The organism is Bacillus sp. IS1 (assembly GCF_032461585.1).
GTDB classification, from domain to species: domain Bacteria; phylum Bacillota; class Bacilli; order Bacillales; family Bacillaceae; genus Bacillus; species Bacillus velezensis.
Genome location: NZ_JAWCWR010000001.1, coordinates 1,252,524 through 1,310,194, shown reverse-complemented (window position 1 = coordinate 1,310,194; position 57,671 = coordinate 1,252,524). Strand labels below are relative to the sequence as shown.

The following is a 57,671-nucleotide window of genomic DNA, read 5'->3' as shown; positions in this document are numbered from 1 at the left end:
GGTAAAGACTGCATTACAACAATGCCGAAAGACAGATGGAAAGGTTATTCTTTCTCATATGAAGCAGATCAGTTCTACCGTTACGGAGGATTTTTAGATCGCATAGACAGCTTTGACCCGCTGTTTTTCAATCTGACTCCGCGCCAGGCTGAAATGATGGACCCGCAGGCGCGGCTGTTTTTAGAGACGGCTTGGGAAGCTTGTGAAGATGCCGGTTTTTATCAGGACAGAACGGCGCGCGGGCCATCTTCACAAAAGAGAAAACGCGTCGGGGTATTCGCAGGTGTGTTTTGGAGCCATTATGAGCTGTTCGGGGCTGAAATCACACAGCGGGGCACACCGCTGTCTATGGGCGTGACGCCTGCCTCTGTTCCGAATATCGTGTCTCACTGCCTGAACTTTACAGGGCCGTCAATGGCTGTTGATACGATGTGCTCTTCTTCGCTCACATCCATACATTTGGCATGTGAAAGCATTAAAAGGGGGGAGTGCGAATTCGCCATTGCCGGCGGTGTGAATGCGGTCACACACCCGCATAAATATGCGTTTTTGGCGAATGCCGGATTTCTGTCTTCAGAAGGCGTCTGCAAAAGCTTCGCCGCCGGCGGTGACGGTTATGTGCCGGGAGAAGGCGTCGGCGCGGTGTTACTGACAACCGTTCAAGAAGCGGAAAGAATGGGCTTTCCGATATATGGCGTCATAAAAGGCTCCGCTTTAAACCATGTCGGAAAAACATCCGGTTTGACCGTGCCTGATCCGGCATCACAGGCGGAAGTCATTACAGATTCTTTTCAGAGTGCCGGCGTTGATCCGGAGACATTGAGCTATATTGAAGCCCACGGAACAGGCACGTCTTTGGGTGATCCGATTGAAATTGAAGGGCTGAGCCGCGCTTTCCGCAAATGGACAAACAAGAAGCGGTTTTGCGCCATCGGCTCTGCCAAATCAAATATCGGCCATTTAGAAGGAGCCGCCGGGATCGCCGGATTAACAAAGGTGCTTTTGCAGCTGAAGCATGGAGAAATCTTTCCGTCATTGCACGCGGACACGCTGAATCCCCATATTCCATTTCCGGACACGCCGTTTTATGTGGCGGACCGGCTGGAAGAATGGGAACGGCCGTCACATCCTGACCAGCCGAGAAGAGCGGGTTTAAGCTCTTTTGGCGCCAGCGGGAGCAATGCCCATTTTGTCATAGAAGAATATCTGCCGCCGCAGGCTGAAAAGAAATCGGTAAATATACGGGAAGACGAGCCGGTTCTGTTTCTGCTTTCAGCAAAAAATGAAGAACGTCTATTAGAATATGTCAAACGGTATGACCGCTTTTTACGGGAAAAAGAAGTCAACCTTAAAGACCTGGCCTACACGCTTCAAGCTGGCAGAGAAGCGATGCCTGAACGGCTGGCATTTATCGTTACATCCGTTTGCGGCCTGCAAGCGAAACTGAAGGATGTGCTTGAACGGAAAACAGAAATTGAAGGATGTTTCCGCGGTCGTGCTCAAGATGATATTTCATCAAGTGGAATGGCCGAGCTGCTGAAAAACAAGCAATATTCCAGATTGCTCACTGAGTGGGCAAAAGGAGCCGCCGTTGACTGGAGCCTGTTATACGAAGGAGAGAAGCCGAAACGGGTCAGCCTTCCTGTATATCCGTTCGCGAAGGAGCGGTATTGGGTGCCTGTGCCTGCGGATATCCGGAAACAGACAGATGAACCGGCGGAAAACCAAAAGATCATTCTTCAAAAAGACTGGAAGCAGCAAGATCCGGCGGAATCTGAAGCATTATCAGGAACAGTAATGATACTTGCAACTGATAAGACAAGCCGATTGGCCGATGCTCTTTTTAAAGGAAACGGCCATATTGAAACGATCTGCTTCATCCATCAGGCAAAAGACGGCGCCGATTATTACGCCGCCGCATCGGGGCGAAACCTTTACGGCAGAGTGCGGGAGTCTCTTCAAAACAAACAGATACTCGGGGTCGTCGACATAACCGCATATGATGCGGAATATGAACGGCAGGAAGAGATAGAACACGGAAAGCTTGCCTTTTTACAGCAGGCTCTTGAATCATTCCGTCATAGCGGCGCTGTGTTCAGCCAAGTGACACACCGCCTCCAGCCTTTCAAGGAAAGTAAACCTCTGATGCAAGGGGCGAAAACGGCGGGGCTGTACCGAATGCTGGGCGCTGAGTATGCCAACATTCATTCTTTTACGATAGATAGCGATTGTGCGATTGAGCATACAGAAGAATTAAGCAGACAGATTGAGACTGAATTTTTACAGCCGCGGGCCAAAAGCGGCAGTGAATGCTGCTACAGGCTGAATCGCCGTTATGTGCCGTTTCTGAAGCAGGGTATGAATGTTTCGGCGGCGCCTGAGCTTTCCTATTCGTCTGATGATGTGCTGTTAATAACGGGCGGATCGCGCGGGATCGGCGCAATTGCGGCGGAGCATGCCGTTTCACGCGGATGCAGGAAACTGGTCATCATGGGGCGGGAGCCGCTTCCCGATTCCTCAGAGTGGGCAGACATGAAAAAGGACGGCATTCTCCCGGAAAAAGCCGAGCGGATGCAGAGGTTAGCCGAGCGGGGCGCGGAGATCCGTTATTACAGCGTTTCTCTTACGGATCAAAAGGGGCTCCGGAACATGACGGACAGCATCCGCGACACGATGGGACCGATTACCGGCGTTTTTCATTGCGCGGGTGCAATGGGAGAACACCCCGCTTTTTATAACAAAACCGAAACTGAAATCGAAAGCGTTTGCGCGCCGAAAGTAACAGGGCTTCGCGGTCTCTATGAAGCCGTTCAGAATGAGCCGCTGTCGTTTTTTATTTTGTTCTCATCCGTTTCGGGTCTGATCCCTTCGCTTGCTGCGGGGCAAAGTGACTACGCGATGGCTAATTCATTTATGGACTCTTTTGCAAATCATCAAGCAGGTATAGGAAACGTGTTTGTTAAAGCCGTTCAATGGCCCGTCTGGAAAGAAACCGGCATGGCTGAAGGCCTGCCGGAAACACCTGCTTATCAAAAATCAGGACTTTCCAGGCTGTCTGCCGAAGACGGACTGAAGTTTTTAGATTACATCATATTAAACGGACAAAGCTGCGGAATTCCTTGTGTTCCAGAAGACAGTGAGGCTGATTTTGGTGATCTTCTAAGGGTGAAGAAATCTGAAGCTCCCGTGAAAAAAAGCACTGCCGGTGACCAAAAGGTGAAGGATACGATTCGTCAATGGGTGCGCACCGTCTTCAGTGAAGAACTGAAAATGACGGATGAGCAGATAAAAGATGATATGCCGTTTGATGAATACGGGATTGACTCAATACTCTTTGCGGAATTGGTTCAATCACTGCAAAAACGGATCAGCATAAAGTTAACACCGTCCTTAATGCTTCAATATCAAACGATTACAGAAATGGTTGACTATTTCGCAGCGCATCATGAAGCCGATTTTGTGACAAAAGAAAATGGTTTCGTTCACGACAGGGACGTACAGCCTGATTTAACCGCCGCCGCTGAAGAGAGAACATCCATGAAGCCGAAAGCGGATACCGAAGACGATATTGCCGTCGTCGGCATGTCCTGCCGTTTTCCGGGGGCGGGCGGAACGGATGCTTTTTGGGAGCTGCTGATGAAAGGAAACACCGCCATCCGGCCTGTCCCCGCAACGCGCTGGCATGCAACAGCACATGCAAAGGATTATGCGGGGTGGATTGATGATATCGACATGTTTGATGCGGGCTTTTTCGGCATCTCTGAAAAAGACGCGGCAATTATGGACCCGCAGGCGCGGATCATATTAGAAGAAGCGGTTCATTCCGTTTATGATGCCGGGTACGGCCAAAAGGATTTGTCGGGCCGGAAAATCGGCGTGTACATCGGCGGCAGGGCGCAGCCTTCAGCCGGTATGGAACATATCCTGCAGGCGCCTAACCCGATTTTGGGGGCGGGGCAAAACTATTTGGCGGCCAACATTTCACGATTTTTGAATGTCACAGGGCCGAGCCTTGTCGTGGATACAGCATGTTCCTCAGGGCTGATCGGGCTGTCCTTTGCAAAAGACGCCCTTTTGGCCGGAAGGATTGACGCGGCCTTAGTCGGTTCGGTGAGTCTGCTCTTATCTCCGTCCGCGCACCGGTTATTCGGAGCGCGACATATTTTAAATGAGAACGGCGTGTTTCATATATTCGACCGTGAATCAGCGGGAGAAGTGCTCGGAGAAGGAGCGGGGGCGGTTTTTATCAAGCGATTGAGCGATGCGGTGCGGGACGGAGACCGTATTTACGGCGTCATAAAAGCCGTCTCGGTAAACAATGACGGCCGGACGCTCGGTCCCGGTTCACCGAATATAAGAGCGCAGAGAGACGCCATTCAAACTGCGCTTGACATGGCGGAAAAGTCGCCCGAAGACATTGGATATATAGAAGTGAACGGAGGCGGTTCCCCAATCGTTGATTCGGTGGAAATCAAGGCGCTCTCAGATGTCTATCAGCTGAACCGGAAAACGCTTCTGCCCTGCCGGATCGGATCGGTGAAACCGAATGTAGGGCATTTGCTTCTGTCTTCAGGTCTTGCGGGCTTCATCCGATGTGTGCTGAGCGTCTATCATAAGCGGATTCCGCCTTTCTTATCAGCGCGTGAGCCATTTGAACATTATGACTTTGAAGCGTCGCGTATTCAATTTAATCGTGAACCCGTTGATTGGCATTCAGAGAAGAAACCCCGCGTCGCAGCTCAGAGTTCATTTCCTGACGGCGGGACAAATGCTCATATCCTCGTTGAAGAATACAGAGGTGAAAGTCAGCGGGAACATCACCGGGCGCCTCAGCCGCCGGAATTCAGAAAAAAACACTACCCGCTTTTGGGCGGCTGGAACAGCACGGAGAGTGAAACGGAAAAAACAAGTAATGAAAAAACAGACATTGCGGATCTTTTAAAGAAATATGAGAAAAAAGCAGAGACAAGCACTGCACCTGCAGACTCGTTTTGGCAGGTGACAACGTGACGTTTTTAAAAGGGGACTAACCATGAAAAAAACAGTGAATCTGCGCCTGACGGCAGAACATCCCATTATGAAAAACCATCTTGTTCACGGAGAATCTGTCATGCCCGGTCTGGCCTATATTGATATGCTGTATCAGCTGGCAAAGCAAAGCCTTGATCTTTCATTCCGTTCCATCTGTCTGAAACGGGTGACCATTTATCATCCTTTATCAGTGAAACGGTCAGAGCGGCTTGATGTGAGTGTCATATTCAGTAAAGAAAAGGAGTTCTGGACAGCCTCGATTTGCGGGGCGGATTCCGGGACGGTTTTCTTATCAGCGGAGGTGCATGAAGGAGTCTTCTCATCAGATAGGCGCCTTGACGCAGGGGAGAAAAAACAACAAGCCGCACTTCCATCAGTCTCTTTGCATACGGTTTACGAAGACGCGAGAAGCTGCGGACTGTCGCATGACGGGCTGATGAAGCCGGAGGGAGAGATCTATGCAAATGAAGAGGAATGTTTCCTTGATATTCGGCAGTCTGATTCATGCCAGGAAAATCTCCCTGGCGCTCTCTTTCATCCCGCGCTGATGGACGGTGCCGCCATGGCCTCCGGCGTATTGCAGACAGCTGCAGGCGCCGGTTTGTTTTTACCGATTTATTATGATTCGTTTATTGCCGCTGAGACCGTTACGGAGCGCTGTTACGCGGTGATTTCGAAAAAGTCCGGCACGCCTTCTGAAATGGTGAAAATGGATATTGACTTTTACAACCCCAGCGGTGCGCATATTGCTTCACTGCTCGGCCTGACAGCCAAAAAGGTGCGGACAGACCGGCAGCTGATACCAGGCGTTCAGCAGATGGAGGAAACCTTATACCGCATTTTCTCAACATACGTAGGCCGTCCTGTCACAAGAAATGATGCGCACACCGTGTTTTTTGAATTAGGCCTTGAATCGTCACAGCTTTTGGCCATTATTAAAGACATCGAAGGTGCGTTTGATCTGCGGCTGAATCCGACTCTTTTATTTGAATGCAGCAGCATATCCGAGCTGCTTGAAGACATAAAAACAAAAGGAACAGCTGAATCTTCCGGCCTTGTCGCGGATGCAGCACCGGTCTCTGAAACGCAATCAGGCAGTCAGACATTTACTTTCTATGAACATGAAGCATTCCTTCAGGATCATCTGGTTTTCGGCAAACCGGCACTGATGGGTGTAACGTATCCGTGTCTTGTGCTTGAAGCATCCGGAGCGTCTCATTCCGGTACGTATCCCGCCGGGCTGAAAGATATCCGCTTTACGGGCGGGCCCGTCACACTGGAGCCGGGAGAGGCCGCACATGTTGACATTTCATTTGCGGCAGAAAAGAGTGCCGAACGCTTTACCGCAAGCTGCACTGTCTCCGGTAAAGAAAGCCGGAAGACGTGTGCCGAAGGAGAAATAAGCAGAGGTATAGAGGCACCCGTAAAAAAATCATATGACGTTGAACAAATGAAGGCGCATGCACAAAAGGTGGCGCCGGATGTTATTTCCCGTCTGTACGATTCGGTTGCTGACTTCACGATAGGCCCGATGCTGAAAACGGTAACGGCGGGATACAAAATGAGTGAGAGCTCCTTTTTATTGCAGCTGGACTTATCAGGAAAAAAAGAAAAAGGCGATCTGCATCACTTTGCATTTGACCCGCTTATATTGAATTCATGTTATATGTCGCTCGGTGAAGAAGAGTTGCAGCTGAAAAAGCGGATTCACGTTCCGCTCATGATTGAGAGGCTGACGCTTTACGGACCTGTCATGTCTGATACCGTCTATGTGGTGAATACAATCAAACATAAAAAAGACGGGTTTCTCTCATTTGATGCCGCAGTCCTCAGTCATACCGGGGAACAGCTGGCGGAATTGAAAAACGCGTCTGTGAAAGAAGTGCTTCAGCCAAATCGGCTTGAAAATGCGTCTTTTGCCCCGTCCGGGAATCAAAGCCGTCAGAAAACGAAAGGAAACCCGCTGGATATTGCCATTGTCGGGGTTTCCGGCAAGTATCCGCAGGCCGATGATATCGATGCGTTTTGGGATAATCTCAAACAAGGAAAGGATTGTATTACCGAAATTCCGAAAGACCGCTGGAAATGGGAACATTACTTTTCCGAGGACCGTACGGCGCCGGGAGCGATCTACAGCAAATGGGGCGGATTCATTGACGGGATCGCCGATTTTGATCCTGAGTTCTTTAAGATTTCCCCCCGTGAAGCGGAACACCTTGATCCTCAGGAACGGCTGTTTTTGATGCATGCGTGGATGGCCATGGAGGATGCGGGATATACGAGGACATCACCTGAACTGGGCCGTCAGGTAGGTGTGTATGCCGGAGTCATGTATCAGGAATATCCGTTATTCGCGGCTGAAGCGGGAGTGAAAGGACGGCATATCGGGCTCCCCGGCGGGATTTCATCCATTGCTAACCGTGTCTCCTATTTTTGCGATTTTCAAGGGCCGAGCATTTCGGTCGATACGATGTGTTCGGGTTCGCTGACTTCATTGTACATGGCGTGCCGGGATCTGCGGGATCATCGGATTCGCGCGGCGCTTGCCGGCGGAGTGAATCTCACCGTTCATCCTAACAAGTACTTCATGCTGAGCCAGGGGCAGTTCATCTCATCTAAAGGACACTGCGGGAGTTTCGGCGCCGGGGGTGACGGCTATATTCCGGCAGAAGGTGTCGGGGTGCTGCTTCTTAAACGTTTAGAAGACGCCGTACAAGACGGAGATCGGATTTACGGCGTCATTAAAGGAGCTGCCATTAATCACGGCGGGAGAGCGAGCGGTTACACCATACCGAACCCCAAGGCGCAAAGCGAAGTCATTTCTCAAGCTTTACAGGAGGCGGGGGTATCCCCGGGCCAGATCAGCTATGTGGAAGCGCACGGGACAGGGACGAAATTAGGCGATCCGATTGAAATCCGGGCTTTAACCGATGCATTCGGTGATGTTCCTGAAACATGTCTCATCGGGTCTGTCAAATCAAATATCGGACATGGGGAATCGGCAGCAGGCATCACCGCTGTCACAAAAGTGCTGCTGCAGATGAAGCACAAACAAATCGCCCCATCTTTGCATGCGGATGTTTTAAATCCGAATATCCAATTTGACGAAGGGCCGTTTTCCGTCTGCCGGGAATTAACAGATTGGAAACGGATTGCCGCAGACGGAGAAGAACAGCCGCTCAGGGCGGGGATCAGCAGCTTTGGTGCGGGCGGTTCTAACGCGCATATCATTATTGAAGAATATGAGGCTCCTGTAAAACAAGCAATCAGCAGCCAAGAGCCGGCTGTCATTCTGCTGTCTGCGAAAAATGAGGAGCGTCTGACAGAATATGCGGAGCGCCTTCTTGCTTTTCTTCAAAAGAAGCATACGGATAAGCCGGACTTATTTGATGTCGCATACACTTTACAAGCGGGGCGGGAAGCGATGGATGAGCGGCTGGCTCTCATTGCGGACTCCCTTAAGGAGCTGGAGGACAAGCTCAGATCGTACTTGGAAAATGAAAACGCACCGCATCTTTACAGGGGGCGGGCGAAGCGAAATCATGAGACAGTGGCTGTGTTTGAATCTGATGAAGATTTGCAGGAAGCCATGGGCAAATGGCTGAAAAAGAGAAAGTACGGTCATTTGCTGAACATGTGGGTGCAGGGAGTCGATGTGGACTGGAACTTGTTATATTCGGGACAAAAACCCCGGAGAATCAGCCTTCCCGCCTATCCGTTTGCAAAGGTCAGATGCTGGATTCAAGATGAAGCCGAGGCGGTTTCAAAAAGGGATGACGGCAAAACGGTGATCCATCCGCTGCTTCATGAAAACACATCCGATCTGTGGGAGCTGAAATTCACCTCTGTTTTTACCGGACGGGAATTCTTTTTCACTGATCACACAGTCAATGGGGAGAAAGTGCTCCCGGGAGCCGCCGTGATCGAAATGGCCAGGGCGGCCGTTGAGCGTGCCGCATACGCTGTGCCGGACGGACGTAAAGGACTGTATTTGAAAGATCTCATATGGATGAGGCCTGTTGTTCATAAGGGGACGGATGTAAAAGTCCATATCAGCCTTATCCTTAAGGAAAATGAAGACATTGAATTTACGATTTACAGCCTATCGGAAGAACCGGGGGGAGAACGGATTATATACAGTAAAGGCACCGCGGTATCAGGAGAGATAGCAGCGGTTCCGTCAGTTCACTTAGAGGGCTGGCTGTCCGGCTGCAGCCAATCGGTTATGACGTCTGATGAGGTTTATCAGGCTTTCCGGCATGCGGGTATGATATACGGGCCGAGCCATCAAGGAATTGATCAGCTGATGATCGGAGAGAGGAGCGCTGCAGCCCGGCTGTCGCTGCCGGAAACGGCAGACAGTACCGCCGATCAGTTTGTCATCCACCCGAGTCTTCTAGATGCCGCGTTTCAGGCGTCACTGGGTGCCGGTTCAGATACTGCCGGAGACACTCCGATGCTGCCGTTTTCCCTGAGGCAGGCAGAAATATTTCAGCCGACTCAGAAAACGATGTGGGCGCTTGTCCGCAAACAGAGCGATCGGTCAGATAACGGAGCGCTGACGCTGGATATTGATTTATGTGATGAAAACGGCGCTGTTTGTATGAGATTGACAGGCTTCTCCTGCCGGGCTGTCCGGCAGACAAACCAAACCGAAAGCAAGCGGCAGGAAGTTCAGACGGCGATGCTTGCCCCTGTTTGGGACAAAACTTTCTTTTCTCTGGAAGAAAATCGAGCGGTTGATCAGGAACAATTGCTGATCATCGGAAAGCCGGGACATACCATAAAAGCCGCGGCAAAAATGTGGCCCCGCGCCCATCTGGCGGAGACGCCGGATCATTCAAGCGAGCAAACATTACGTGAATTGACAGCCGGGTATCAGGATATCCGCCATTTCTTATGGATTGCGCCGGATCGTTTCGCACCCGCATCCGTCAGTCAGGAAATGCTTGATGAGCAGGAGAATGGGGTGATTCAATGTTTCCGTTTCATCAAAGCGCTGCTGTCACTCGGGTATGGAAACCGAAACATCAGCTTTACGGCGGTCACTCGGCAGACACAGTCCGTGTATCCGGGTGATCTGCCGCAGCCTGAGCATGCAGGCGTGCACGGGTTGATCGGTTCATTGGCAAAAGAATATCCGAACTGGGACATCAGGCTGATTGATACAGAAGAAGGCAGTGATTCGTCTGAGATGAAAAACATCTGGCGCCTTCCTCCAGATCCGGACGGAAATGCTGCTGCGTACCGTAACGGAGCTTGGCACAAGCAAAAAACAGTCCGGGTGCTGACAAGTTCCGCTCCGCGTATGTCGTACAGAGAAGGCGGCGTTTATGCTGTCATCGGCGGAGCGGGCGGCATCGGAGAAGCATGGAGCAAATACATGATCACCCGTTACAAGGCACGGATGATATGGATCGGCAGGCGGCCGAAGGATCAGGAGATTCAGAGCAAAATAGACAGGCTGGCGCTATCAGGCCCCGCGCCGCATTATATACAGGCTGATGCTCAAGATGCCGCAGCGCTTAAAGCGGTCGTCCGTTCCGTAAGAGAGCAATACGGCAATATAACGGGAGTCATCCATTCCGCGATAACGCTTGCCGACAAAAGTATGGCCAATATGGATGAAGCTTCTTTCAGAAACGCTTTTTCAGCTAAGGTGAATACGAGCGTCCGAATGATTGAAGCTTTTAAGGGAGAACCGCTTGATTTTGTGCTGTTTTTCTCATCCGTTAATTCTTTCACAAAAAATGCCGGGCAAAGCAACTATGCGGCAGGGTGTACATTTCAAGACGCCTTTGCCCGCCATATCGCTTCCTTGCTTGATTGTGAAGTGAAAGTCATGAATTGGGGATATTGGGGCAGTCTGGGCGTTGTATCAGACCCGTCTTACAGAAAACGGATGGAGGCGTCAGGGATCGGTTCTATTGAACCCGATGAAGCAATGGAGGCTCTGGAAGTCTTACTATCAGAACCGTTCAGCCAAGCGGCATTCATTAAAGCTGCTCCGCACGGCTTAGCCGCGCTGACGGATCAAGATGCAATATCGGTTGTATCCGGCTCGAAGCCTTCATTTATGGAAAGCGTCAAGCGGCAAAATCCGGATCGGAATGAACGGCTTGAGACTTTAAAACGAGAAATGGAGTTGCGCATATGAACAGCCTTCTTTGCAAACTGCTCTTTTACCAATTACAGTCAATCGGGTTTTTCAGCGAGCCTGTCACCACAGCTTCAGCATCCATGCGGAGCGCCGGCGTGATCGGCACATACGGCAGATGGCTGGAAGAAAGCCTGAATCTATTAAAAGAAAACGGGTATATCACGTATGACGGATACACGATCACTCTCCTCAGGGATCAGCGCCCGGACGGCCGCACAGTCTGGAATGAGTGGAATGCCCATAAACGCCTGCTTCCCAATGGGGAGCAGGCGCAAGCTGAATTGGCTGAGGCGACGATAAAAGCGATGCCTTCCATTTTAAAAGGAGAACGTCCGGCTACGGATATCGTATTTCCCGATTCATCAATGCGGCTCGTTGAAGGTGTTTATAAGCATAATCCCGTTGCGGATTATTTTAATGAAGTGTTGGCAGATTCCGCGGCCGCTTACCTGAAAGCTTATCTTACAGAACACCCCGATGCCCGCATCAGGCTGATAGAAGTAGGGGCCGGGACGGGCGGAACGAGCGCCATGCTGTTTACAAAACTGCAACCATTTGCAAAACAGATTGCGGAATATTGTTATACTGACGTTTCTAAAGCTTTTTTAATGCATGCCGAACAGGAATACGGACCTGATGTGCCGTATTTGAAAACAGCCTTGTTTGATGCGGAGAAACCTTGCGAATCACAAAATATCAAAACGGGTGTTTACGATATTGTCATCGCCGCCAATGTGCTTCACGCCACAAAAAATATCGGTTTGACACTTCGCCGTCTGAAAGCGCTCCTGAAATACAACGGGATGATTCTGATAAACGAAATCAGCGATCGTTCTGTTTTTACCCATTTAACCTTCGGGCTGCTTGACGGGTGGTGGTCCTATGAGGATGCTGAGCTTCGGATTCCGGGAAGTCCCGGCTTATATCCAAAATCGTGGGAGCGTGTGCTGCATTCGGAAGGATACAGAGCGGTTTGTTTCCCTGCTGAAACGGCTCATGATTTAGGTCAGCAGATTATCGCAGCTGAGAGTGACGGACTCGTCCGGATGCAAGGGATCAGAGACGGCAGAAAGCCATACGCCGCCCCGGCCGAAGTTTTCCGAAAGCCCGCACAGCCTGTTTCCCGCAGCCGCGCGCCAGAGGAGCATCAAGCTGTAAAGGCTGATGGGGAATCGGTCGCTTCCCATGTCCGCTCTGTCATCAAAACAAGTATTGCCGATGTATTAAAAATGAAAGAAGAGGATATTCAGGAAGAACTGAATTTCTCTGAATACGGCATTGATTCCATTCTGGCCGTCAATGTGATTAACGAGATTAATAAGCGATTGAATCTTACACTGCAGACCACGATTTTATTTGATTACTATCATGTGAAACTGCTGACCGGTTATATCTCGGCAGAATACGAAACCATCATAGCCTCGTCTCTAGAGACCGAAAGAGCGAAAATCCGCCCGGCGCTTCAGGAAGAACGGCCTGCTGAAAAACCTCTGCAGACGGAAAGAAAGGAAACCGGTTATCAGAAACCGAAACAAGAACGTATGCCGCCTTCTTTTGCAAAGTCCGATGACTCGGGAATGTTCCGGGTTGTGATTGACCGTCCGGGCGGCATTGAAGATCTGACGATTGTCCGCAGTGAAGTGCCTGAGACAAAAGATGACGAAGTTCAAATAGCCGTCCGCGCCTTTTCTTTAAACTTCGGAGACTTGCTTTGTGTCAGAGGGCTGTACCCGACGATGCCGCCTTATCCGTTCACTCCGGGATTTGAAGCAAGCGGCGTCGTGATCAAGACAGGGAGGCATGTAACATCTGTCATTCCGGGTGATGAAGTGATTGTCGGCATGGGAGAGGAATTTGGATCTCAGGCGAATCTCATCACATGTAAAGAACATCAAGTCTATCATAAACCGGCCCGGCTGACCTTTGAAGAAGCATGCGCTCTTCCCACCGTGGCGGTGACCATGATAGACACCTTCCGGAAAGCCGGACTTAAAAAAGGCGAAAAAATATTAATTCAGACCGCGACGGGAGGAACGGGGCTGATCGCGGTGCAAATGGCCCGGCATATCGGCGCGGAAATATATGCCACGGCCGGATCACAGAAAAAAATTGAGTATTTGCATTCGCTCGGGATACACAATACCATTTGCTATTTAGAAGAAGATTTTGAAACGGAAATCATGCGAATGACCGGCGGCCGTGGGGTGGATGTTGTCATTAATACCCTGGCCGGTGATGCCATGCAAAAAGGAATGAATTGCCTGGCGCCGGGCGGAAGATATATCGAAATTGCCATGACTGCGCTGAAATCCGCTAAATCAGTCGACTTGTCCGTCCTTCATAACAATCAATCGTTTCACAGCGTGGATTTGCGGAAGCTGTCCCTTCAAAATCCGGATCAGGTCAAGGACTATCAATTGGAACTGCAGCGGCTGGCGGAAGAGGGAGTCATTCAGCCTGTCATCTCAAAAATCTTTTCCTTTGAAGACATAAAAGAAGCGTATCACTGTCTGGATGACCGCGGAAATATCGGGAAAATCGTAATCAGCGTTTCTGAGCCGTATCAAATGACGTACCGCCCCGAACAAAAGGATCCGGCCGATACAGTAAAATCAGCAGCTGTGTTACCTGAAAAAGAACCGATCGCGATTATCGGGATGAGCGGGCGGTTTGCTGAATCGGAGAATGTCCATGAGTTTTGGGAACACTTAGCCGCCGGACGGGATCTGATTAAAAAAGCAGACAGATGGGATGTCTCTGACAGCCAATGCCAGTATGGCAGTTTTATAGAGGACATTGAATGTTTTGACCCCGTTTTCTTTCATATATCGGGACGTGAAGCGACCTATATGGACCCTCAGCAGCGGCTGTTTTTGGAAGAATCATGGAAAGCGCTTGAAGATGCGGGATATGCGGGAGACTCGGTAAGAGGCCGGGAATGCGGCGTGTATGCCGGCTCCTGCGGCGGAGATTACCAGGCCATTTTTAAACAGCAGGGGCCCGCGCAGGCGTTTTGGGGCAATCATAATTCCGTCACTCCGGCAAGGATCGCCTATCACCTTAATTTACAAGGTCCGGCGATCACTGTTGATACAGCATGTTCCAGTTCGCTGACAGCCATTCATTTGGCATGTCAGGGGCTTTGGACGAAAGAAACGGAAATGGCGGTGGCGGGCGGGGTTTTTATTCAATCCACTCCCGCTTTTTATCAGTCGTCAAATAAGGCGAATATGCTGTCACCGACCGGACGCTGCCATACGTTTGATCAAAGCGCGGACGGGTTCGTGCCGGGGGAAGGCGTGGGAGCGGTGGTGCTGAAACGTCTTAGCGACGCCGTTAGTGACGGAGATCATGTGTACGGCGTCATAAAAGGCTCTGCAATGAATCAGGACGGCGCTACAAACGGAATCACCGCTCCAAGCGCGCTATCTCAAGAACGATTGGAACGGCATGTCTATGACACTTTTCACATTGATCCGGAAACCATTCAAATGGTGGAAGCTCACGGAACGGGCACTGCACTGGGCGACCCGATCGAATTCGGCGCCTTAACGCGCGCTTTCCGCCGCTATACGGATAAAAAAGGATATTGCGCTATCGGCTCTGTGAAAACCAATCTCGGACATGCCGCTGCGGCCGCGGGGATGGCCGGACTGTTTAAAATCCTGCTGTCGCTGAAGCATCGGCAGATTCCGGCTTCCCTGCATTTTCACCAAGCCAATCAGCATATTCAATTTGCGGACAGCCCGTTTTTTGTGAATGACAAGCTGATACCGTGGGAACGGAATCCGGATGCACCGCGCAGAGCAGCCATCAGTTCATTCGGATTCAGCGGAACAAATGCCCATCTTGTGATTGAAGAGGCACCGCAAACCGTGCGCCGGTCACCGGCAAAACCGGCCTGCCTCATTCCTTTATCTGCGCGGACGGAGCGTCAGCTGGAAATTCAGGCAGAACGCCTGCTGGATTCACTCAGCAAGAACAAAGACAGCGATCTGGGAAATATAAGTTATACGCTCCTGCTCGGCAGAAAGCATTTACATCACCGGTTTGCCTGTATCGTAAGCAGTGCGGACGAACTGAAGCGGGTATTATCGGAGTGGCTTGTAAAAAGAGAGCTTCCGGGTGTGTTTGTGTCCAATTTGAAGGATCAGAAGCCGGCAGAAGAAGCCGGAATGAAAACATTCGGAATGGAATGCATTGAACAGTGCCGCTCAGCGGCTTCGCCAGCACAGTACAGAGAAAGCCTGGCACATATCGCTGACCTTTTTTGCAGAGGGTATGATCTTCCTTTTACACGGCTTTTTGACGGAGGGAAATATTATAAAACGCCGCTGCCTGCCTATCCATTTTTAAAAGAAAGGTATTGGGCGGCTGATGTAAACAGTTCTTTACCAGGCCAAGCCATGAAAAAGTCTGAAACGCAAACCGTTCTCCCGTCTTCGCCGCAGCCTGAACATGAAGGGCTGATTTCTCTGACTCCTTTAACTGAGATCGAAATGACAGCATTTGAACCGGAGACATTGCAAAAACCGATCGTGTTACAGCCTTTGGATTGTACTGTTTCTGTCCAGCAGCCAGAAAAAGCCGTTTTCGAAGACAATAGAACATTGCTTGAAGAATTGAGGATAAGCCTGGCAGATATTTTATTTTTGTCACCGGAAGATATTGATGCTGATGAGCCTTTCATCGACATGGGGCTTGACTCCATTATCGGAGTTGAATGGATACAAACAGTAAATAAAACGCACCACACTGAGATTACTGCCAATAAGGTGTATGAACACCCGACGCTTAAGGAGCTTGCGGAATATATAGCGGGGCAAATAAAGAAACCCGAGTATGCTGAAGCGGAGGAAACAGCGGTACGTCCGCAAATCCCGGAAGCAGAAACGCCCCTTGCCGGCATCTCTGACGGCACTTTGCGCAAAGAGCTCAAAGAAAGCCTTGCGGACATCCTGTTTCTGAAGCCGGAAGATATTGATGAGCATGAAGCATTCATTGAGATGGGGCTGGATTCTATTATCGGTGTGGAATGGGTTCAGTCCATTAATAAAACCTATCAAGCGTCTATTACGGCAAATCTGGTCTATGAATATCCGACAATCGCAACATTAGCCGGGTATCTGACCGGTTCTGTCCAAAAAGACACCGAGGAAGTACATGAGGAACATACGAAACAAAACGATATATCAGAAGAGACAGATGATCAAGAACCGCCCGAACTGATCTGTCTTAACCCGGGGGGAAAGGGAAGACCGATTTTCTGGTTTCATTCCGCGCTGGGGGCAGTGGAGCTGTACCAGCCTGTTGCCGAATGGACCGGGCGTCCTTTTTACGGAATTCAGGCAAGAGGATGGATGACAGACCGAGAACCGATCCGCGGCATTAAAAACATGGCGGAATATTACGTTAAGCTCATACGTACCGTGCAGCCCCGGGGTCCTTACGATGTAGGCGGCTATTCATTAGGGGGCATGCTCGCTTATGAAGTCACCCGGCAATTGCAGCTGGCTGGAGAAATCGTTGAGTCAATCGTCATGCTTGACTCTTTTGACTCGGCGGGTGCGCGGGAAATAAACATTCCTGATGAATTATTTGATAAAAATATGATGCTGCAGACGGTGAACATGGCTTTATTTGCACCAATCTATCAACATCCGGAACGCATTTCTGAAACCTTGATTCATCGTGATGAACTGAATGCCGATCTTCATGAAGACATATTTTTAGAGCAATTAATCGCAAAAGCCAAACAGCGGGGGTTAACGAAGACGGACGCGTTGGTGAAAAATCTGATCAGGCAGAATATAAATGTTCAGGACGCTTACGAAATCACTGATTACGAACTCCTGCCGCTTCCGGATCCGAACGGGGTGACATGCTATTATTTCCGAAATAAAAACGGAATTTTCTTGGGTGAGCTTGATCCGTATTTTACGATCAGGGCTGATATTTTATCCGCTGATTTCGTCAACTACTGGAGCCAGTGGGAAGAGCATATGACAAACATCGCCATCATGGATGTGGCGGTATCCAACCATATGACGTTATTGGCTGAAGACAGCGCAGCCGAAACGATTTCTGAATTTTGCGGCGTTTTATATTCGGCAGACGGAATGACAGAACACAGCTTCCTGCAGCTGCAGGAAAAGATACTGAACGTGCATGGTGAGATGCTGAAGCAGCCCGCCAAAACAAGACCGTAAATTCACATATCCGCCCGCCGGGTTTACTCGTAAGCTTCGGCGGGTCATTTCAAATCTTGATCACATCTTGGAGGAATGAAAATGACCAGTTTAACAAAAATCAGACAGCAGCAGCCGTACAAGTGGTACCAAACGATGAGAGAAACCTCTCCCGTTCATTACAATGAAAAGGAAGATTGCTGGGAAATCTTCACCTATGATGAAGTGAAGCGGGTGATTTCTGACTACAGTCATTTTTCTTCCGATCATAAATACTTAAGTGCGGACAAGCAGGAAAAAATGATCCGGCATATTAACAAAGACAGCCTTTTGAAAATGGACCCGCCTGAACACACCGTCTTCAGAAAATTGGTCAATCAGCCGTTCATGCCGAAATCGGTCGAGTCTCTTGCACCGCGTATAGCCGCTATCGCTGATGACCTGCTTCAGGCCGTCCGTTCAAAAGGCAGGATGGACATTATTGAAGATTACGCATTTCCGCTTCCGATTATCGTGATCGCAGAGCTTCTAGGATTCCCTCCGAGAGACAGGGATATCTTTAAAAGCTGGGTCGACCAAAGCCAGAATGTAAAAGATGAAAAGAAAATGAATGAAGTGCAAAAGCAGATGATCGGATACTTCATGCAGTTTATTTTACAGCGGAGAAAACAGCCGCAAAATGATTTAATCAGCCATTTAATTTCAGCTGATTTAGACGGAGAGCCGCTGTCAGACAAGCAATTAATCGGTTTTTGCGGCTTGTTGATCGTCGCGGGGCACGTAACGACGGAAAATGTGATCGGAAATTCATTTCTCAGTCTCAAGGAGTTCCCGGACATTCTGCCCCGGCTGCTTGAAAATAAGGCGCTCCTTCCTGACTTTATTGAGGAAGTCATCCGCCTCAGACCTTCCATTCAGCGGGTAACCCGCTACACCGCGGTTGAGAGCGAGATTGGCGGAAAAACGATTCCGGCCGGAGAAAAAGTGTATGCGTGGATTGGATCGGCGAACAGAGATGAAAAGAAGTTTGAAAATGCCGATCAGATTGACTTGGGACGAAAGCCGAATCAGCATCTGTCATTCGGTCAGGGCAGCCATTATTGTTTAGGAGCGCCGCTGGCCCGGCTTGAAGCGAAAATCGCGCTTTCCCACTTTTTTGAACAGATGCCCGCATGGCGTTTTACTGAGGATCAAGAGCCGAATCTGGTTCCGAGCCCTGTATTTCACGGCGTTGACAGGCTGCTTGTTGAGTTTTGAACGAAAAAATAAAAGAGGCTTCCACAGGAAGCCTCTTTACTCTGGGGGCTTGGAGAAATGAATGTAGGAATCGAAGCAATGAACGTGTTTGGCGGAACCGCGTATGTAGACGTCATGGAGCTTGCGGAACATCGGAACCTGGATAAAAAAAGGTTTGAGAACCTGATGATGAAAGAAAAAGTGGTGGCGCTTCCGTTTGAAGATCCGATTACGTTCGCCGTAAATGCCGCAAAACCGATTATCGACTCTCTGTCAGAAGAGGAACGGAATCAGATTGAAATGGTCATCACCTGTACGGAATCCGGGATTGATTTTGGCAAATCCATCAGTACATACGTCCATGATTATTTGCAGCTGAAGCGGAATTGCCGGTTATTTGAGGTGAAACAGGCTTGCTATTCTTTAACGGCCGGGTTTCAAATGGGCGTGAATTTCATCTTATCGCAAACATCGCCGGGAGCGAAAGCGCTCATCATCGGAACGGATATTTCCCGATTTTTAGTGGCTGAAGGCGGTGACGCGTTGACGGAGGAATGGTCCTATGCCGAACCGAGTGCGGGGGCGGGAGCTGTGGCGCTTTTAGTCAGCAGCACCCCTCATGTCTTTTTGCTTGATCAAGGCGCAAGCGGGTATTACGGGTATGAAGTCATGGATACCTGCCGCCCGATTCCGGATAGTGAAGCGGGGGATGCTGATCTGTCGCTCATGTCTTATTTGGACTGCTGTGAAAAATCATTTCAGGAATACCGAAAGCGTGTGAGCGGGGCGGATTATAAGAATACATTTCAATACCTTTCTTTTCATACCCCGTTTGGCGGAATGGTAAAAGGAGCGCATCGGACGATGATGAGAAAATTGGAAAAGGCTAAGCCGCAAGACATTGAAGCGGATTTTCAGCAACGCGTGCTGCCTGGGATTCAATACTGTCAGCGCGTCGGCAACATCATGGGGGCCACTGTATTTTTATCTCTTGCCAGCACGATTGATAACGGCTCTTTTGAAACGCCGAAACGCGTGGGCTGTTTTTCATACGGTTCGGGCTGCTGCTCTGAATTTTACAGCGGTGTCGTTATGCCGCAAAGCCGGACGCGGCAGAATCAATTTCAGATCAGCCGGCATTTGGATGAACGCGTCCGTTTATCGATGGCTGATTACGACCGGCTGCTCCAAGACAGCGGCATCGTAAAATTCGGCACAAGAAATGCCGCGCCCGCAGCAGACATCCCGAATGCGCATCAAGGAAAAGCGCGATTGGTGCTGACTGAAATAAAAGAGTTTCACAGAAAGTATGAATGGACGACTTAATATCAGAAACACTCAGAGTCGGAAAGGCTTTGAGTATTTTTAAAGAAACGGAGAATAAACATGAATCCAATGATTGATGTACAGGAAACAGAACCGGGCATTGTGCAGGTCACAATGCAGGATACGGCCGGGAAAAACGGGCTGTCAGAAGAGTTTGTAAGAGAGCTGCACCGGGTATTCCAAGACATCAATGCCCATCCGTCCTATAAAACCGTCCTTCTGTCGGGTTACGGAAATTATTTCTGCACGGGAGGAACGCAGGAGGGGCTTTTGACCATTCAGAGCGGAAAGCTCCAATTTACAGATTTAAAGCTTCACAGTCTTTTATTGGATTGCAGGATTCCCGTGATTTCCGTCATGCAGGGGCATGCGATCGGAGCCGGCTTTACGATCGGTCTGAGCTCGGATTTCGTGATTTTAAGCAGAGAGAGTTTTTATTCTTGTAATTATATGAAGTACGGATTTACACCGGGAATGGGCGCGACGTATATTGTACCTGAAAAACTGGGAATTGTCCTCGGGGAAGAAATGCTGTTTACGGCTGCGAACTTCAGCGGCGCCGCTCTGGAAAAACGGGGAGTTCCGTTTGAAGTGCTGCCGAAAAAAGACGCCCTTCAAAGAGGCCGCGAATTGGCCCGGCTGCTGGCGGATAAACCGAGAGCCTCACTGGTTGCGCTGAAAACCAATGTGACCGCACGGATCAAAAGAGAGCTGACAAAAGCGGTTGAGGAAGAGGTGAACATGCACGAAGCCACATTCCATCTTCCAGAAGTAAAAGAGAGAATCAGCCGCTTATACGGCAGTTAAACAGAATGAAAAAAGCATGGGAAGCCCCATGCTTTATCACTGATCCGTCTTTTGCAGAACGGAGCCTGCGAATTGTTCTTTAATTTCGGCGCTCCGGGCTGCGGTTTCTGCGATGCAGTGCATGATGGCTTCTTCAAAGCGGCGCTCGTCTAATGCGCGAAGGCCTGCTTCAGTCGTGCCGCCCGGGCTTGTGATTTCCTTGCGCAGGCGTTCAGGCCGTTTGCTGCTTGTTCTGAGCATTTCCGTCGCCCCGGCCATGGTTTGTAAAATCAGCTCTTTTGCCGTTTCTTCCGGCAGGCCGGCTTGAAGGGCGGCCTTTTCCATCGCTTCGACATACCGGTACACATAGGCGGGACCGCTTCCGGCAATGGCTGTGACGGCATCAAGGTGTTTTTCTTCAAAGCGCGTCGCTTCTCCGATTGTTTCCAGAAGCTCTTTTGCCGTCCGGATTTCAGCTTCACTCGCCTCGGAGCTTGCGGAAAAACCGGTCGCCGATTGCTGAATGGCCGCGGATGTATTCGGCATCGCCCGGATGATGGTGAGCTTTCTGCCGAAATATTGCTGAATCGTGTGAATCGTCAGCCCTGCGATGACAGAAATCACAAGCTGATCTTTCACGTATTCGCGAATGTTCTCAATGCTTTCTGCCGCATCTTTCGGTTTAAAGGCGAGAACGATAATGTCGGTATTGCTGAAAAACTCTTCTTTATCCCGGCACGGTTTCACTCCGTACGTTTTTTGGAGCTCTTCAAGCCGGCTGTCATTTGACCGGTTTGTCATATATATATGTCCGGGGGCTGTCATTCCGCTTTGCAGCAGTCCGTTCACCATTGCTTCCGCCATTGATCCGGCCCCGATAAAACCGATTTTCTTCATATAAATCCTCCTTCTTCTCAAAACACAAAAAAACCTTCCCGTCAAAAAGGACGAAAAGGTTTCGCGGTACCACCTTACATTAGCACGAATCAGCCGTGCTCAGCTCAAATCCCGTAACGAGGGGATACGTTTAGGTTTTCCTAACCGCTCTGAGGGCAGGTTCTGTAAACAAGAGGGCCGCAATGTCTTTCAGCCGGGGACATTGCTCTCTGCTGCCGTTGTTTATATACTAGTTCCTCGTCATCGCGTTCCGTGTTTTCTAGTTTGTTGTTCATTATGCTATGCGCAAGAGCGGGATGTCAATCTTTTTTTCCGATATGCGGCAATAATGACACAGTGAAAAGAAAACGCTAAAATATGATTATTCAGGAATGAAAAGAACGAAGGAGCGTAAACATGGCAGCGAGAAAGATCATTCCGATACGTGTGCCGACTCCGTTTGCAGTCGGCGACGTTATCGTTTATTTAGTAAAAGATGAAGCCTTAACCCTTATTGATTGCGGCCCGAATACAAAGGAAGCGGCTGAATCGCTCTCATTGCAGCTTAAGGAACACGGGGTTTCTGCGGCGGATATAGAACAGGTGGTGCTCACTCATCATCACGCAGATCATTCAGGTCTGCTGCACCTTTTTTCTGAGGATACGGAAGTAATAGGGCATCCGCTGAATGACAGATACATTACTCAGGATCAGTCGTATATCGCCCGGCAGGAGGACTTTTTTCTGTCGCTTATGACTGAAATGGACGTTCCCCTGACGCCTGAAGACATACATAAAACAGTTAAGCTGTCATACTTATTTTCTGCAAACCGTCCGTTAACGAAAACAGTGGGAGAAGGCGGAAAAATTGACGGGCTTAACGGCTGGACGGTGCTCGAAATCCCGGGTCATGCCGCTTCTCACATTGCGCTCTACCATGAAAAAAGCGGTGAAATGTTCAGCGGCGATCTGCTTTTGTCCAACAGCTCCACCAATCCGATTCTGGAAGCTCCGGAAAAGGGGGGCGTGCGCGCGGCCCCGATGCTCGACTACTTGAACTCAATGAAGCGGCTGTATGACGTAAACCCGTCCTTTTTATATCCGGGACACGGCGATCTGCTGACAGACGTAAAGCCTGCTTTTGACAGGCGGCTTGAAAAACAGAGAAACCGGTCGGAATATGTGCTGCGCCTGTTGTCAGAGGAAACGCTGACGGCTTTCCAGGTATGCCGGCGGCTGTTTCCGGCTGTGTATGAAAATGAAATGTTTTTAACGATGTCAGAAACGATCGGCCATCTTGACGTGCTGGCCGCCGACGGGAAGGCTGTATCCTTTCAGTCGGGGAACACTCTGATGTTTAAAGCTGTGAAGGGGTGAAGGAAATGGGCAGATTAACGGATAAGCGGATTTGGATCACCGGAGCATCCGGCGGACTCGGAGAACGGCTTGCATATTCCTGCGCGGCAGAAGGAGCTCATGTTTTTTTATCCGCGAGGCGGGAGGACCGCTTGCAGGAAGTGAAAAAGACGATTACCGCGCGCGGCGGGCAGTGTGATGTCATTCCGTTTGACGTCCGGCATGCAGAAGAGGCTGAAAACGTAAGGCGTTTGATCGGTCATGTTGACGTATTAATCAACAACGCCGGCTTCGGCATTTTTGAAACGGCCGCTGATTCATCTTTGGATGATATGAAGTCAATGTTTGAAGTCAACGTCTTCGGATTAATCGCCTGTACGAAGGCCTGTCTTCCTGTGATGCTTCATGCGAAAAGCGGCCATATTATCAATATCGCCTCACAGGCCGGCAAATTGGCGACGCCGAAATCAAGCCTTTATTCCGCTACGAAACACGCCGTTTTAGGGTATTCCAATGCGCTGCGGCTTGAGCTGGCCGGTACGGGTGTAGCTGTGACAACGGTTAATCCCGGTCCGATCAAAACAGACTTCTTTACAATTGCAGATAAAGAGGGCGGTTATGTGAAAAGCGTCGGCAGATGGATGCTTGATGCCGACCATGTGGCAGAGCGCATTACATCCGTGATTCTGACGGATAAACGGGAAATGAATCTTCCGCGATGGATGAGCCTCGGGACGAAGCTGTATCAGCTTTTCCCATCGTTTACAGAAAAACTGGCCGGCCGCGCATTAAAGAAAAAGTAACAAGGGGGAAAAAGGAATGTCCGACCGGGATATACGCAAGGCATTGATGGCAGAGCCTTTCGTCAGGCAAATGGCGGAGGCGCGTGAAGTATTTTGGATCAACCCGCATAAAACCGATGATCCAGTAAAGCATGGTGCTGAATGGAAACAGGAGATTGCCGAAGCGGAAGAAAGGCTGCGCCGGTTTGCGCCTTATATCGCGTCGGCTTTTCCGGAGACGGAAGCGGAGGGAGGCCTCATTGAATCTCCGCTTGTCTTGGTCAATGAAATGAAGAAGCATCTGGAACACAGCGCCGCTCAGGCTTTCCCCGGGCGTCTGCTTTTGAAATGCGACGACGAACTTCCGATTTCCGGTTCTATTAAAGCGCGCGGCGGGATTTATGAAGTGCTGAAGCATGCCGAAGACCTCGCGGTAAAAGCGGGAATGCTCTCAGCAGACGACGATTACAGCATATTGACTGAAGAACGGTTTACCGCTTTTTTCTCAAAATACTCTATAGCCGTCGGCTCTACGGGCAATTTAGGTCTGAGTATCGGCATAATCGGCGCGAAGCTCGGCTTTTGTGTGACCGTTCATATGTCCAGTGACGCAAAGCAGTGGAAAAAGGAGCTGCTCCGGGAAAAGGGGGTTCGCGTCATCGAATATGAAGCAGACTACAGTCTGGCTGTCAAAGAGGGGCGCATGCAGGCGAAGCAGGACCCTTATTGTTATTTTATTGATGATGAGCATTCCCGGGATCTGTTTTTGGGGTATGCCGTTGCGGGAAGCCGCGTGAAAAAGCAGCTCGATCAAATGAACATAAAGCCTGATGCAGATGAACCGCTTTTCGTTTATTTGCCGTGCGGGGTCGGAGGAGGCCCGGGCGGCGTCGCGCTTGCGCTAAAGCTGATCTATGGCGAGCATGTCCATATTTTTTTCGGTGAGCCGACGCATTCACCGTGTATGCTGTTAGGACTGTTTTCCGGCTTGCATGACGGAATCAGCGTGCAGGATATCGGTCTTGATAATCAAACGGCCGCCGACGGACTTGCGGTGGGAAGGCCGTCCGGACTGGCCGGCCCTCTGATGGAACCTATACTCAGCGGCTGTTATACCGCCGATGACGGCACGCTTTTTTCGCTGCTTTATCAATTAAGGGTGTCCGAGAATAAGAGCCTTGAACCCTCTGCACTCGCCGGACTGGCCGGAGCCGTCAAGGTCGTTCAGACCGAAGCCGGAAACCGTTATATAAAAGAACGGGGGCTTGAGATGGAAAATGCCGTGCACCTTGTGTGGAGCACCGGCGGAAGCATGGTTCCGGAGGAGGAAATGGAAGAGTACAGCCGGATCGGTTCCTCATTTGTGAAAAAAATGGGCAGACAGTGAAGCGGTTTTCCGTTACAATCTTTGTAAGCGTTTGTTTTTTTATCGGAAAGCCATACAGAGAGATTGGTGTGAATTGTGAAAAGTAAAGAATTGAACTTACATACATTGTATACGCAGCACAGCCGCGAGTCGTGGGCCGGATTCGGCGGCCATCTTTCCATTGCCGTTTCAGAGGAAGAAGCCAAGGCCGTAGAAGGGCTGAATGACTACCTGTCGGTGGAAGAAGTAGAAACGATTTACATTCCGCTTGTGCGCCTGCTCCATCTTCATGTCACGTCTGCCGCAAGACGGAATCAGCATGTCAATGTGTTTCTGAAGCATCCGCATTCAGCGAAAATCCCGTTTATCATCGGAATCGCGGGCAGCGTCGCCGTCGGCAAAAGCACGACGGCGAGAATTTTGCAAAAGCTTCTTTCCCGTCTGCCGGACAGGCCGAAGGTGAGCCTGGTGACAACCGACGGTTTCTTGTATCCGACGGCGGAATTAAAAAGGAAAAACCTTCTGTCCAGAAAGGGATTCCCGGAAAGCTACGACGTGAAAGCGCTGCTTGAGTTTCTGAACGATATAAAGTCAGGGAAAGAGAGAGTGGAGGCGCCCGTATACTCCCATCTTACGTATGACAGGGAAGAGGGCGCCGTCGAGGTTGTCGAAGGTGCGGATATCGTTATTATCGAAGGAATCAATGTCCTGCAGTCGCCTACATTAGAGGACGACAGGGAAGATCCGCGGATTTTTGTATCCGATTTCTTTGATTTTTCGATCTATGTGGATGCCGAAGAAAGCCGGATTTTCACGTGGTATTTGGAGCGTTTCCGCCTCTTAAGAGAAACCGCTTTTCAGGATCCGGCTTCTTATTTTCATAAATTTAAGGATTTGTCTGATGCAGAAGCGGATACCATGGCCGCCTCCATTTGGGAGAGCGTCAACCGTCCGAATCTGTATGAAAATATCCTGCCGACAAAATTCAGATCGGATTTGATTTTGAGAAAAGGTGATGGCCATAAAGTTGAAGAGGTGCTGGTAAGGCGGGTGTGATGTGAGGAGGAAGCGAATATTATGATACATCATATTGAGTTGTATGTATCTGACTTGAAAGCCTCCGCCCGGTTTTGGGGATGGTTTTTAGGTGAGCTCGGTTATAGGGAATTTCAAAATTGGGACTCCGGCATCAGCTGGAAAAACGCAGGATTTTATGTTGTGCTTGTACAGACAGAGGAGCGTTTTTTAACACCGGAGTACCACAGATGCCGGGTCGGGCTGAACCATCTGGCTTTTCATGCTGCATCAAGAGAGCAGGTTGACGAGATGACAGAAAAGCTGCTTGCCAGAGGATGCCCCGTGCTTTACAGGGACCGCCATCCATATGCAGGCGGAAGCGCGCATTACGCCGTATACACGGAGGACCCGGATCGGATAAAAGTGGAGCTCGTTGCTCCTGCTTCTGAATGAACTATAACTTTTCGTTTTTTTCTTCGCGCAGCGCGTCGAGTTTCTTTTCGATTCTGTCCAATTGTATGCGGCGCTTGTTCAAGCTTCTGAATACGTATATCACGGCAAACAGGAAAACCGCGGCTGCAATAAATGAAATCAATTGAAAAATGACATCACCGATGTTCATCTTTTTTACCTCCGTGTGCGGCGGGCTTCTTCAGCCCGCCGTTTTTTCATTTTGACCGATGTGAAGACATGGGGGATGAATCATTTCTCTCCTAGCTTTGTGTTTTTCTGAGAATGAATAGTTTCTGCATGTGGCTTATGACCACTTTTGCGGCCGCATATCCCGGAATGGCCAGCAGCATCCCGGCAATTCCTGAGAATTTGCCGGCGGCAAGCAGAAGAAAAATAATGGTCAGCGGGTGAATGTCCAGCTTCCGTCCCATAATTTGCGGGGAAATCAGCTGGCTTTCAAGCTGCTGGACAATGACGACGACCGTAATCACCAGCACCGCCTCGGTCGGTGAATCGAACAATCCGACAATGACTCCGGGAAATGTGCCGATCCAAGGCCCGATAAACGGAATCAGGTTTGTCACCATGGCGAACGCGCCCAGAACGAGCGGATAATCGAGCCCGATTATAAAATAGCCGATTGTGACGAGAACGCCGACACAAAAACTGACGAGCAGCTGTCCTTGTATGTATGAACTGAGAGCTTCATCCATGTCCCGAAGGATTTGTTTTCCTTCTTTTTGATGTTTTTCCGGAAGAAGCCGCAGCAGTCGCCGGGGGGCTTTGTGTCCTTCTTTTAACATGTAATACAGCGCAAACGGAATAATGGCGGCGGTGATGGCGGCATTGGCAGCCGTACCGGCCAGGCTGCTGAGAGAATCAGCGATTGAACCGGAATAATTTGCGGCTTTGTCTGCTAATTTTTTAAAGGAATCCCCATGCTGAAGCCGGGAAAACCATTTGCTGTCCTGAAGATGCCCGATCCAATTTTCAGCTTTTGCGGAAAGCTCCGGAATATGATCTGTGAAGGCTGTAAACTGTTTTTGAACGGCAGGGCCCGCCGTATAAAGGAAGAGGACAAAAAGGCCGGCTGTTCCCGCATAAATCGCTAAAATCGCGATTCCTTCGGGCAGCTTTAATTTCGCATGCAGCACTCTGACGAGCGGGCGGCACAAATAGTAAAGGACGCCCGATAATACAATAGGCGGAAACAAGGTTTTAACCGTAATCACAACAGGCTGGAACAAAAAGTCTATTAATGTTCCGAGATAAATGATGAGAAATAACAGAAGAACGGCATAGCCGATCCTGAAATAAGGCCCGACAGGCATATCCTGCACCACGCAATCTTTAAGGGTTTACTCTCGGACGTTTCCCTTATCGCCCGGCGCATAAACGTCCGTGTCAGGAAAACTGCCCCTGATTGGTGACGTAATCGTAGATAATATCTTCTACATGGGCATGGAGATCCTCATCGGGTTCTTCATTCCTTCTTTCTTCTAAAGCTTTTTTTAAACTCTGTTTTTCATAGGGGCTCAGCGGATCTGTCGACACATTCCGTCCATACTGGCGGAGGGCTTGTCCCAGCATTTTTTCTATAAATTGATCCATCATATATTCTCCTATTCTTGTCATTCATCTTTATTCTACTAAATATCATGTGATCCTCCCACTCTTCTATCATATTTTCTGTCAGGCTGGGGTGGGAATTTTATTCCAATTCAGCTGAGAGAATACGATGAAACGGCAGCGTTAACGCATCTTCATCGTTTATGATTTTTAAACGTTTTTCGTCATGCATCACTTGTTTTACCCAGCCCCAAAAGCGGCGGGGGCCGTGTGCGGAAGCGTAGGTGACCGAAATGGCCCTGTCTTCTTCAATTGACGCCGCAATGATGCGGTTCATGTCGTTCAGTTGCTCCTCGCTCAGTTCCGGAGGCCGGAATTCCCGTTCTTTTCGTTTTTTTGCAAGCAGCTGCTCCCGATGTTCGGGCAGCATCATCCGGCTTGATTCCCACATGACATTATACCCGGGTGTTAATTTGTTCGGATTCATGTATATCACCTCAAATTATTTGTAATGCCCGCCGATTTTTTCAGCCCGGTGAAAGGCTTGGCCGGCCTCTGTCAGTGAAGCGGCATGGAGGAGCGACGCAGGGCCGTACCGCTCATGAATATCATCCAATACTTTGCCGAGACTGATCTTTTTTTCCTGGGCATCGAACAGGCTCAGCTGAACATAATCACAAGGCTCCAGCTGGGAAAGGGAGACGCCGGCGCTGCGGACGGGCTCACCGTTCCAATGCTCTTTGAAGAGCTTGACCGCCGCTTTAAAAATATCCATTCCGAAATTAGTCGGAGACACCAGCTTTCTCTGTCTGTGAAAACCTGAAGGGAATTCAAAATCAGCGCCTCTGATGCTGACCGAAACCGTATGGCCGATGTATTGTTTGAAACGGGCGCGGCGGGCCACTTCTTCGCTTAACTCCAGCAGCACGACTTTGATATCCTCAAAGCGGCTGTAGTCTCTCGGGAGGGTCATGTTATGGCCGATCGCTTTTTGCCGGCTGTGCGTGTTGACGGTGACCGGAGAGGGATCGATGCCGCGGGCTGTCCGCTGAAGCAATTCGCCGTTAATGCCCCAGCGTTTTTTCAGCAGTTCGGCTGGGTGCCCGGCAAGCCCGCCGATTGTGCTGATGCCCATCCGTCTTAAATGATGCTCCATCCGTTTTCCGATGCCGAATAATTTTCCGACCGGCAGCGGCCACAGATCCTGCCTGATATTTGACATATCCAATCTGTGGATGCCGGATGCGTTTTTTTTGGCAAAATGGTCGCAAGCCATTTTCGCGAGCGCCTTATTCGGCCCGATGCCGACACGGGCATAAATTCCGAATTCACGCATAATCGCTTGCTGAATGCTTTTGGCAATTGTAAAAGGATCACCGAACAGCCGCCTGCTTCCGGTCACGTCGAGAAACTGCTCATCGATGGAGTAGGGTTCTACAAGATCGGTATACCGTTCAAACAGTTCGGTAATCATGACGGATACATCAATATACCGCTGCATCCGCGGACGGACAATAACGGCGTCGGGACATTTGGCCTGCGCTTCCCACAGCCGTTCGGCATTTTTTACGCCGTATCGTTTGGCGAGCGGACAAGCCGCAAGCACGACGCCGCTGCGTCTTTCGGGATCTCCCGAGACAATCACGGGCCGGCTTTTGAGATGAGGCGCTTCCGCTTTTTCCACAGACGCATAAAACGATTGCATATCAACAAGAAGAATATCAGCCATAAAAAAACCTCCGGGAACATTTGTTCTGTTTTTCATTGTACCCGAACAATGATCACGTTTATACTGGTAAATCATTCCCCGGCTGGAAGGCGTGCTGATTCGTTTGCTTGAAAAGAAATCATTTACAATTGCAAACAACCCACATATAATTTTTTATATTCCAATGAGAAGAGCTGACATTCATTTTGCCGGACGAAAAGGAGAGTCAATCGATAATGGATATTCGAACAATTACCTCTGAAGACTATGAAATGGTTACGTCTGTTTTGAATGAATGGTGGGGCGGCAGGCAGATGAAAGACAAACTGCCGCGCTTGTTTTTTGAACATTTTCAGGACACAAGCTTTATCACGTACGGGCCGGAGGGAATGACCGGTTTTTTAATCGGTTTTCAGTCACAATCAGACCCTGAGACAGCCTACATTCATTTTTCCGGTGTGCATCCGGATTTCAGAAAAATGCAAATTGGAAAACAGCTCTACGACCGATTTATGGAGACGGTGAAGAAAAGGGGCTGCACAAAAGTCAATTGCGTGACGGCGCCTGTCAATAAAGTATCAATCGCTTATCATACAAAATTAGGCTTTGAAGCTGAAAAAGGAACCAAAACCGTAAACGGAATCCCTGTTTTTGCGAATTATGACGGCCCGGGAGAAGACCGGATTCTGTTTGTGAAATATATGTAGAGGGGGATGAATATGGGTTTTTTAGCTGACACGCCCAAACCGCCCTATTATGCGGTCATTTTTTCATCAATAAAGGGAAAATATGATAAGGAATATGAACATACGGCAGAGCGCATGATGAATTTGGCAGGCGGACAGCCGGGATTTTTAGGCGCGGAAAGCGTTCGGGAGGAAAACGGCTGCGGCATCACGGTTTCCTACTGGGACAGCCTGGAGGCGATTAAAAGGTGGAAAGATCATACGGACCACCAGGCGGCAAAACAAAAAGGAAAAAGCGCCTGGTATGAAGCGTACGCGGTCCGCATTACGAAGACGGAGTCACAGCGGATGTTTGCGTCAAAAGGGGCGGAAGATTGATTACATTTTTACAGCATACACAAGAACAGACCGCGCGGGAAATTGCGGCGGTTCAGCGCTGCTCTTATCAAAAAGAAGCTGAGCTGATCGGCTTTTTCGGCATTCCCGCCCTGCATGAAACACCCGATGATATACAGCGGTCACGGGAGACGTTTGCCGGTTTCAAGGAAAAAGATCAGCTTGCAGGCGTCATTTCGTATGAAAAAAAGGGATATGACCTTGTCATATGCAGGCTGACGGTGCACCCGTCCGCCTTTCGGAAAGGAATCGGACGGGCGCTTCTTCAATTTGTGATAGACGAGAACCGGGACGCTCAAAAAATAGAGGCGGCTACCGCCAGCCAAAACGTTCCGGCAGTCTCTCTCTATGTAAAAACCGGGTTCACAGAAGCCGGACAGATTGAGACGCCGGAAGGGCTGACCCTCTCGTTTTTTCATCTTTATCCGAAGAGGAAAGCGGAAGTTGTTCCGTACAAGCCGGAATGGAAAGAAATGTTTGAAAGAGAGAAGGCGGACTTGATCCGAATCTTCGGCCCAGCACTTCATTCTGTCAGCCACATCGGCAGCACCTCCATCCCGCAGATGGCCGCCAAACCCGTCATCGATATATTGGCGGAGGTCAAAGATATTTTGGATGCCGACCGATTCAGTCCGCAGCTGGAAGCACTCGGCTATGAGGCAAAAGGGGAAAACGGGATAGAGGGCCGGCGTTTCTTTCAAAAAGGCGGCAACAAGCGCACACACCACGTCCACATATACGAAACAGGCCATCCGGACGTGAAGCGTCATCTGCTGTTCCGGGATTACCTCACCGCAAAGCCTGAAAAAGCGGCTCAATACATGGAACTGAAACGGCACCTCGCTAAGACATACCCATACGATATGGCAAAGTATAGTGAAGGGAAAAATGCCTGGATCAAGGCGGCTGAACAAGAGGCAAAGGACTGGGAGAGCGGGCTGCTGTAAAGAAAGCAGAAACAATGCATACAGCGGCTCGGTATGCTACAATGGCGAAAATGAAAAACGGAGGATCATCTATGCAAATACATGTGACGGATGCGGCGAAACACACACTTCAGCAGGCGATGGACGCCAACCCGGGGAAAAAAGCGCAGCTCCGCTATGACGCAGAAGGCTGCGGGTGCGCGGTGAGCGGCGTGCCGACCATCTGGCTGGCGGACAAATTAACGGGACAATGCGAAGCCATTGAAACAAACGGACTTCCGCTTTACATCCAGACCTCACAAAAAGTGTTTTTTGACGAGGAAATGACAATCGATTACAATGAAAAGGCAAAAACGCTCGTCTTAAAAAGCCCGGCAGAGATGCTGAGCCCGAGAATGAGCATATTAGTAAAGCAGGGAGAAACGGAAAGTGAATCAAAAGCTGAAAGCCATTAAACAGACGGCACAGCATAAAACGTGGGTATCCTTTTTGAACAACAACCATCCGTACAGTCTGCTGCACTGGTCCATCGGAGGCGCTGAATCCGTTCAGAAGGATGTCTGGCTGCTTCAGGATGAGATGACCTTCAAAGCGCAGGAGTTTACGACAATCGACCTCGCCATTGACTGGATCGGAGAAAATATGGACGGGATTACCGACGTTTTATGACGGGAAAGCGAAAGAACCAGCATACGTTCTTTCGCTTTTTTACGTTTGCGTCATGGTATCTAAAAAGGTTTGAACGGCTTTGCGGTAGCTCTCCGGATTTTTGGTGTACGACATGGCATGCCCGCCCGATTCGGCCAGATAGAGCATCTTAGGGCCGCGTTTTCTGCGGTGCAGCAATTCGGAAGAAGCGGGAGGTATATAATCATCTTCCTTACTGTGAATAAACAGCACGGGCTGCCGGATGCGGCTGATAACCGATAGAGGAGATACATCACGGATACGGTATCCTTCTCTCATCCGCAAAAAGAAATCAGCCAAAGGCAGAAGCGGCCACGGAGGCAGCCGGAACTCCCGCTTCAGCCTGTAGGCGAGCTGATCGCGAAAGCTTGCGAACGGACAGTCCGCAATATAAAAATCAGCGCCGTTTTCATCCTGATGCCCGCCCGCGTATAATAAGGCCGTCACCGCTCCCATCGATTCCCCGTGGATGCCGATTTGACCGCCGTCTCCGGTTTTGTGTCTCACCCAATTCACGGCTTCTTCCAAATCATCTTTTTCAAAATAGCCGTAGCTCGTCGTTCTGCCGCCGCTTTTTCCGTGCCCGCGGTGGTCATATACGAGCACATTCCAGCCTAAATCTAAAAATAAATCCATGTATTTCAATGAATTGAACGAATTTACGGTAACGCCGTGACAAATAATCATGGTGTTTGCCGTATGATGCGGGGCGACGTAAAAGCCTTTGATCTCATACCCGTGGCGTGACAGGATGACGGCCTCTTCTTTTTCCATGGCCTGAAAGGAATCAAATCTATCATGCCCGTCCGCCGTTTCTTTTTTCATGATATCTTCATCCGTCTTTTTCTTCATAAACATAATCAGATTCGTAAAAGCGAATCCGGCAGCCAAAAAGACTGCGCAAGCCGAACCAAACACCGCCAGCCATTTTTTCACACAGGCACCCTCCTTTAATATGAAAAATCCTTCCTCCGGCTTTTTGGGACCGTGAACGTTGTCGGCCTCCGGCGCTCCGTGGTACACTTGCTTCACCATATTCAGATACGGGGGGCGTAATGATGAAAAAGCAGCTGCCTAAAGAAAAACACAGCTTAAAAGACGATCTGGAGGAAGATCTGAAGGCCAGGCTTTTGCAAATGAAAAGTGAGCTGAAGGAAGAAGACGAGAAAAAGCAGGCGCAGCAAAAGGCGGAACAAATCAGAAAACGAAAAGAAAAAGAAAAACATAAAAGCTTTGAAGAGCTGCTGAATGAAAGCAGTCTCGATTGGCACAAATATAAATAAACCGGCATCTGAAAAGGTGCCGGTTTTATTGTTTAAGAACGATGGGCTTCGTATACGTCCCGTTTTGTATGATATTGCAGGGCTTTGATTTCATGGCTGCTTAAACGCCGGGCCTCTGCAGCCGAACAGTTTTCTCTCAGCTGCTCAAGTGAGCTGGCTCCGGTGATGACAGAAGCGACGGCCGGCTGTGACAGCAAGTATTGAAGAGAAAGCTCCGTCATGCTCAAGTCAGGTGCGGCAGCGCTGATCGCTTTTTTGGTTTCCGCCAGTTCTGCAAAAGAATATGTTAAATAGCCGTTCTCTTTTACGCTTGCAGCCGCTTGATCAAGCGGTTTTTCCGTAAGAAGCCCTTTAGCGACAGGCCCTCTTGCGACTACGCTGATTCCGTTCTCCTCTAAAAGGGGAAGCCACTCCTCGGGGCGCCGGTCCAGCAGGCTGTATTGCATCATAACGCTGGTGATAGTTGATTTTTTCACATATTCTTTAATAACATTCGGACGAATCGAGGAAATGCCGTAATACCGGATGACACCTTCCTGTTTTAAGTCCTCAAAAGCTTCGATCGTTTCGTCAATATGGTCTTCCATCGTGCCGCCATGCAGCTGATAAAGGTCGATATAGTCCGTTTTCAGCCGGCGCAGGCTGTTTTTGACCGCTTCTTTTATGTATCCTTTGGAAGCGTCCCAATGCCAGCCGTCTTTATCATCATTCCAGCGGTTTCCGGCTTTCGTGGCTAAAATGATGTCGTGCCTGCGGTTTTTGACGGCCTCCCCGACAATTTCCTCATTTCTGCCGAAATCATAAAGATCAGCGGTATCTAAATAATTGATTCCAAGCTCGATCGCTTCATCCAAAATAGACAGCGCTTTAGCTTTATCCGTGCCCAGCGACATACAGCCGAGCCCGATTTCGCTTATTTCTAAATCAGAATGTCCCAGTGTGCGTTTTCTCATCGTTTCGCTCCTTTTTATAGTCTTTTATTGACCGTAATATAAAGGCGCGAAGTTTTCAACTGTTAAGGCCCGGTGATCCAATCTCCGACATAGCGGAATGTCCGTCCGTATTCTTTCAGTTTAGCCCGCACTTCCCACGCCTTTCCGACCAATACGATACTCTTATCCTTCCGATACACCTTCAATCGAAAAGCACCTCCCTCTCATGCATGTATGATAAAATATATGAGGCATAATAGAGAGACAGAACGGGAGATGACATGATGAAACATTTAGAAGAAAAAACACTTGCGAAAAAAAAGCTGTATGACGGGAAAGTCATAGATCTTTACTTAGAGGATGTAGAGCTCCCGAACGGAAAAACAAGCAAGCGGGAAATCGTCAAACATCCGGGAGCGGTGGCCGTACTTGCGGTGACCGAGGAAGGAAAAATCATTTTGGTGAACCAGTTCAGAAAGCCGCTGGAACGGACAATCGTTGAAATTCCGGCCGGGAAGCTTGAAAAGGGAGAAGAGCCGGAACATACGGCGTTAAGAGAGCTCGAGGAAGAAACGGGATATACGGCGGAAACCTTGACGAAAATCACCGCTTTTTATACATCACCCGGGTTTGCTGATGAAATCGTGCATCTCTTTCTTGCGGAAGGGCTTTCGCCGCTGGAAGAAAAACGAGAGCTGGATGAGGATGAATTTGTCGAAGTCATGCAGGTCACGCTTGAAGAGGCCGTGAAGCTGATTGAATCCCGCAGGGTGTATGACGCAAAAACGGCGTACGCGATTCAGTATCTCCAGCTGAAAGAAGCGCTGAAGGAAAAATGATGAAAACCATCTATGCGGATCTGCATATTCATATCGGCCGCACCCATACGGGAAAACCGGTCAAAATCACCGGGGCCAAAACGTTGACGCTGCACCGGATTTTAGAAGAAGCCAGTGAGGGGAAGGGAATTGAACTATTGGGCATCATCGACTGCCATTCCCCGGAAGTCATAGAAGAAATCGAGCGCGGAATTGATGAAGGCAGATACCGTGAGCTGAAAGAAGGCGGCATCCGGTATCGGAATACGACGCTTCTGTTGGGCAGTGAGCTTGAAATCTATGATCACACATGCCGCGGGCCGATTCACGTTCTCGTCTTTATGCCGGCTCTTGCCGAAATGAAGATGTTTTCTGAGTGGCTCGCAAAAAGGCTTAAAAATATCCATCTCAGTTCCCAGCGCATTTATGAAACCGGTTTGAATCTTCAAAGGAAAACAAAGGAATTGGGCGGGCTGTTTATTCCCGCCCATATGTTCACCCCGCATAAAAGCCTGTACGGAAAAGGGGTCATATCTTCTTTGACAGAGGTTTTCGACCCGGCGCTCATTGATGCGGCGGAACTCGGATTAAGCTGCGACACCGACATGGCTTCGCGGGTAACAGAACTTGATCCGTATACATTTTTAACAAATTCTGATGCGCATTCCTTAGGAAAAATCGGCAGAGAATATAATGAAATGCTTCTTAAAGAAGCGAATTTCACGGAATTTTCGCTGGCTTTAAAAGGGAAGGACGGAAGAAAAATCACGGCGAATTACGGGCTGAACCCGAAGCTCGGGAAGTATTACCGGACGGCTTGCGACCGCTGCGGCAGCCCGGTTGAAAAAGGAGCTTCCGCATGTCCGGAGTGCGGGGGGAAAACAATGACAAAAGGGGTCAGTGAACGGCTGGAGGAACTGAGCGGCCCGAAAAAAAGCCGCGTGCCGCGGCCGCCGTATATTCATCAAATCCCGCTGCAGTTCATTCCCGGCGTCGGGCCGAAAACGTTAGAAAAACTGAAGCGGGCTTTCGGGACGGAGATGGCGATTCTACATCAGGCGCAAGAAGAGGAATTGGCGAGTGTCGTCCAGCCTAAAATAGCGGCTGTCATTCATAAAGCGCGCACCGGGCAGCTTGTCCTTGAGGCCGGGGGCGGAGGGACGTACGGCCGAATCAAGCCGTAAAAGCCGGTTTTTAGAGGAGCTCCTCCTGCACCTTCTTTTTCGTGCGGACAAACGCAATCAATTCGATGATTTCATCCTGATTCAGCGGCTGTCCGTCAACGGTCAGTGTGCCGCGGCCTTGTGCGGCGTTTGTTAATTCGATGGTCTGGGCAAACGGCTCCGCCTTTTTTTCAGTGCGCCCCAGTAAATCGTCGCACGTCGTGTCAAACAGATCGGCAAGCGTGCCCAGCGCCTCGAATGACGGACGCCGGTATCCTGATTCATACCCGGCGTACGTGCTTTTGGCGATGCCGAGACGATCAGCCGTATATTGAAGAGACCAATTTTTCTTTTTTCTCAGTTCAGTTAAACGATCTAAATTCATATTCAAAACCGCTCCTTTTCACTTGAGCAAATTATATCATATCGATATGCAAAAGTGTACGCGAATTGAATAATAATCACTTGATTAATTTCATTCGTCTGTCTATAATTTGATTAAAAGTATGCGAAAAGCGAATGCTTAACACATCTTGAGAAATGGATGAAGAGGTGCAGGGTATGAAAAAATTATTGCTGTTAACAACCGGAGGAACAATCGCCTCAGTCGAAGGAGAAAACGGGCTTGCACCCGGGGTGAAAGCAGACGAATTGTTAACCTACGTATCAAAACTTGATAACGATTACACGATGGAAACCCATTCGTTAATGAACATCGACAGCACAAATATGCAGCCTGAATACTGGGCCGAAATCGCAAATGCTGTCAAAGAAAAATATGACGCATATGACGGGTTCGTCATTACGCACGGGACAGACACAATGGCTTATACATCAGCGGCACTGTCTTATATGCTTCAGCATGCTGATAAACCGATCGTCATTACGGGTTCGCAAATCCCGATTACATTTCAAAAAACCGATGCCAAAAAAAATATCACGGACGCGATCCGCTTCGCATGTGAAGGGGTGGGCGGCGTATACGTCGTATTTGACGGCAGAGTCATTCAAGGCACACGCGCCATTAAATTAAGAACGAAAAGCTATGATGCATTTGAGAGCATTAACTATCCGTACATCGCGTTTATTACCGAAAACGGAATTGAATATAACAAACAAGTGCACATGCCAAAAGACGATGCTTTTACGGTCAATACTTCACTTTGCACGGACGTGTGCCTGCTCAAGCTCCACCCGGGGCTGAAACCGGAAATGTTTGACGCATTAAAGGGCATGTACAAAGGAATCGTCATTGAAAGCTACGGCAGCGGCGGCGTGCCGTTTGAAGGAAGAGACATTCTCGCCAAAGTCAATGAAATGATTGAAAGCGGCATTGTCGTCGTCATTACGACACAATGTCTTGAAGAAGGAGAGGACATGAGCGTCTATGAAGTCGGCCGAAGAGTCAATCAAGATCTCATTATCCGCTCCAGAAATATGAACACGGAAGCCATCGTGCCGAAATTAATGTGGGCGCTCGGCCAGTCTCACAACTTGGCTGAAGTCAAAAACATTATGGAGACACCGATCGCAGACGACGTTGTACTGTAAAAACATGACTACCACAAAGAGAAAGTAGGGTTTTAGCATGACAAACGCGCAAAAAGAATATCGTCAGGAAAAAGATTTCCTCGGAGAAAAACAAATTGAAGCTGATGTGTATTACGGAATACAAACGCTGCGCGCGAAAGAAAACTTTCCGATTACCGGATACCGCATCCACGAAGAAATGATTAATGCGCTCGCCATCGTCAAGAAAGCGGCGGCGCTTGCCAACATGGATGTAAAACGGCTGTATGAAGGAATCGGAAATGCGATTGTACAGGCCGCAGATGAAATTCTTGAGGGAAAATGGCATGACCAATTTATCGTCGATCCGATCCAAGGGGGAGCCGGAACGTCCATGAACATGAATGCCAACGAAGTAATCGGCAACAGGGCTCTTGAAATCATGGGCCATAAAAAAGGTGAATACATTCACCTCAGCCCGAACACACATGTCAACATGTCACAATCGACGAACGACGTGTTCCCGACGGCAATCCATATTTCAACCTTGAAACTTTTGGATAAGCTCCTTGATACGATGGCGCATATGCTCAGTGTCTTTAAAGATAAAGCGAAACAATTTGATTCTGTCATTAAAATGGGGCGCACACACCTTCAGGACGCTGTGCCGATCCGTCTCGGACAGGAATTTGAAGCATACAGCCGCGTGCTTGAGCGTGACATAAAGCGAATTAAACAATCCCGCCAGCATCTGTATGAAGTAAACATGGGGGCAACGGCCGTAGGTACGGGACTTAACGCCGATCCGCGCTACATAGAACAGGTTGTGAAGCACCTGGCTGACATCAGCGGACTGCCGCTTGTCGGCGCCGGCCATTTGGTTGACGCCACACAAAACACTGATGCGTATACGGAAGTTTCAGCCGCGTTGAAAGTATGCATGATGAACATGTCTAAAATCGCCAACGATCTGCGCTTAATGGCTTCAGGTCCTCGCGCGGGACTTGCGGAAATTTCACTGCCGGCCCGTCAGCCGGGATCATCCATTATGCCTGGGAAAGTCAACCCTGTAATGGCAGAGCTGATCAACCAAATCGCCTTCCAGGTCATCGGGAATGACAATACGATCTGCCTCGCTTCAGAAGCGGGCCAGCTGGAGCTTAACGTAATGGAGCCGGTGCTCGTATTTAACCTGCTTCAATCCATCAGCATCATGAATAACGGGTTCCGTTCATTTACCGATCATTGTCTGGCGGGAATTGAAGCCAACGAAAAACGTCTGAAGCAATACGTGGAAAAAAGCGTCGGCGTCATTACAGCGGTCAATCCGCACCTCGGGTATGAAGCGGCTGCGCGAATTGCCCGTGAAGCAATCATGACGGGGCAATCTGTAAGAGATCTTTGCCTTCAAAATGATGTACTGACAGAAGAAGAATTGGATATCATTTTGAATCCGTATGAAATGACAAAACCGGGAATTGCCGGAAAAGATCTATTAGAAAAATAAATTTTAAAGCAACAACAGCCGCCTTTTCACGTTTTTTAGTGAATAGGCGGTTGCCATACAAAGGGATGAGGCAGTATAGTATAATTTGTTATATCATTTGATGAAAGCGTTTTAGCTTTTTTCTTCTAGGGGGATTTTCTTGTGAAAGAGGTCAGATTGCCAAATTTATTGGAAATAATTATCTTATTATTCGGGTTTTTAGCACTTGTCTTATCGTTCACAGTGTTTTTAGACCTGCCGATCCAGCTAGCTCTATTAATATCCTGGTTTTTCGCTATTATTCTCGGAGTCAGGCTGGGATATTCATATAAAGACTTGCAGGATTCGATTGTCACCGGGATATCAAACGGTCTTGAAGCGGTGTTGATTCTTGTTTCGGTCGGTGCGCTCATCGGGACATGGATTGCCGGCGGCGTTGTGCCGACGTTAATTTATTATGGTTTAGAGTTTATTAATCCTCATGTTTTCCTGCTTGCTACACTGGTTATTTGTTCCGTTATGTCCGTTGCGACCGGAACGTCGTGGGGAACCGTGGGTACAGCGGGGATCGCCATGATTGCCATCGGAGAGGGAATGGGTATACCGCTTCCGATCGTAGCGGGAGCCGTTTTGTCCGGCGCTTACTTCGGAGACAAGCTTTCACCGCTGTCTGACAGTACGGTGCTTGCCTCCACGCTTTCTAAGGTGGATGTGCTGTCACACGTCAGAGCGATGATGTATCTGTCAATTCCGTCCTATATTATTACGGCCATTCTGTTTACCGTAACGGGATTTATATACGGCGGAAAAAATATTGATCTCGACAAAGTGGAATTTTTAAAATCTTCATTGCAGAAAACGTTTGACATTCATATATGGATGCTCATTCCTGCTGTTGTCGTCGTTGTCCTTCTGATTTTGAAAAAGCCGTCTATGCCCGTTATTATCATCGGTGCTTTGCTTGGCGCAATCTGGGCTTCCGTCTTTCAGGGAATGAATTTTGCCAGTGCCATCGCGACTGCTTATAATGGTTTTTCTATTAAAACGGACGTCGAATTTTTAAACGGCCTGTTAAACCGCGGAGGCATTACTGGTATGCTGGATACGTTAGTCGTTATCCTGTTCGGTCTTGGTTTTGGAGGAATTCTTGAGAAGCTCGGCGTATTAAAAGTGATTGTCTCAACTTTTGAGAAAAAGCTGACCACACCGGGAAATGTAACGCTTTCGACATTGATCGTCGCCCTTTTAGGAAACATTTTCGGCTGTGCGATGTACGTGTCATTGATTCTGACGCCGAAAATCATGGAGAACAGTTATGATAAACTGAAACTTGACAGAAGAGTTTTATCCCGGAACGCAGAGGTGGGCGGCACGCTTACTTCAGGGATGGTGCCGTGGTCTGATAACGGCATCTATATGGCCGGCATTCTCGGCGTATCCACATTTTCTTATCTGCCGTTCATGTGGCTCAGTTTTGTATCTATCGGACTGGCAATATTGTACGGATACACGGGGAAATTCATTTGGTACACGAAAGAAAAATCCTTACAATCTCAAAAATTGGGTTAGGAGGTTCATTTCATGATTACAAAGCATATGATTCGGACGTTAATGATTGAAACGCCGACTGTTCCCGGAAATCTCGGAAAAGTGGCAACCGCCATCGGAGTGATGGGCGGAGATATCGGGGAAGTTGAAACCGTTAAAGTCGGCCCGAACTACACAATGCGCAACATTACGGTGCAGGCTGAAAATGAAGAGCAGCTGCAGGAAATCATTCAAGCCATTGAAGCTCTCGGTGAAGGCATCCGTCTTCATACAGTCTCAGATGAAGTGCTCTCTGCTCATGAAGGCGGCAAAATTCAGATGAAAAGCAAAATGCCGATCCGGACATTGGCTGAGCTTGGCCGTGTTTATACGCCGGGTGTCGCCGATGTGTGCAGACTGATTGAAAACGAGCCTGAAAAAGCGTCCATCTATACGACAATCAGCAATTCTGTCGCCATTGTCACCGACGGCACGGCGATTCTCGGCCTCGGCAATATCGGCTCTGTCGCCGGAATGCCCGTAATGGAAGGGAAAGCCGCGCTTTTTGACCAGCTGGCGGGTATCAGCGGAATTCCGATTTTGCTCGATACCTCTGATCCGGAAGAAATCATTCGCACGGTAAAACATATTTCTCCGGGGTTCAGCGGAATTCTGCTTGAAGATATCGGTTCGCCTCACTGCTTTGACATTGAAGACCGCCTTAAAGAAGAACTGGACATTCCGGTTATGCACGATGACCAGCACGGCACGGCGGTCGTCACGCTCGCCGCCGCCATTTCCGCTTGTAAAAGCGCCGGTCTTGATTTAAAAGAAGCGAAGGTCGGTCAGATCGGTCTCGGCGCGGCAGGCGTCGCCATCTGCCGCATGTTTATGGCATACGGAGTCAAAGCGGTCTGCGGAACGGACAAGTCAGAAGACGCAATGAACCGCCTCGCTCAGTACGGAGGTCAGCCGCTTGGAAGCATCAAAGAATTAATGGACACGTGTGACATTGTGATCAGCACCACAGGAGTTCCGGGTCTCATTAAAAAAGAGGATGTCAGAAAAGGACACGTCATTCTGGCTTTATCTAATCCGAAGCCGGAGATTGAACCGGAAGAGGCATTACAAGCCGGAGCCGCTTATGCAGCTGACGGCCGTTCAGTCAATAATGTTCTCGGCTTCCCGGGGATTTTCCGCGGCGCGCTGAACGCCAAAAGCAAGAAAATCGACCATGAAATGCTTGTGGCGGCCGCAGAAGCCATCGCCTCTTGCACAAAACACGGCGATCTCGTGCCTCAGCCTTTGGATGCGGACGTGCATCAAGCCGTATCAGCAGCCGTAGAACGGGCCGCGGCAGGAAAATAAACAACTCTTACAGTACCGGACATGTGCCGGTGCTGTTTTTTTCATGAATAGGAAGCGGAATTCTTAGGCAGGCTAACAGATAGCAAAAGACGGAAAAAAGAGGTGTCAATGTGGATTATTTTCCGCTGATCCATACAAATATTTGGGATGCTGTGATCGGCGTGCCGGTCGTCTTATGCGTTACACAGCTGATCAAAGTGTTCTGCCGGGTTCCGGGCATATTCGTTCCCACGATTGCCCTTGCTGCCGGAAATGTTGTGTCTATCGTTTTCGGTCATCATGAACACGTGTATGCGGGGATTTTTATGGGGTTTTTTTACGGATACGCCGCAATGGGGAGCTATTCATCTGCCAAAACGTCTCTGCGCGCTTACCGGTCGAAACATGAGCCGTATTCATGAACACATCTGGATTTTTTTGTTATGATAAAGAAAAGGGAAAAAGGAGTGATTGGCACATGGCGAAGAGCAAAACGAAAAAAATGCGGGAGCATCTCAAAAGAAACGGGATGCGTGACGCAGTCCTGTCAAGGGGGACGGCGCCGTCTTTCAGCACCCATGAAAGAGTGACGAAAACCAAAAAAGACAGGCTTGAAAGAATAAAGCATAAAAAAAGGAACCCCTATGATCACCGGAGTGATGACGGGGGTTCTTTTTTTATGCCGGAATCTCGCACCTTTCTATGATTTCTCTGTCATGTTTTCTCTTTTCTTTCATACAATCTACTAAATCAAGTCAATAGATTAGCGGGAGGAAAGCGGTATGAGAAAACAATCGTACAAAGAACTGTTTTTTCGCCATGTAAAGGATCATCTGTCACTTTATATATTTGTGTTTGTCTTGTTTTTGATGGGGGTCATTTTCGGGGCGATCATCGTCAACAGCATGACCATCACGCAGAAAGAAGATCTGTATTACTATTTAAGCAAGTTTTTCGGACAGCTGTCTGACGGAAAACATGCCGGCGCTTCAGAAATGTTTTGGCAGGCCGTCTTTCATGATGTAAAATATTTGGGGCTGATGTGGATTCTCGGTATTTCCGTGATCGGTCTTCCGGTTATTTTCATTATGGTGTTTTTGAAAGGAATCGTCGTCGGCTTCACGGTCGGTTTTTTAGTGAATCAAATGGGGATGAACGGGTTTTTCCTGTCATTTATTTCGGTTCTGCCGCAAAACATCGTTCTCATTCCGGCATATCTTATCATGGGGACATGCTCCATCGCTTTTTCACTGAAACTGATCCGGCAGCTGTTTGTCAAACGCAGCCTTCATGACGCGCCGATCCAATGGTTCGGACGCTACGCCTTCGTGCTGATTCTCATCGTTTTCTTCTCGGTCATCGCTTCGCTGCTCGAAGCGTACGTGTCTCCGCTGTTTATGGAAAAGCTGTCATCACGCATATTTTAGAATGATTATCACAAAATAATACTTTTATTTATCAGTTTATAATAATTATAGTTGGAACTCTGCGCGTATTTTGTTATAATGAGTCATGGAATGCGGCGTAGGAGGGAAAGACATGGAAAACCGTATTGATCGAATTAAAAAGCAGCTGCACTCGTCAAGCTACAAGCTTACGCCACAGCGGGAAGCAACGGTAAGAGTGCTGCTTGAAAACGAAGAAGACCATTTAAGCGCAGAAGATGTATACCTCCTCGTAAAAGAGAAATCTCCTGAAATTGGTCTCGCTACAGTATACCGTACATTAGAATTATTAACAGAATTAAAAGTCGTTGATAAAATTAACTTCGGGGACGGCGTATCCCGCTACGACCTTCGCAAAGAAGGCGCGGCTCACTTTCATCACCATTTGGTGTGCATGGAGTGCGGAGCCGTCGATGAAATTGAAGAAGATCTGCTTGAAGACGTTGAAGAAGTGATTGAACGTGATTGGAAATTTAAAATTAAAGATCATAGATTGACTTTTCACGGAATCTGCCACCGCTGCCGCGGGGATGAAACAGAGTAAAAGCCTACGAACCTTTTCTGCCAGGAAAGGGTTTTTTGCTGTTTTTATGTATAAAAGCCTTTGAAATTGGCATAAGGTGTACTAACAGCCGCCAAAGAAAGGGTCGATCGAAAGATGGGCAGATTCTTAAAAACAGCCGCGGATACGATCAAAGTGTTTATACTGTTCACAGGTTTTACCGCGCTGTTCTATTATGCTATGATATGGGTGAATTCAGAGTATGAAAACTATCATCGGTACGATAAACCGGAAGGCTCCGCCGTCAAAGTGGCCAAAACGGAACATGAGGAGAAAGACGGCTGGTTCGGCCGATTGATCTTTTTTTACCAAAACGGGGAGTAGATCGAGAGTGAAGGATCAAATTAAGGATTTCATCCATTATGTGAGGGTTGAAAGAGGGCTGTCCCAAAATACGATGATGTCCTATGAGCGTGATCTGAAAAGTTATTCTCTCTTCTTAACTGAAAGCCTTCAGATCACTTCATGGAATGATGTGACCCGTCTTCATATTATTCAATATTTAAAGCATATAAAGGACTCCGGGAAATCCGGCAAGACGTCTGCGAGGCATTTGGCGTCGATCCGGTCTTTTCATCAATTTCTGTTAAGGGAAAAAGCCGCGGATAAAGATCCTTCGGTACATATTGAAACACAAAAAACAGAGCGGACGCTTCCGAAAGTATTGGCGCTTCACGAAGTTGAGCGGTTATTGGACACGCCTAAGCTTGACAGCCCGTTCGGTCTCAGGGATAAAGCCATGCTTGAACTGCTGTACGCGACCGGCATCAGGGTCAGCGAGATGATCGAGCTGAAATTATCCGACGTCCATTTGACGATGGGATTTGTCCGCTGCTTCGGAAAAGGGCGGAAAGAGCGGATTGTGCCGATTGGTGAAGCCGCTTCTCATGCGATAGAAGCGTACATTGAAAAAGCCAGAGGGAAATTATTAAAGAAAAACGTAACCGAAGCGCTTTTTCTGAATCATCACGGCAGGCAGATCAGCCGTCAGGGATTCTGGAAAAACTTGAAAAAAATCGCGCTTGAAGCGGGGATTAAAAAAGAGCTGACACCGCACACGCTCCGGCACTCCTTTGCAACGCACCTGCTCGAAAACGGGGCGGATCTGCGCGCCGTGCAGGAGATGCTCGGACATGCCGATATTTCCACGACGCAAATTTATACGCATGTGACGAAAACAAGGCTGAAGGACGTGTACAAACAGTATCATCCGCGCGCTTAGGAGCCGCTGCCAGAGGGGCCGCGGCTTTTTTTGCCGGATTGGCGGAATACAGAGAAGGTTCTAATTATTTGAATCGGCATTGTCAACAAGAATGTAAACGGTTTATACTTGAGTTGTCTGACCTCTGTAAGCTACAATGGACAGATGGAAGAAAAGGAGGCTTTTATGATGTCTGAATACAAATATAACCGGGTATTTTTGATCGTAATGGATTCTGTCGGAATCGGTGAAGCGCCGGACGCCGCCGATTTTAATGATATAGGCGCAAATACGCTCGGACACATCGCAGAGCACATGAACGGCTTACATATGCCCCATATGGCGCAGCTCGGTCTCGGACTGATTGGAGACATTAAGGGCGTGGAAAAAACGGAGCACCCTCTTGCGTACTACGGAAAAATGCAGGAGGCGTCAAACGGGAAAGATACGATGACGGGGCACTGGGAGATTATGGGCCTCTACATTGAAAAACCGTTTAAAGTGTTCCCGGAAGGATTTCCGGATGAACTTCTTCAGGAACTTGAGCGGCGTTCAGGACGGAAAATCATCGGAAATAAGCCGGCTTCAGGCACGGCGATTCTGGACGAGCTCGGAAAAGAACATATGGAAACGGGTGCGCTGATCGTTTATACATCAGCAGATTCCGTGCTGCAGATTGCGGCTCACGAAGATGTCGTTCCGCTTGACGAGCTGTACAGCATCTGTGAAACGGCAAGAGAACTGACGCTTGATCCGAAGTACATGGTCGGCCGGATTATCGCAAGACCGTTCGTCGGAGAACCGGGCAGCTTCAAACGCACGCCGAACCGTCATGATTATGCGCTCAAACCGTTCGGCCGCACGGTAATGAACGGAATGAAAGACAGCGGATTAGACGTCATTTCCATCGGCAAAATTTCTGATATTTATGACGGAGAAGGCATTACATCTTCCCGCCGCACGGTATCTAATATGGACGGCATGGACAAAGTGATTGAAACGCTCGGTGAAGAGTTTACGGGCCTGAGCTTTGCCAACCTCGTTGATTTTGACGCGCTGTACGGACATCGCCGCGATCCGGAAGGGTACGGAAAAGCGCTCGAGGAATTCGACGCGAGGCTTCCGGAAGTGTTTGAGAAAATGAAAGAAGACGATCTGCTTATCATCACTGCGGATCATGGCAATGATCCTGTCCATCACGGCACAGATCACACGCGGGAGTATGTGCCGCTTCTTGTGTACAGCAAAAAGCACAAACACACTGAACAGCTGCCGCTTGCGGATACATTTGCCGATATCGGCGCAACCATTGCGGATAATTTCAGAACGGAAAAGCCGGAATACGGAAAAAGCTTTTTATCAAGATTACAGTAGGGGGACTTTTTTTGAAACAAAAGATCGAACGTGCTGCTGCATTTATTAAAGAACACGTGAAAGAAACACCAAAGATCGGTCTGATTTTAGGGTCAGGGCTCGGCGTATTGGCCGATGAAATTGAAGGAGCTGTCAAGCTTACATATGAAACGATCCCTGATTTTCCGGTCTCAACGGTAGAAGGCCATGCCGGCCAGCTTGTGATGGGAACGCTTGAAGGCGTGCAGGTCATCGCGATGCAGGGCCGCTTTCATTACTATGAAGGCTACTCAATGGATCAGGTCACATTTCCCGTCCGCGTGATGAAGGCGCTCGGCGTTGAATCTCTTGTCGTGACGAACGCAGCCGGCGGTATCAACACTGAATTCCGCGCCGGCGATCTGATGATCATTACAGACCACATCAACTTTACGGGCACCAACCCGTTAATCGGGCCGAACGAAGCTGAATTCGGAGCGAGATTCCCGGACATGTCAGAAGCCTATGACAAAGAGCTGTCAAGCTTGGCTGAAAAAACGGCCGATGAGCTGGGCATTCCTGTTCAAAAAGGGGTGTATACAGCTGTTACGGGGCCGTCTTACGAAACGCCTGCTGAGGTTCGGTTTTTAAGAACGATGGGTTCTGACGCTGTCGGCATGTCGACCGTGCCGGAAGTCATCGTCGCCAACCACGCGGGGATGCGCGTGCTCGGCATCTCATGCATTTCCAACGCAGCGGCAGGTATTCTTGACCAGCCGTTATCCCATGAAGAAGTAATGGAAATGACGGAAAAAGTAAAAGGCGGCTTTTTGAAGCTTGTAAAAGCCGTAGTCGCACGATCTCAAAAATAAGTCAGCATAAGTCAGCTGTTTCTTCGGAAGCAGCTGTTTTTTTATGCCCTCAACACGAAACATTTTCCAGATGAGGCGTATAAAACCACCGGATTTGGAAAAAATAAAAAGGATTATGAAATGGAGGGCTTTGGAGATGAAACGTCTTATATCCACTTTGTTGATTGGCATTTTATTAACGGCATCAGCACCGTCCGCTTTTGCAAAGCCGGACGGAAAACATACATCGGAGCTCGCTCATGAAGCCAAAAGCGCCGTGCTGATTGAACGCGATACGGGAAGCATTCTTTATAACAAGAACAGCCGGGAGCGTCTGGCGCCGGCAAGCATGACAAAAATCATGACCATGCTTTTAATCATGGAAGCGCTTGACAAAGGGAAAATAAAGATGAGCGATAAAGTCAGGACGAGTGAACATGCCGCGTCCATGGGCGGATCACAGATTTTCCTTGAACCCGGAGAAGAAATGACGGTAAAAGAAATGCTCAAAGGAATTGCGATAGCTTCCGGAAATGACGCATCTGTCGCAATGGCGGAGTATATCGCCGGTTCAGAAGAGGATTTCGTCAGCCGGATGAACAAAAAAGCAAAAGAATTGGGATTGAAAGATACCTCCTTCAAAAACCCGACGGGACTGCCTGAAAAAGACCATTACAGCTCTGCTTATGACATGGCGAAAATGGCGAAGGAATTATTAAAGTATGATAAAATCACTCAATTTACGGGAACGTATGAGGATTATTTAAGAGAAAATACAGACAAAAAGTTCTGGCTCGTCAATACAAACCGGCTGATCAAATTTTATCCGGGTGTAGACGGCGTGAAGACGGGCTTTACAGGCGAAGCGAAGTATTGTTTAACCGCCACCGCTAAAAAAGGAAATATGAGGGTCATTGCTGTCGTTTTCGGAGCCAGCACTCCGAAAGAAAGAAACGCCCAAGTGACCAAAATGCTTGATTACGCCTTCAGCCAGTTCAAAACACACCCGCTGTACAAACGGGATCAAATCGTCGGAACGGTAAAAGTAAAAAAAGGAAAACAGAAACTGGTTAAGCTGACCACATCTGAGCCGATTTCTCTTCTGGCCAAAAAGGGAGAGAACATGGACAAAGTAAAAAAAGAAGTGAAAATCAACGGCAATGTAACGGCTCCGGTTAAAAAAGGAGAGGTGCTCGGCAGCCTCGTTCTGAAAAAAGACGGAAAGGTGCTCGTTGAAAGCCCGGTCACGGCAAAAGACGACATGGAAAAAGCGGGTTTTCTCACTTTTCTGAAGCGCACGATGGGGGATTGGACAAAATTTAAATAATCGTGGCGAACGGGCACTAGTTTTGTCATAGTGAAGGAATTGCTTTCCCGAAAATCGAAACACTCATTATCCGATCATATCAAGGAGGAATGAGCATGAGCCTTGGAATTGACTTTCATGTCAAAGAATCCGTGCTTTGTATTCGATTAACAGGTGAACTCGACCATCATACGGCAGAATCATTAAAACAAAAGGTTACTGAATCGCTGGAGGCTGACGGCATCCGTCACATCGTGCTGAACCTTGAAGATCTTACCTTCATGGACAGCTCCGGCCTCGGCGTGATTTTAGGGCGTTATAAACAAATTAAACAGCTCGGCGGAGAAATGGTCGTGTGCGCGATTTCGCCCGCGGTGAGACGTCTGTTTGACATGTCCGGCCTGTTTAAAATCATCAGGTTCGAACAATCAGAACAAAAAGCGCTTTTAACGTTGGGGGTGGCATCATGAAAAACGAGATGCATCTTGAATTTTCAGCCCTCAGTCAGAACGAATCGTTTGCGCGCGTAACAGTTGCTTCTTTTATCGCACAGCTCGACCCGACGATGGATGAGCTGACGGAAATCAAGACCGTCGTATCAGAAGCGGTAACAAACGCGATCATCCACGGCTATGAAGAAAACTGCGACGGAAAGGTGTACATCTCCGTTACGCTGGAGGATCATGTCGTCTATCTGACCATACGTGACGAAGGCCTCGGGATCACGGATCTTGAGGAAGCGCGCCAGCCGCTCTTTACGACAAAACCCGAGCTTGAGCGCTCCGGAATGGGCTTTACCATTATGGAAAACTTCATGGATGATGTCACGATTGATTCCTCGCCGGAGATGGGAACGACGATACGCTTAACAAAACACCTATCAAAAAGCAAAGCGCTTTGTAATTAAGGAGATTTGTTATGGATGTGGAGGTTAAGAAAAACAGCAAAAACGCGCAGCTCAAGGACCATGAAGTCAAAGAATTGATCAAAAAGAGCCAAGAGGGCGACCAGCAGGCAAGAGACCTCCTCATAGAAAAAAACATGCGTCTTGTGTGGTCCGTCGTTCAAAGGTTCTTAAACAGAGGCTATGAGCCGGACGATCTGTTTCAGATCGGCTGTATCGGATTGTTAAAATCCGTTGATAAATTCGATTTGTCCTATGATGTCCGTTTTTCAACTTATGCCGTGCCGATGATTATCGGAGAAATCCAGCGCTTCATCCGCGATGACGGAACCGTCAAAGTATCAAGATCTTTAAAAGAGCTCGGCAATAAAATACGCCGGGCGAAAGATGAACTGTCAAAAACATACGGAAGAGTGCCGACCGTTCAGGAAATCGCGGACCATTTAGAAATTGATGCGGAGGATGTGGTGCTTGCGCAGGAAGCGGTGCGGGCGCCTTCATCCATTCATGAGACCGTGTATGAAAATGACGGAGACCCGATCACCCTGCTTGATCAGATCGCCGATCATTCAGAAGAGAAGTGGTTTGACAAAATCGCCCTCAAGGAAGCGATCAGTGATTTGGAAGAACGGGAAAAACTCATTGTCTATCTGAGATATTATAAAGATCAGACACAGTCGGAAGTAGCCGAACGGCTCGGGATTTCCCAAGTCCAGGTATCGAGGCTGGAGAAAAAAATATTAAAGCAGATTAAAGTGCAGATGGATCATACGGAAAGCTGACCTTTTACGGGCCGGCTTTTTTTATTTGTGCATCGGTGGTAATTTATGGTCTTTTGCCGCTGATGAATGAGAACAAAAGTGAACCACATACTACATATATAACCACCCGAAAGATGGTGATGCAAGATGGAAAGACGAATATTTCTCAGACTTCGCCACCGCGTGAAGGCTCATACCGGAGATATCATCACAATCGGCGACGCCGCGCAGATCGCGGGACAGCAAAAGCTGAAAAAAAAACTGTCGGCACTGCCGCTGTATAAGGTCACGAAAAAAGACAAAAATATCGTCGTGCTGGACATCATAAAAGTGCTGAAAACCATTCATACCGCTTTTCCTGCGCTTGATGTACAGACTGTCGGCGGCGCTGAAACGATAGTGGAAATCCATTACCAGAAAAAGCAGCTGTCAGCCGTTTTGTTCGTCGGTGTCTGGCTCCTGCTTTTTATCGGTTCATGTCTTGCCATTATGAATTTTCATGAAGATGTCAGTATGAGAGAAGTTCATATCGCCTTATATGAAATCATAACGGGCGAACGGAATGAATACCCGTATCTGCTTCAGATTCCATACAGCATCGGCCTCGGTCTCGGTATGATCGTCTTTTTTAATCACATCTTCAAAAAACGCCTGAATGAAGAGCCAAGCCCGCTGGAAGTCGAGATGTTTAATTATCAGCTTGATCTCGATCATTATGTCGCAATGCACGAAAATGAAGAGACGATGAAAGATCTGCATGATCGTTAGCATTCTTTTCGTTATGTTTGTCGGGCTTGGCGGAGGGCTGACCGTGGGGGCAGGCTTTGTGGCTTTTTTAACCGTTATGGGAATCGTCCCCCGCCTTATGCAGCTGACAAAAACAATGCGCTTTGTACAGGCCTACGAAGGAGCTGTTATTTCAGGAGCTGTGTTCGGCGGCTGGGAAACCTTAAATATGAATCATTTTTTTTTATCTGAATGGCTGGCCGTTCCGGTCGGGCTTTTGGCCGGCATGTTTGTCGGCATGCTGGCCGCCGCGCTTACAGAAGTGCTGAATGTGCTTCCCATTCTTGCCAAACGGATCGGCTTCGGCAGCAAAATCATCATATTGCTGATGGCCATTGTGTTCGGCAAAATAGCCGGCTCTTTATTTCATTGGCTGTATTTTATCCATCATTCATAAGGAGGAACCGACGTGACAAACTTAAAAGAAAATTACAAAACAAAAGTGAAAGACTATCAGCCGAAACCGCCATATGTTTGGAATTGCGTCAAAGCCTTTCTGATCGGCGGTTTGATCTGTCTGATCGGGCAGGCTCTTCAAGACTTTTACATCCACTTTTTTAATTTTAATGAAAAAACAGCGGGCAACCCGACGTCCGCCACTCTTATTTTAATTTCCGCCCTTTTGACCGGATTCGGCATTTATGACAGACTCGGGCAGTTTGCCGGAGCGGGTTCAGCCGTGCCGGTGACGGGTTTTGCAAACAGTATGACAAGCGCGGCTCTGGAACACAGAAGTGAAGGACTCGTGCTCGGAGTAGCGACAAACATGTTTAAATTGGCGGGAAACGTCATTGTATTCGGCGTCGTGGCAGCCTATATCGTAGGCCTGATACGGTTTGCCTGTGAAAAACTGTTTTCGTAGGAGGAGAAAAAATGAAATTGACCGGAAAGCAAACCTGGGTATTTGAAAACCCGTTATTTGTAAATGCGGCGGGGACGGCAGCCGGACCGAAAGAAAAAGACGGCCCGCTCGGTTCGCTGTTTGATAAGACATACGATGAAATGCATTGCAATCAGAAAAACTGGGAAATGGCGGAACGTCAGTTAATGGAAGATGCCATCAACTCCGCTTTGCAAAAACAGAATTTGAAAAAGAGCGATATTGATTTGTTGCTCGCGGGGGATCTTTTAAATCAAAATGTGACCGCCAACTACGTCGCCAGACATCTGAAAATTCCGTTCCTCTGTCTGTTCGGCGCCTGTTCGACATCAATGGAAACGATTGCCGTCGCATCCGCGCTCATTGACGGCGGTTTTGCGAACCGGGCGATCGCAGCCACGAGCAGCCATAACGCGACGGCAGAACGGCAATTCCGCAATCCGACGGAGTATGGCGGGCAAAAACCGGATACCGCCACTTCAACAGTCACGGGGGGCGGGGCGGTCATCATCAGCCAAAACCCTTCTGATATCCAGATTACAAGCGCAACAGTGGGAAAAGTAAGCGACCTCGGAATTACAGACCCGTTCGATATGGGATCCGCCATGGCGCCCGCCGCTGCCGACACAATCAAACAGCACCTGCAGGACTTAAACCGCACGGCGGATGATTATGATCTGATTTTGACGGGTGACCTTTCAGGCGTCGGCTCGCCGATCGTGAAAGATTTGCTCAAAGAAGAAGGCTATCCCGTGGGAACGAAACACGATGACTGCGGTCTTCTCATCTATACGCCGGACCAGCAGGTGTTTGCGGGAGGAAGCGGCTGCGCCTGCTCCGCGCTTGTTACGTACACACATATTTTTAATCAATTAAAAGCAGGGACTCTAAACAGGGTACTCGTTGTCGCGACAGGAGCGCTTTTAAGTCCGACAATGATCCAGCAGAAGGAAACCATTCCGACAATCGCGCACGGTGTGGTATTTGAGCGGGCGGGAGGTGCATCATAAATGGAATATCTGTTGGCTTTTGTTTGCGGGGGAATCATATGCATTATCGGTCAGCTGCTGCTTGACATTTTTAAACTGACACCCGCCCATGTAATGACAACTTTTGTCGTCATCGGCGCCTTGTTAGATGGGTTCGGAATATATGACAAATTTATCGAATTCGCGGGCGCGGGCGCGACGGTTCCCATCGTCAGCTTCGGTCACAGCTTATTGCACGGCGCCATGCATCAAGCTCACGAGCATGGATTTATCGGGATCGCCATGGGGATTTTTGAACTTACTTCCGCCGGTATATCTTCAGCGATTTTATTCGCATTTCTTGTAGCCGTTATTTTTAAACCGAAAGGATAATGCCTGATGACGAAACGGAAGGTCATTCTTGTGACAGACGGGGACGTATACGCCGCCAAAACAATTGAATATGCCGCGGAAAAAGCAGGCGGACGGTGTATTTCCCAATCAAAAGGCAATCCGTCAACGAGAAGCGGCCCCGAACTTGTTCAGCTGATTAAAGCCGCGCCGAATGACCCGGTGTTTGTCATGTTTGACGATTCAGGCCTGCAAGGGGAAGGGCCGGGCGAAACGGCGCTGAAATATGTCGCCTCACATCAGGACATTGAAGTGCTGGGGGTGATTGCGGTCGCTTCTAAGACCCATCAGGCTGAATGGACGAAAGTCGATGTCTCCATTGACCGTGATGGAGAAGTGACGGAGTTTGGCGTCGATAAAACTGGAATGAGAGAAATGGACGAGCACAGAATGAACGGAGATACGGTGTATTGTCTGGATAATTTGGACGTTCCCCTCATTGTGGGCATCGGCGACATAGGAAAGATGGGGAGAAAAGATGACATATCCAAAGGCTCGCCGATTACGATGAAGGCGGTCGAATTCATTTTAGAAAGGAGCGAAAGCCATGCCGGAAAAACCGGAAAACATGATCAAGGTGTACCGGGATCCTAGAAAAAATGAACAATTTTTTAAAGACCGCGTCGGTATGGGAACGAGCTATGATGTCGGCGTCCGCAAAGTTCGAGTATTAGACAGGGAAGTCCAGATTTACTTTGTCAACGGATTAACCGATACTTTATTTATCATTCATTTAATGGAACAGCTCGTCGACGTCAATAATTATGACGAGAATGCGGATGAAGCGATTGACGTTGTTGAAAACAGGCTTGTCAATCAGCAGGTCCAAAAAGTCAAAACGCTCGACGAAGCAACGGATCAGGTGCTTTCCGGACTTGTGGCCGTTATCGTTGAAGACGCGGGCTTCGCTTTCGTCGTCGACGTCAGAAGTTACCCCGGACGCACACCTGAAGAACCGGATACGGAAAAGGTCGTCCGCGGGGCAAGAGACGGTTTTATCGAAAATATCGTCATTAATACAGCATTGATCAGAAGACGAATCAGGGACGAAAGGCTCCGCGTCAAAATTACGAAAGTCGGCGAGCGCTCTAAGACCGATCTTGCCATTGTGTATATAGAAGACATCGCGGACCCGGACCTTGTCAGCATCGTCGAAAACGAAGTGAATGCGATTGACATTGACGGATTGACGATGGCTGATAAAACGGTGGAGGAATTCATCGTCAAACAGGGCTACAACCCGTTTCCGATGGTCAGATACACGGAGCGGCCGGATGTGGCCGCCAATCACATTTTAGAAGGGCACGTCATCATCGTCGTTGATACGTCACCGAGCGTGATCATAACGCCGACCACGATTTTTCACCATGTTCAGCATGCGGAAGAATACAGGCAGGCGCCTTCAGTGGGAACATTTTTAAGATGGATCAGGTTCTTCGGTATTATCGCTTCAACTGTTCTGCTTCCGATCTGGTTCCTCTTTGTTCTCGAACCGTCTCTTCTGCCTGAAAGATTGGATTTTATCGGTTTAAATAAAAATACGCATATCCCGATCATTCTGCAAATCTTTTTGGCCGATTTGGGGATTGAGTTTCTCAGGATGGCCGCGATCCATACGCCGACCGCTTTATCCACCGCCATGGGTCTGATTGCGGCGGTGCTGATCGGTCAAATCGCCATAGCGGTGGGGCTGTTTTCAGCAGAAGTGATTCTGTACGTATCGATCGCCGCCATCGGATCATTTACGACCCCGAGCTATGAGCTCAGCCTCGCCAATAAAATGATACGCCTCATCTTAATGGTGCTCGTGGCCATTTTCCAAGTGAAAGGCTTTGTGATAGGTTTTACATTGCTGCTGATCATAATGGCGAATATCCGCTCGTTTCATACGCCGTATTTATGGCCGTTTTTACCGTTTAACGGCAAGGCGCTGTGGCAGGTGCTCGTCCGGACGACAGTGCCGGGAGCGAAAGTCAGACCGAGCATTGTTCACCCGAAAGACCGTCAAAGACAGCCAAGCGGTTCATAATCGCATTGAAACCGACAGAAGATTATGATATTGTATGTCTTAACTTATACGGGACTTGTATAAGGACAGCTCAAAAGAAGCTGTCCTTTTCACCCATATGCGGATCAGAAAGAGGGAATGAGCATTGTTCTTACATGGCACAAGCAGACAAAACAAACTAGGTCATTTGGAAATCGGGGGTGTGGACGCGCTGTATTTAGCGGAGCATTACGGCACGCCTCTTTATGTTTACGATGTGGCTTTAATACGTGAGCGCGCTAAAAGCTTTAAACAGGCATTCATTGACGCGGATTTAAAGGCGCAGGTCGCGTACGCGAGCAAGGCGTTTTCTTCCGTTGCGATGATACAGCTCGCTGAGCAGGAGGGGCTCTCATTGGACGTTGTATCCGGCGGAGAGCTGTTTACGGCGGTTGCGGCTGGTTTTCCGGCTGACAGGATTCATTTTCACGGCAATAACAAAAGCGAAGAAGAGTTGAAAATGGCGCTCGATCATCAAATCGGCTGCATCGTCGTTGATAATTTTTATGAAATCTCCTTACTCGCGGAACTGTGCCGCAAATCAGGGCGCACAATGGATGTGCTTCTGCGGATCACTCCGGGGGTAGAGGCGCATACGCATGATTATATTACGACGGGACAGGAAGATTCCAAATTCGGTTTTGATCTGCATAACGGGCAAATAGAAAAGGCGATTGAACAAGTATTACAGTCGGACCATATCCGCCTTCTCGGCGTTCACTGCCACATCGGATCGCAAATTTTTGATACGGCGGGCTTTGTGCTGGCCGCAGAAAAAATCTTCGCAAAACTGAATGAATGGAGAGAATCATTCGGCTTTGTCTCTGAAGTGCTGAATTTAGGGGGAGGCTTCGGCATCCGCTACACGGAGGAGGATGAACCTCTTCATCCCGCCGTTTATGTGGAAAAAATTATCGAAGCGGTAAAAGAAAACGCAGCGCTGCACGCTTTTGACATTCCGGAGATCTGGATTGAACCGGGACGCTCGCTCGTCGGAGACGCCGGAACGACGCTTTATACCATCGGTTCGCAAAAAGAAGTGCCCGGCACCCGTAAATATGCAGCGGTTGACGGGGGCATGAGCGATAATATCCGTCCTGCGCTGTATCAGGCGAAATATGAAGCCGTATCGGCAAACAGAATCGGAGAACACCACGATAAAACGGTATCCATCGCGGGCAAGTGCTGTGAAAGCGGTGATATGCTCATTTGGGATATAGACCTTCCGGAAGTGAAAGAAGGCGATCTTCTCGCCGTTTTCTGCACGGGAGCGTACGGATACAGCATGGCTAACAACTACAACCGCATTCCGCGTCCCGCCGTCGTTTTTGTGGAAGACGGCGAAGCGCATCTTGTCATTAGAAGGGAAACTTATGAAGACATTGTAAAACTGGATCTGCCGTTTAAGACGGGGGTCAAACAATAAATAAAAAAGAGACCGGAACAATGGCGTCCGGTCTCTTTTTGCATTCAGCTGTTAGAACTTGATCCGCTGTCTCCTGTAAATACAGACACGATCGCATTCCAAATCGAAGCGAAGAAATCAATGACTTTTTGAACAAAGCCTTTGCCTTCATCGGATTGAATGAACTTCGTGATTTTG

Annotated in this window: 54 protein-coding genes (2 of these 54 cut by a window edge); 43 read left to right on the top strand and 11 right to left on the bottom strand. The window is 48.8% G+C overall.

The genetic code is table 11. The features are described from left to right. From RUW00_RS06355 to RUW00_RS06330, 6 genes are all read left to right on the top strand, one after another. Positions 1–5,010 carry the 3' portion of a type I polyketide synthase gene (locus tag RUW00_RS06355; RefSeq protein WP_315956554.1) on the top strand. The gene continues 2,709 nt to the left of window position 1, outside the view, so only the last 5,010 of its 7,719 coding nucleotides appear in the window; its start codon lies beyond the left edge, outside the window; it ends in the stop codon at positions 5,008–5,010. A 22-nt stretch (positions 5,011–5,032) separates the two neighbouring features. Then, positions 5,033–11,188 (top strand): type I polyketide synthase, encoded by a 6,156-nt coding sequence (locus RUW00_RS06350; RefSeq protein ID WP_280145298.1) that lies wholly within the window; start codon positions 5,033–5,035, stop codon positions 11,186–11,188. Further along, complete coding sequence (locus RUW00_RS06345) at positions 11,185–17,400, top strand: beta-ketoacyl synthase N-terminal-like domain-containing protein (protein WP_315956553.1); 6,216 nt, start codon at positions 11,185–11,187, stop codon at positions 17,398–17,400. The genes RUW00_RS06350 and RUW00_RS06345 overlap by 4 nt, the downstream gene beginning before the upstream one ends. A gap of 81 nt (positions 17,401–17,481) precedes the next feature. Further along, positions 17,482–18,636 carry a cytochrome P450 gene (locus RUW00_RS06340; protein ID WP_280145295.1) on the top strand — a complete coding sequence of 385 codons (1,155 nt, stop codon included), beginning with the start codon at positions 17,482–17,484 and terminating at the stop codon, positions 18,634–18,636. Between the two features lie 57 nt (positions 18,637–18,693). Then, a complete protein-coding gene (locus tag RUW00_RS06335; protein ID WP_095272942.1) occupies positions 18,694–19,941 on the top strand; it encodes a hydroxymethylglutaryl-CoA synthase family protein in 1,248 nt (415 codons plus the stop codon). 60 nt (positions 19,942–20,001) lie between these two features. Next, positions 20,002–20,748 carry a polyketide synthase gene (locus RUW00_RS06330; protein WP_095272940.1) on the top strand — a complete coding sequence of 249 codons (747 nt, stop codon included), beginning with the start codon at positions 20,002–20,004 and terminating at the stop codon, positions 20,746–20,748. A 36-nt stretch (positions 20,749–20,784) separates the two neighbouring features. On the opposite strand, the gene proC is transcribed toward RUW00_RS06330, so the two are convergent. Then, a complete protein-coding gene (proC, locus tag RUW00_RS06325) occupies positions 20,785–21,624 on the bottom strand; it encodes a pyrroline-5-carboxylate reductase (protein WP_021494272.1) in 840 nt (279 codons plus the stop codon). A gap of 396 nt (positions 21,625–22,020) precedes the next feature. Between proC and RUW00_RS06320 the strand changes: the two genes are divergently transcribed. The 5 genes from RUW00_RS06320 to RUW00_RS06300 all read left to right on the top strand — a co-directional run bounded on the left by RUW00_RS06320 (position 22,021) and on the right by RUW00_RS06300 (position 26,577). Continuing rightward, positions 22,021–22,980 (top strand): MBL fold metallo-hydrolase, encoded by a 960-nt coding sequence (locus RUW00_RS06320; RefSeq protein WP_280145294.1) that lies wholly within the window; start codon positions 22,021–22,023, stop codon positions 22,978–22,980. 5 nt (positions 22,981–22,985) lie between these two features. Next, entirely contained in the window at positions 22,986–23,762 is a 777-nt protein-coding gene (locus RUW00_RS06315) for an SDR family NAD(P)-dependent oxidoreductase (RefSeq protein ID WP_014418303.1), read from the top strand. Between the two features lie 16 nt (positions 23,763–23,778). Then, positions 23,779–25,128 (top strand): D-serine ammonia-lyase, encoded by a 1,350-nt coding sequence (gene dsdA, locus RUW00_RS06310; protein WP_280145293.1) that lies wholly within the window; start codon positions 23,779–23,781, stop codon positions 25,126–25,128. 75 nt (positions 25,129–25,203) lie between these two features. Then, positions 25,204–26,163: a type I pantothenate kinase gene (gene coaA, locus RUW00_RS06305; RefSeq protein WP_003153290.1), complete on the top strand. Its 960-nt coding sequence runs from the start codon at positions 25,204–25,206 to the stop codon at positions 26,161–26,163. A 24-nt stretch (positions 26,164–26,187) separates the two neighbouring features. Continuing rightward, a complete protein-coding gene (locus tag RUW00_RS06300; RefSeq protein ID WP_025649819.1) occupies positions 26,188–26,577 on the top strand; it encodes a VOC family protein in 390 nt (129 codons plus the stop codon). A gap of 1 nt (position 26,578) precedes the next feature. Here RUW00_RS06300 and RUW00_RS06295 read toward each other — a convergent pair whose 3' ends face one another. The 5 genes from RUW00_RS06295 to RUW00_RS06275 form a co-directional block, all read right to left on the bottom strand. After that, entirely contained in the window at positions 26,579–26,746 is a 168-nt protein-coding gene (locus RUW00_RS06295; protein WP_123117311.1) for a DUF4083 family protein, read from the bottom strand. 91 nt (positions 26,747–26,837) lie between these two features. Further along, positions 26,838–27,908 carry an AI-2E family transporter gene (locus tag RUW00_RS06290; protein WP_014418301.1) on the bottom strand — a complete coding sequence of 357 codons (1,071 nt, stop codon included), beginning with the start codon at positions 27,906–27,908 and terminating at the stop codon, positions 26,838–26,840. Positions 27,909–27,981: 73 nt separating this feature from the next. Beyond that, the gene (locus tag RUW00_RS06285) at positions 27,982–28,188 is read right to left on the bottom strand and encodes a YqzH family protein (RefSeq protein ID WP_003153294.1); all 207 of its coding nucleotides are present in this window, start codon (positions 28,186–28,188) and stop codon (positions 27,982–27,984) included. Between the two features lie 100 nt (positions 28,189–28,288). Next, a complete protein-coding gene (locus tag RUW00_RS06280; protein WP_017418082.1) occupies positions 28,289–28,633 on the bottom strand; it encodes a YolD-like family protein in 345 nt (114 codons plus the stop codon). Positions 28,634–28,648: 15 nt separating this feature from the next. Next, positions 28,649–29,875: a DNA polymerase IV gene (locus RUW00_RS06275; RefSeq protein WP_015240144.1), complete on the bottom strand. Its 1,227-nt coding sequence runs from the start codon at positions 29,873–29,875 to the stop codon at positions 28,649–28,651. A 215-nt stretch (positions 29,876–30,090) separates the two neighbouring features. On the opposite strand from RUW00_RS06275, the gene RUW00_RS06270 reads away from it, so the two are divergent. From RUW00_RS06270 to RUW00_RS06250, 5 genes are all read left to right on the top strand, one after another. Further along, positions 30,091–30,561, top strand: coding sequence for a GNAT family N-acetyltransferase (locus RUW00_RS06270; protein WP_012117908.1), 471 nt, complete (start codon positions 30,091–30,093; stop codon positions 30,559–30,561). A gap of 12 nt (positions 30,562–30,573) precedes the next feature. Further along, a complete protein-coding gene (locus RUW00_RS06265) occupies positions 30,574–30,918 on the top strand; it encodes an antibiotic biosynthesis monooxygenase family protein (RefSeq protein ID WP_017418080.1) in 345 nt (114 codons plus the stop codon). Next, positions 30,915–31,883 carry a GNAT family N-acetyltransferase gene (locus RUW00_RS06260; RefSeq protein WP_280145292.1) on the top strand — a complete coding sequence of 323 codons (969 nt, stop codon included), beginning with the start codon at positions 30,915–30,917 and terminating at the stop codon, positions 31,881–31,883. The genes RUW00_RS06265 and RUW00_RS06260 overlap by 4 nt, the downstream gene beginning before the upstream one ends. 71 nt (positions 31,884–31,954) lie before the next feature. Next, complete coding sequence (locus tag RUW00_RS06255; RefSeq protein WP_280145291.1) at positions 31,955–32,317, top strand: iron-sulfur cluster biosynthesis family protein; 363 nt, start codon at positions 31,955–31,957, stop codon at positions 32,315–32,317. Beyond that, entirely contained in the window at positions 32,292–32,531 is a 240-nt protein-coding gene (locus RUW00_RS06250; protein WP_003153307.1) for a DUF2552 family protein, read from the top strand. Before RUW00_RS06255 ends, RUW00_RS06250 begins: the two co-directional genes overlap by 26 nt. A 39-nt stretch (positions 32,532–32,570) precedes the next feature. Here RUW00_RS06250 and RUW00_RS06245 read toward each other — a convergent pair whose 3' ends face one another. Continuing rightward, positions 32,571–33,485: an alpha/beta hydrolase gene (locus tag RUW00_RS06245; protein ID WP_025649815.1), complete on the bottom strand. Its 915-nt coding sequence runs from the start codon at positions 33,483–33,485 to the stop codon at positions 32,571–32,573. Positions 33,486–33,607: 122 nt separating this feature from the next. Between RUW00_RS06245 and RUW00_RS06240 the strand changes: the two genes are divergently transcribed. Next, on the top strand, positions 33,608–33,832 hold the full coding sequence (locus RUW00_RS06240) for a YqkE family protein (protein WP_007409396.1): 225 nt from the start codon (positions 33,608–33,610) through the stop codon (positions 33,830–33,832). A 32-nt stretch (positions 33,833–33,864) separates the two neighbouring features. On the opposite strand, the gene RUW00_RS06235 is transcribed toward RUW00_RS06240, so the two are convergent. Together RUW00_RS06235 and mciZ are read right to left on the bottom strand one after the other, a co-directional pair. Further along, entirely contained in the window at positions 33,865–34,785 is a 921-nt protein-coding gene (locus RUW00_RS06235; RefSeq protein WP_280145290.1) for an aldo/keto reductase, read from the bottom strand. 62 nt (positions 34,786–34,847) lie between these two features. Then, a complete protein-coding gene (gene mciZ / locus RUW00_RS06230) occupies positions 34,848–34,970 on the bottom strand; it encodes a Z-ring formation inhibitor MciZ (protein ID WP_003153315.1) in 123 nt (40 codons plus the stop codon). A 78-nt stretch (positions 34,971–35,048) separates the two neighbouring features. Between mciZ and RUW00_RS06225 the strand changes: the two genes are divergently transcribed. Further along, complete coding sequence (locus RUW00_RS06225) at positions 35,049–35,603, top strand: NUDIX hydrolase (RefSeq protein WP_003153317.1); 555 nt, start codon at positions 35,049–35,051, stop codon at positions 35,601–35,603. Continuing rightward, positions 35,603–36,766: a TIGR00375 family protein gene (locus RUW00_RS06220; RefSeq protein ID WP_315956551.1), complete on the top strand. Its 1,164-nt coding sequence runs from the start codon at positions 35,603–35,605 to the stop codon at positions 36,764–36,766. Before RUW00_RS06225 ends, RUW00_RS06220 begins: the two co-directional genes overlap by 1 nt. A gap of 10 nt (positions 36,767–36,776) precedes the next feature. Here the strand turns inward: RUW00_RS06220 and RUW00_RS06215 are convergent, their stop codons facing one another. Then, on the bottom strand, positions 36,777–37,130 hold the full coding sequence (locus tag RUW00_RS06215; protein ID WP_209387402.1) for a helix-turn-helix domain-containing protein: 354 nt from the start codon (positions 37,128–37,130) through the stop codon (positions 36,777–36,779). 176 nt (positions 37,131–37,306) lie between these two features. On the opposite strand from RUW00_RS06215, the gene RUW00_RS06210 reads away from it, so the two are divergent. The 24 genes from RUW00_RS06210 to lysA all read left to right on the top strand — a co-directional run bounded on the left by RUW00_RS06210 (position 37,307) and on the right by lysA (position 57,494). Next, a complete protein-coding gene (locus tag RUW00_RS06210; protein WP_003153321.1) occupies positions 37,307–38,296 on the top strand; it encodes a type I asparaginase in 990 nt (329 codons plus the stop codon). 37 nt (positions 38,297–38,333) lie between these two features. Continuing rightward, positions 38,334–39,761, top strand: coding sequence for an aspartate ammonia-lyase (aspA, locus tag RUW00_RS06205; protein WP_003153322.1), 1,428 nt, complete (start codon positions 38,334–38,336; stop codon positions 39,759–39,761). Positions 39,762–39,902: 141 nt separating this feature from the next. Continuing rightward, entirely contained in the window at positions 39,903–41,309 is a 1,407-nt protein-coding gene (gene nhaC / locus RUW00_RS06200; protein WP_007612350.1) for a Na+/H+ antiporter NhaC, read from the top strand. 12 nt (positions 41,310–41,321) lie between these two features. Beyond that, a complete protein-coding gene (locus RUW00_RS06195; protein ID WP_007409402.1) occupies positions 41,322–42,635 on the top strand; it encodes an NAD-dependent malic enzyme in 1,314 nt (437 codons plus the stop codon). A 110-nt stretch (positions 42,636–42,745) separates the two neighbouring features. Continuing rightward, positions 42,746–43,036 carry a hypothetical protein gene (locus RUW00_RS06190; RefSeq protein WP_003153325.1) on the top strand — a complete coding sequence of 97 codons (291 nt, stop codon included), beginning with the start codon at positions 42,746–42,748 and terminating at the stop codon, positions 43,034–43,036. Positions 43,037–43,092: 56 nt separating this feature from the next. Beyond that, entirely contained in the window at positions 43,093–43,320 is a 228-nt protein-coding gene (locus RUW00_RS06185; RefSeq protein WP_029973632.1) for a hypothetical protein, read from the top strand. A gap of 76 nt (positions 43,321–43,396) precedes the next feature. After that, the gene (gene spoIIM / locus RUW00_RS06180) at positions 43,397–44,041 is read left to right on the top strand and encodes a stage II sporulation protein M (RefSeq protein WP_007409404.1); all 645 of its coding nucleotides are present in this window, start codon (positions 43,397–43,399) and stop codon (positions 44,039–44,041) included. A 112-nt stretch (positions 44,042–44,153) separates the two neighbouring features. Further along, on the top strand, positions 44,154–44,603 hold the full coding sequence (gene fur / locus RUW00_RS06175) for a ferric iron uptake transcriptional regulator (protein WP_003153330.1): 450 nt from the start codon (positions 44,154–44,156) through the stop codon (positions 44,601–44,603). Between the two features lie 114 nt (positions 44,604–44,717). Continuing rightward, a complete protein-coding gene (locus tag RUW00_RS06170; RefSeq protein WP_003153331.1) occupies positions 44,718–44,945 on the top strand; it encodes a YqzK family protein in 228 nt (75 codons plus the stop codon). 7 nt (positions 44,946–44,952) lie between these two features. Continuing rightward, entirely contained in the window at positions 44,953–45,843 is an 891-nt protein-coding gene (xerD, locus tag RUW00_RS06165; protein ID WP_007612347.1) for a site-specific tyrosine recombinase XerD, read from the top strand. Positions 45,844–46,011: 168 nt separating this feature from the next. After that, positions 46,012–47,196, top strand: coding sequence for a phosphopentomutase (gene deoB, locus RUW00_RS06160; RefSeq protein WP_017418071.1), 1,185 nt, complete (start codon positions 46,012–46,014; stop codon positions 47,194–47,196). A gap of 11 nt (positions 47,197–47,207) precedes the next feature. Further along, positions 47,208–48,026 carry a purine-nucleoside phosphorylase gene (locus RUW00_RS06155; protein WP_003153340.1) on the top strand — a complete coding sequence of 273 codons (819 nt, stop codon included), beginning with the start codon at positions 47,208–47,210 and terminating at the stop codon, positions 48,024–48,026. A gap of 136 nt (positions 48,027–48,162) precedes the next feature. Beyond that, complete coding sequence (locus tag RUW00_RS06150) at positions 48,163–49,332, top strand: D-alanyl-D-alanine carboxypeptidase family protein (RefSeq protein ID WP_021494259.1); 1,170 nt, start codon at positions 48,163–48,165, stop codon at positions 49,330–49,332. 95 nt (positions 49,333–49,427) lie between these two features. Continuing rightward, positions 49,428–49,781 carry an anti-sigma F factor antagonist gene (spoIIAA, locus tag RUW00_RS06145; protein WP_007409411.1) on the top strand — a complete coding sequence of 118 codons (354 nt, stop codon included), beginning with the start codon at positions 49,428–49,430 and terminating at the stop codon, positions 49,779–49,781. Next, positions 49,778–50,218 carry an anti-sigma F factor gene (spoIIAB, locus tag RUW00_RS06140; protein WP_003153347.1) on the top strand — a complete coding sequence of 147 codons (441 nt, stop codon included), beginning with the start codon at positions 49,778–49,780 and terminating at the stop codon, positions 50,216–50,218. Before spoIIAA ends, spoIIAB begins: the two co-directional genes overlap by 4 nt. Before the next feature lie 11 nt (positions 50,219–50,229). Then, positions 50,230–50,997 carry an RNA polymerase sporulation sigma factor SigF gene (gene sigF / locus RUW00_RS06135; protein ID WP_003153348.1) on the top strand — a complete coding sequence of 256 codons (768 nt, stop codon included), beginning with the start codon at positions 50,230–50,232 and terminating at the stop codon, positions 50,995–50,997. 126 nt (positions 50,998–51,123) lie between these two features. After that, a complete protein-coding gene (locus RUW00_RS06130) occupies positions 51,124–51,744 on the top strand; it encodes a stage V sporulation protein AA (RefSeq protein WP_007409412.1) in 621 nt (206 codons plus the stop codon). Then, the gene (locus RUW00_RS06125; protein ID WP_014418289.1) at positions 51,734–52,159 is read left to right on the top strand and encodes a stage V sporulation protein AB; all 426 of its coding nucleotides are present in this window, start codon (positions 51,734–51,736) and stop codon (positions 52,157–52,159) included. Before RUW00_RS06130 ends, RUW00_RS06125 begins: the two co-directional genes overlap by 11 nt. A 12-nt stretch (positions 52,160–52,171) precedes the next feature. After that, the gene (spoVAC, locus tag RUW00_RS06120; protein WP_007612334.1) at positions 52,172–52,624 is read left to right on the top strand and encodes a stage V sporulation protein AC; all 453 of its coding nucleotides are present in this window, start codon (positions 52,172–52,174) and stop codon (positions 52,622–52,624) included. Positions 52,625–52,635: 11 nt separating this feature from the next. Further along, positions 52,636–53,652: a stage V sporulation protein AD gene (spoVAD, locus tag RUW00_RS06115; protein WP_280145289.1), complete on the top strand. Its 1,017-nt coding sequence runs from the start codon at positions 52,636–52,638 to the stop codon at positions 53,650–53,652. Then, positions 53,653–54,003, top strand: coding sequence for a stage V sporulation protein AE (spoVAE, locus tag RUW00_RS06110; protein WP_007409415.1), 351 nt, complete (start codon positions 53,653–53,655; stop codon positions 54,001–54,003). A gap of 3 nt (positions 54,004–54,006) precedes the next feature. Further along, positions 54,007–54,615 carry a stage V sporulation protein SpoVABEA gene (gene spoVAEA, locus RUW00_RS06105; protein ID WP_280145445.1) on the top strand — a complete coding sequence of 203 codons (609 nt, stop codon included), beginning with the start codon at positions 54,007–54,009 and terminating at the stop codon, positions 54,613–54,615. Beyond that, positions 54,569–56,050: a spore germination protein gene (locus RUW00_RS06100; RefSeq protein WP_280145288.1), complete on the top strand. Its 1,482-nt coding sequence runs from the start codon at positions 54,569–54,571 to the stop codon at positions 56,048–56,050. Before spoVAEA ends, RUW00_RS06100 begins: the two co-directional genes overlap by 47 nt. Positions 56,051–56,174: 124 nt before the next feature. Beyond that, the gene (gene lysA / locus RUW00_RS06095; protein ID WP_012117893.1) at positions 56,175–57,494 is read left to right on the top strand and encodes a diaminopimelate decarboxylase; all 1,320 of its coding nucleotides are present in this window, start codon (positions 56,175–56,177) and stop codon (positions 57,492–57,494) included. A gap of 44 nt (positions 57,495–57,538) precedes the next feature. Here the strand turns inward: lysA and RUW00_RS06090 are convergent, their stop codons facing one another. Then, positions 57,539–57,671 carry the final stretch of a DUF1002 domain-containing protein gene (locus tag RUW00_RS06090; RefSeq protein WP_280145287.1) on the bottom strand. It continues 767 nt past the right edge of the window, so the window shows 133 of its 900 coding nt (coding positions 768–900); its start codon lies beyond the right edge, outside the window — the gene reads right to left on this strand; its stop codon occupies positions 57,539–57,541.

Bases quoted from the DNA above. Each gene is read 5' to 3' on its own strand.
- fur (WP_003153330.1), top strand. From the start codon at position 44,154: ATGGAAAACCGTATTGATCGAATTAAAAAGCAGCTGCACTCGTCAAGC.
- RUW00_RS06150 (WP_021494259.1), top strand. From the start codon at position 48,163: ATGAAACGTCTTATATCCACTTTGTTGATTGGCATTTTATTAACGGCA.
- spoVAE (WP_007409415.1), top strand. From the start codon at position 53,653: ATGGAATATCTGTTGGCTTTTGTTTGCGGGGGAATCATATGCATTATC.
- RUW00_RS06330 (WP_095272940.1), top strand. From the start codon at position 20,002: ATGAATCCAATGATTGATGTACAGGAAACAGAACCGGGCATTGTGCAG.
- RUW00_RS06235 (WP_280145290.1), bottom strand. From the start codon at position 34,785: ATGAGAAAACGCACACTGGGACATTCTGATTTAGAAATAAGCGAAATC.
- RUW00_RS06220 (WP_315956551.1), top strand. From the start codon at position 35,603: ATGAAAACCATCTATGCGGATCTGCATATTCATATCGGCCGCACCCAT.
- RUW00_RS06270 (WP_012117908.1), top strand. From the start codon at position 30,091: ATGGATATTCGAACAATTACCTCTGAAGACTATGAAATGGTTACGTCT.
- RUW00_RS06255 (WP_280145291.1), top strand. From the start codon at position 31,955: ATGCAAATACATGTGACGGATGCGGCGAAACACACACTTCAGCAGGCG.
- RUW00_RS06265 (WP_017418080.1), top strand. From the start codon at position 30,574: ATGGGTTTTTTAGCTGACACGCCCAAACCGCCCTATTATGCGGTCATT.
- proC (WP_021494272.1), bottom strand. From the start codon at position 21,624: ATGAAGAAAATCGGTTTTATCGGGGCCGGATCAATGGCGGAAGCAATG.
- RUW00_RS06185 (WP_029973632.1), top strand. From the start codon at position 43,093: ATGGCGAAGAGCAAAACGAAAAAAATGCGGGAGCATCTCAAAAGAAAC.
- RUW00_RS06275 (WP_015240144.1), bottom strand. From the start codon at position 29,875: ATGGCTGATATTCTTCTTGTTGATATGCAATCGTTTTATGCGTCTGTG.
- RUW00_RS06100 (WP_280145288.1), top strand. From the start codon at position 54,569: ATGCCGGAAAAACCGGAAAACATGATCAAGGTGTACCGGGATCCTAGA.
- RUW00_RS06320 (WP_280145294.1), top strand. From the start codon at position 22,021: ATGGCAGCGAGAAAGATCATTCCGATACGTGTGCCGACTCCGTTTGCA.
- RUW00_RS06290 (WP_014418301.1), bottom strand. From the start codon at position 27,908: ATGCCTGTCGGGCCTTATTTCAGGATCGGCTATGCCGTTCTTCTGTTA.
- RUW00_RS06125 (WP_014418289.1), top strand. From the start codon at position 51,734: ATGATCGTTAGCATTCTTTTCGTTATGTTTGTCGGGCTTGGCGGAGGG.
- spoVAD (WP_280145289.1), top strand. From the start codon at position 52,636: ATGAAATTGACCGGAAAGCAAACCTGGGTATTTGAAAACCCGTTATTT.
- RUW00_RS06210 (WP_003153321.1), top strand. From the start codon at position 37,307: ATGAAAAAATTATTGCTGTTAACAACCGGAGGAACAATCGCCTCAGTC.
- dsdA (WP_280145293.1), top strand. From the start codon at position 23,779: ATGTCCGACCGGGATATACGCAAGGCATTGATGGCAGAGCCTTTCGTC.
- RUW00_RS06130 (WP_007409412.1), top strand. From the start codon at position 51,124: ATGGAAAGACGAATATTTCTCAGACTTCGCCACCGCGTGAAGGCTCAT.
- RUW00_RS06340 (WP_280145295.1), top strand. From the start codon at position 17,482: ATGACCAGTTTAACAAAAATCAGACAGCAGCAGCCGTACAAGTGGTAC.
- aspA (WP_003153322.1), top strand. From the start codon at position 38,334: ATGACAAACGCGCAAAAAGAATATCGTCAGGAAAAAGATTTCCTCGGA.
- RUW00_RS06170 (WP_003153331.1), top strand. From the start codon at position 44,718: ATGGGCAGATTCTTAAAAACAGCCGCGGATACGATCAAAGTGTTTATA.
- deoB (WP_017418071.1), top strand. From the start codon at position 46,012: ATGTCTGAATACAAATATAACCGGGTATTTTTGATCGTAATGGATTCT.
- RUW00_RS06295 (WP_123117311.1), bottom strand. From the start codon at position 26,746: ATGAACATCGGTGATGTCATTTTTCAATTGATTTCATTTATTGCAGCC.
- spoIIAA (WP_007409411.1), top strand. From the start codon at position 49,428: ATGAGCCTTGGAATTGACTTTCATGTCAAAGAATCCGTGCTTTGTATT.
- RUW00_RS06195 (WP_007409402.1), top strand. From the start codon at position 41,322: ATGATTACAAAGCATATGATTCGGACGTTAATGATTGAAACGCCGACT.
- RUW00_RS06315 (WP_014418303.1), top strand. From the start codon at position 22,986: ATGGGCAGATTAACGGATAAGCGGATTTGGATCACCGGAGCATCCGGC.
- RUW00_RS06215 (WP_209387402.1), bottom strand. From the start codon at position 37,130: ATGAATTTAGATCGTTTAACTGAACTGAGAAAAAAGAAAAATTGGTCT.
- RUW00_RS06335 (WP_095272942.1), top strand. From the start codon at position 18,694: ATGAATGTAGGAATCGAAGCAATGAACGTGTTTGGCGGAACCGCGTAT.
- spoIIAB (WP_003153347.1), top strand. From the start codon at position 49,778: ATGAAAAACGAGATGCATCTTGAATTTTCAGCCCTCAGTCAGAACGAA.
- RUW00_RS06350 (WP_280145298.1), top strand. From the start codon at position 5,033: ATGAAAAAAACAGTGAATCTGCGCCTGACGGCAGAACATCCCATTATG.
- RUW00_RS06285 (WP_003153294.1), bottom strand. From the start codon at position 28,188: ATGGATCAATTTATAGAAAAAATGCTGGGACAAGCCCTCCGCCAGTAT.
- sigF (WP_003153348.1), top strand. From the start codon at position 50,230: ATGGATGTGGAGGTTAAGAAAAACAGCAAAAACGCGCAGCTCAAGGAC.
- RUW00_RS06345 (WP_315956553.1), top strand. From the start codon at position 11,185: ATGAACAGCCTTCTTTGCAAACTGCTCTTTTACCAATTACAGTCAATC.
- RUW00_RS06280 (WP_017418082.1), bottom strand. From the start codon at position 28,633: ATGAATCCGAACAAATTAACACCCGGGTATAATGTCATGTGGGAATCA.
- RUW00_RS06240 (WP_007409396.1), top strand. From the start codon at position 33,608: ATGAAAAAGCAGCTGCCTAAAGAAAAACACAGCTTAAAAGACGATCTG.
- RUW00_RS06225 (WP_003153317.1), top strand. From the start codon at position 35,049: ATGAAACATTTAGAAGAAAAAACACTTGCGAAAAAAAAGCTGTATGAC.
- spoIIM (WP_007409404.1), top strand. From the start codon at position 43,397: ATGAGAAAACAATCGTACAAAGAACTGTTTTTTCGCCATGTAAAGGAT.